The sequence below is a fragment of the Paenibacillus sp. VTT E-133291 genome, from assembly GCF_002264395.1.
GTDB classification, from domain to species: Bacteria; Bacillota; Bacilli; order Paenibacillales; family Paenibacillaceae; genus Paenibacillus_AQ; species Paenibacillus_AQ nitricinens.
The window spans coordinates 1-57571 of sequence record NZ_NFVA01000043.1; the positions used below are offsets into that span (position 1 = coordinate 1).

General features: G+C 42.9%; 49 protein-coding genes and 1 other annotated feature. Of the genes, 41 read left to right on the forward strand and 8 right to left on the reverse strand.

Annotated features, from left to right (window positions below; translation table 11 throughout):
- The first annotated feature begins 134 nt into the window (after positions 1 to 134).
- The 12 genes from pnp (at position 135) to CA598_RS17545 (ending at position 15527) form a co-directional block, all read left to right on the forward strand.
- A complete protein-coding gene (gene pnp / locus CA598_RS17490) occupies positions 135 to 2237 on the forward strand; it encodes a polyribonucleotide nucleotidyltransferase (protein ID WP_094877303.1) in 2103 nt (700 codons plus the stop codon).
- Positions 2238 to 2485: 248 nt separating this feature from the next.
- Positions 2486 to 3469 carry a polysaccharide deacetylase family protein gene (locus CA598_RS17495; RefSeq protein WP_094877304.1) on the forward strand — a complete coding sequence of 328 codons (984 nt, stop codon included), beginning with the start codon at positions 2486 to 2488 and terminating at the stop codon, positions 3467 to 3469.
- Positions 3470 to 3545: 76 nt separating this feature from the next.
- A complete protein-coding gene (locus tag CA598_RS17500; protein ID WP_094870285.1) occupies positions 3546 to 4814 on the forward strand; it encodes a M16 family metallopeptidase in 1269 nt (422 codons plus the stop codon).
- The gene (gene dut, locus CA598_RS17505; protein ID WP_179283695.1) at positions 4789 to 5235 is read left to right on the forward strand and encodes a dUTP diphosphatase; all 447 of its coding nucleotides are present in this window, start codon (positions 4789 to 4791) and stop codon (positions 5233 to 5235) included. Before CA598_RS17500 ends, dut begins: the two co-directional genes overlap by 26 nt.
- Positions 5236 to 5433: 198 nt before the next feature.
- Positions 5434 to 6330, forward strand: a complete 897-nt coding sequence (dpsA, locus tag CA598_RS17510; RefSeq protein WP_094877306.1) for a dipicolinate synthase subunit DpsA — start codon at positions 5434 to 5436, stop codon at positions 6328 to 6330.
- Between the two features lies 1 nt (position 6331).
- Positions 6332 to 6928, forward strand: coding sequence for a dipicolinate synthase subunit B (locus CA598_RS17515; protein WP_042189406.1), 597 nt, complete (start codon positions 6332 to 6334; stop codon positions 6926 to 6928).
- Between the two features lie 354 nt (positions 6929 to 7282).
- Positions 7283 to 8506, forward strand: a complete 1224-nt coding sequence (dapG, locus tag CA598_RS17520) for an aspartate kinase (RefSeq protein WP_094870282.1) — start codon at positions 7283 to 7285, stop codon at positions 8504 to 8506.
- A 13-nt stretch (positions 8507 to 8519) separates the two neighbouring features.
- Complete coding sequence (gene dapA, locus CA598_RS17525; protein ID WP_094877307.1) at positions 8520 to 9395, forward strand: 4-hydroxy-tetrahydrodipicolinate synthase; 876 nt, start codon at positions 8520 to 8522, stop codon at positions 9393 to 9395.
- 509 nt (positions 9396 to 9904) lie between these two features.
- Complete coding sequence (locus tag CA598_RS17530) at positions 9905 to 11584, forward strand: ribonuclease J (RefSeq protein WP_042189403.1); 1680 nt, start codon at positions 9905 to 9907, stop codon at positions 11582 to 11584.
- A 215-nt stretch (positions 11585 to 11799) separates the two neighbouring features.
- Positions 11800 to 12579 carry a ClpP family protease gene (locus CA598_RS17535; protein ID WP_179283696.1) on the forward strand — a complete coding sequence of 260 codons (780 nt, stop codon included), beginning with the start codon at positions 11800 to 11802 and terminating at the stop codon, positions 12577 to 12579.
- The gene (locus tag CA598_RS17540; protein ID WP_094877308.1) at positions 12576 to 12788 is read left to right on the forward strand and encodes a YlzJ-like family protein; all 213 of its coding nucleotides are present in this window, start codon (positions 12576 to 12578) and stop codon (positions 12786 to 12788) included. The genes CA598_RS17535 and CA598_RS17540 overlap by 4 nt, the downstream gene beginning before the upstream one ends.
- A gap of 78 nt (positions 12789 to 12866) precedes the next feature.
- A complete protein-coding gene (locus CA598_RS17545; protein WP_094877309.1) occupies positions 12867 to 15527 on the forward strand; it encodes an FtsK/SpoIIIE family DNA translocase in 2661 nt (886 codons plus the stop codon).
- A gap of 554 nt (positions 15528 to 16081) precedes the next feature.
- On the opposite strand, the gene CA598_RS17550 is transcribed toward CA598_RS17545, so the two are convergent.
- A complete protein-coding gene (locus CA598_RS17550; protein ID WP_094877310.1) occupies positions 16082 to 16417 on the reverse strand; it encodes a hypothetical protein in 336 nt (111 codons plus the stop codon).
- A 163-nt stretch (positions 16418 to 16580) separates the two neighbouring features.
- Between CA598_RS17550 and sleB the strand changes: the two genes are divergently transcribed.
- The 19 genes from sleB (at position 16581) to CA598_RS17640 (ending at position 35437) form a co-directional block, all read left to right on the forward strand.
- The gene (sleB, locus tag CA598_RS17555) at positions 16581 to 17447 is read left to right on the forward strand and encodes a spore cortex-lytic enzyme (RefSeq protein ID WP_094870303.1); all 867 of its coding nucleotides are present in this window, start codon (positions 16581 to 16583) and stop codon (positions 17445 to 17447) included.
- 137 nt (positions 17448 to 17584) lie between these two features.
- Positions 17585 to 18862 carry an EF-P 5-aminopentanol modification-associated protein YfmF gene (gene yfmF, locus CA598_RS17560; protein WP_094870278.1) on the forward strand — a complete coding sequence of 426 codons (1278 nt, stop codon included), beginning with the start codon at positions 17585 to 17587 and terminating at the stop codon, positions 18860 to 18862.
- A 2-nt stretch (positions 18863 to 18864) separates the two neighbouring features.
- Entirely contained in the window at positions 18865 to 20145 is a 1281-nt protein-coding gene (yfmH, locus tag CA598_RS17565) for an EF-P 5-aminopentanol modification-associated protein YfmH (RefSeq protein ID WP_094877311.1), read from the forward strand.
- Between the two features lie 39 nt (positions 20146 to 20184).
- Positions 20185 to 20913, forward strand: a complete 729-nt coding sequence (ymfI, locus tag CA598_RS17570) for an elongation factor P 5-aminopentanone reductase (RefSeq protein WP_042194125.1) — start codon at positions 20185 to 20187, stop codon at positions 20911 to 20913.
- A gap of 136 nt (positions 20914 to 21049) precedes the next feature.
- Complete coding sequence (locus CA598_RS17575) at positions 21050 to 21313, forward strand: DUF3243 domain-containing protein (protein ID WP_094877312.1); 264 nt, start codon at positions 21050 to 21052, stop codon at positions 21311 to 21313.
- 176 nt (positions 21314 to 21489) lie between these two features.
- Positions 21490 to 22257, forward strand: coding sequence for a DUF3388 domain-containing protein (locus CA598_RS17580; protein ID WP_042128818.1), 768 nt, complete (start codon positions 21490 to 21492; stop codon positions 22255 to 22257).
- A 41-nt stretch (positions 22258 to 22298) separates the two neighbouring features.
- The gene (locus CA598_RS17585; RefSeq protein WP_094870276.1) at positions 22299 to 23261 is read left to right on the forward strand and encodes a helix-turn-helix domain-containing protein; all 963 of its coding nucleotides are present in this window, start codon (positions 22299 to 22301) and stop codon (positions 23259 to 23261) included.
- Between the two features lie 80 nt (positions 23262 to 23341).
- Positions 23342 to 23503, forward strand: a complete 162-nt coding sequence (locus CA598_RS32335) for a hypothetical protein (protein WP_179281593.1) — start codon at positions 23342 to 23344, stop codon at positions 23501 to 23503.
- Positions 23504 to 23705: 202 nt separating this feature from the next.
- The gene (locus CA598_RS17590; RefSeq protein ID WP_094870275.1) at positions 23706 to 24197 is read left to right on the forward strand and encodes a YajQ family cyclic di-GMP-binding protein; all 492 of its coding nucleotides are present in this window, start codon (positions 23706 to 23708) and stop codon (positions 24195 to 24197) included.
- A gap of 152 nt (positions 24198 to 24349) precedes the next feature.
- Positions 24350 to 24937, forward strand: a complete 588-nt coding sequence (gene pgsA / locus CA598_RS17595; protein ID WP_094870274.1) for a CDP-diacylglycerol--glycerol-3-phosphate 3-phosphatidyltransferase — start codon at positions 24350 to 24352, stop codon at positions 24935 to 24937.
- A 109-nt stretch (positions 24938 to 25046) separates the two neighbouring features.
- Positions 25047 to 26333, forward strand: a complete 1287-nt coding sequence (locus CA598_RS17600) for a competence/damage-inducible protein A (RefSeq protein ID WP_042189391.1) — start codon at positions 25047 to 25049, stop codon at positions 26331 to 26333.
- Positions 26334 to 26632: 299 nt separating this feature from the next.
- Positions 26633 to 27700, forward strand: coding sequence for a recombinase RecA (gene recA, locus CA598_RS17605; protein WP_094870272.1), 1068 nt, complete (start codon positions 26633 to 26635; stop codon positions 27698 to 27700).
- 163 nt (positions 27701 to 27863) lie between these two features.
- On the forward strand, positions 27864 to 28595 hold the full coding sequence (locus tag CA598_RS17610) for a regulatory protein RecX (RefSeq protein ID WP_094870271.1): 732 nt from the start codon (positions 27864 to 27866) through the stop codon (positions 28593 to 28595).
- Between the two features lie 316 nt (positions 28596 to 28911).
- Complete coding sequence (gene rny / locus CA598_RS17615) at positions 28912 to 30453, forward strand: ribonuclease Y (protein WP_042128807.1); 1542 nt, start codon at positions 28912 to 28914, stop codon at positions 30451 to 30453.
- A 141-nt stretch (positions 30454 to 30594) separates the two neighbouring features.
- Complete coding sequence (locus CA598_RS17620; protein WP_094877313.1) at positions 30595 to 31389, forward strand: TIGR00282 family metallophosphoesterase; 795 nt, start codon at positions 30595 to 30597, stop codon at positions 31387 to 31389.
- Positions 31390 to 31590: 201 nt separating this feature from the next.
- The gene (locus CA598_RS17625) at positions 31591 to 31851 is read left to right on the forward strand and encodes a stage V sporulation protein S (protein WP_019910496.1); all 261 of its coding nucleotides are present in this window, start codon (positions 31591 to 31593) and stop codon (positions 31849 to 31851) included.
- Positions 31852 to 32000: 149 nt separating this feature from the next.
- Positions 32001 to 32966 carry a dipeptidase gene (locus tag CA598_RS17630; RefSeq protein ID WP_094877314.1) on the forward strand — a complete coding sequence of 322 codons (966 nt, stop codon included), beginning with the start codon at positions 32001 to 32003 and terminating at the stop codon, positions 32964 to 32966.
- A 138-nt stretch (positions 32967 to 33104) separates the two neighbouring features.
- Positions 33105 to 33677, forward strand: a complete 573-nt coding sequence (gene pduL, locus CA598_RS17635; protein ID WP_042128797.1) for a phosphate propanoyltransferase — start codon at positions 33105 to 33107, stop codon at positions 33675 to 33677.
- A gap of 398 nt (positions 33678 to 34075) precedes the next feature.
- On the forward strand, positions 34076 to 35437 hold the full coding sequence (locus CA598_RS17640; RefSeq protein ID WP_094877315.1) for a DEAD/DEAH box helicase: 1362 nt from the start codon (positions 34076 to 34078) through the stop codon (positions 35435 to 35437).
- Between the two features lie 301 nt (positions 35438 to 35738).
- Here the strand turns inward: CA598_RS17640 and dapA (CA598_RS17645) are convergent, their stop codons facing one another.
- On the reverse strand, positions 35739 to 36635 hold the full coding sequence (gene dapA, locus CA598_RS17645) for a 4-hydroxy-tetrahydrodipicolinate synthase (protein ID WP_094877316.1): 897 nt from the start codon (positions 36633 to 36635) through the stop codon (positions 35739 to 35741).
- A 121-nt stretch (positions 36636 to 36756) separates the two neighbouring features.
- On the opposite strand from dapA (CA598_RS17645), the gene CA598_RS17650 reads away from it, so the two are divergent.
- From CA598_RS17650 to metG, 3 genes are all read left to right on the forward strand, one after another.
- Entirely contained in the window at positions 36757 to 37656 is a 900-nt protein-coding gene (locus CA598_RS17650; RefSeq protein ID WP_094870265.1) for a LysR family transcriptional regulator, read from the forward strand.
- A 135-nt stretch (positions 37657 to 37791) separates the two neighbouring features.
- Positions 37792 to 39672 (forward strand): molecular chaperone HtpG, encoded by a 1881-nt coding sequence (htpG, locus tag CA598_RS17655; protein WP_094877317.1) that lies wholly within the window; start codon positions 37792 to 37794, stop codon positions 39670 to 39672.
- A gap of 137 nt (positions 39673 to 39809) precedes the next feature.
- Positions 39810 to 40071: a binding site (T-box leader), on the forward strand.
- Positions 40072 to 40115: 44 nt separating this feature from the next.
- Positions 40116 to 41762 carry a methionine--tRNA ligase gene (gene metG / locus CA598_RS17660; RefSeq protein ID WP_094877318.1) on the forward strand — a complete coding sequence of 549 codons (1647 nt, stop codon included), beginning with the start codon at positions 40116 to 40118 and terminating at the stop codon, positions 41760 to 41762.
- 9 nt (positions 41763 to 41771) lie between these two features.
- On the opposite strand, the gene CA598_RS17665 is transcribed toward metG, so the two are convergent.
- Complete coding sequence (locus CA598_RS17665; RefSeq protein WP_094870262.1) at positions 41772 to 42641, reverse strand: LysR family transcriptional regulator; 870 nt, start codon at positions 42639 to 42641, stop codon at positions 41772 to 41774.
- A gap of 150 nt (positions 42642 to 42791) precedes the next feature.
- Here CA598_RS17665 and CA598_RS17670 point away from each other — a divergent pair, with 150 nt between their 5' ends.
- From CA598_RS17670 to CA598_RS17690, 5 genes are all read left to right on the forward strand, one after another.
- Positions 42792 to 44534, forward strand: a complete 1743-nt coding sequence (locus CA598_RS17670; RefSeq protein WP_094870302.1) for an ABC transporter ATP-binding protein — start codon at positions 42792 to 42794, stop codon at positions 44532 to 44534.
- Entirely contained in the window at positions 44531 to 46270 is a 1740-nt protein-coding gene (locus CA598_RS17675) for an ABC transporter ATP-binding protein (RefSeq protein WP_094877319.1), read from the forward strand. Before CA598_RS17670 ends, CA598_RS17675 begins: the two co-directional genes overlap by 4 nt.
- Before the next feature lie 153 nt (positions 46271 to 46423).
- Positions 46424 to 47203, forward strand: coding sequence for a sporulation protein (locus CA598_RS17680; protein ID WP_179283697.1), 780 nt, complete (start codon positions 46424 to 46426; stop codon positions 47201 to 47203).
- A gap of 206 nt (positions 47204 to 47409) precedes the next feature.
- Positions 47410 to 48123 carry an ABC transporter ATP-binding protein gene (locus CA598_RS17685; RefSeq protein WP_094877321.1) on the forward strand — a complete coding sequence of 238 codons (714 nt, stop codon included), beginning with the start codon at positions 47410 to 47412 and terminating at the stop codon, positions 48121 to 48123.
- On the forward strand, positions 48116 to 49639 hold the full coding sequence (locus CA598_RS17690) for an ABC transporter permease (RefSeq protein ID WP_256990532.1): 1524 nt from the start codon (positions 48116 to 48118) through the stop codon (positions 49637 to 49639). Before CA598_RS17685 ends, CA598_RS17690 begins: the two co-directional genes overlap by 8 nt.
- A 138-nt stretch (positions 49640 to 49777) precedes the next feature.
- Here CA598_RS17690 and CA598_RS17695 read toward each other — a convergent pair whose 3' ends face one another.
- Positions 49778 to 50449, reverse strand: coding sequence for a TetR/AcrR family transcriptional regulator (locus tag CA598_RS17695; protein ID WP_094870257.1), 672 nt, complete (start codon positions 50447 to 50449; stop codon positions 49778 to 49780).
- A gap of 260 nt (positions 50450 to 50709) precedes the next feature.
- On the opposite strand from CA598_RS17695, the gene CA598_RS17700 reads away from it, so the two are divergent.
- Positions 50710 to 52146, forward strand: a complete 1437-nt coding sequence (locus CA598_RS17700) for an MDR family MFS transporter (RefSeq protein ID WP_094877322.1) — start codon at positions 50710 to 50712, stop codon at positions 52144 to 52146.
- Between the two features lie 93 nt (positions 52147 to 52239).
- Positions 52240 to 53847 (forward strand): S-layer homology domain-containing protein, encoded by a 1608-nt coding sequence (locus CA598_RS17705; protein ID WP_094877323.1) that lies wholly within the window; start codon positions 52240 to 52242, stop codon positions 53845 to 53847.
- Positions 53848 to 53962: 115 nt separating this feature from the next.
- Here CA598_RS17705 and paiA read toward each other — a convergent pair whose 3' ends face one another.
- The 4 genes from paiA to CA598_RS17725 all read right to left on the reverse strand — a co-directional run bounded on the left by paiA (position 53963) and on the right by CA598_RS17725 (position 57451).
- Entirely contained in the window at positions 53963 to 54481 is a 519-nt protein-coding gene (gene paiA / locus CA598_RS17710) for a spermidine/spermine N(1)-acetyltransferase (protein WP_094877324.1), read from the reverse strand.
- 32 nt (positions 54482 to 54513) lie between these two features.
- Positions 54514 to 54966 carry a MarR family winged helix-turn-helix transcriptional regulator gene (locus CA598_RS17715; RefSeq protein WP_094877325.1) on the reverse strand — a complete coding sequence of 151 codons (453 nt, stop codon included), beginning with the start codon at positions 54964 to 54966 and terminating at the stop codon, positions 54514 to 54516.
- 765 nt (positions 54967 to 55731) lie between these two features.
- Positions 55732 to 56562 (reverse strand): carbohydrate ABC transporter permease, encoded by an 831-nt coding sequence (locus CA598_RS17720; RefSeq protein WP_094877326.1) that lies wholly within the window; start codon positions 56560 to 56562, stop codon positions 55732 to 55734.
- Position 56563: 1 nt separating this feature from the next.
- The gene (locus CA598_RS17725; RefSeq protein ID WP_094877327.1) at positions 56564 to 57451 is read right to left on the reverse strand and encodes a carbohydrate ABC transporter permease; all 888 of its coding nucleotides are present in this window, start codon (positions 57449 to 57451) and stop codon (positions 56564 to 56566) included.
- Positions 57452 to 57571 lie beyond the last annotated feature (120 nt).

A 57571-nucleotide genomic window follows, 5' to 3' on the forward strand; every position in this document is an offset into this window, starting at 1 on the left:
TCGCATAAACGCTACCGTCCTTATAAGGACGCCGAAAGCGTTTTTACTTAGGGACAAGCCTTTCCGATTCATTAGATCTATTTGTGAACCTGCTATATTTGATTGCGGGTCTACTACTATTCAAGGAGGTATTTATGGAAAAACGTGTAGAAATGCAGCTAGGCGGAAGACGCCTTGTGCTGGAAACGGGCCGTCTAGCTAAACAAGCAAACGCAGCCGTTATGGTGCGTTATGGGGATACTTCGGTATTATGTACCGTTACGGCTTCGAAAGAGCCAAAGGATCTGGATTTTTTCCCCCTTACAGTTAACTATGAGGAAAGATTATATGCAGTAGGTAAAATTCCTGGCGGATTTATTAAACGGGAAGGCAGACCAAGTGAGAAAGCGATTCTGTCAAGCCGTTTGACAGACCGTCCAATCAGACCCCTGTTCCCTGAAGGATTCCGTAACGATGTTCAGGTATTGAACATGGTAATGAGTGTGGATCAGGACTGCGCACCAGATATTGCTGCTATGATCGGTACTTCAGCTGCACTTAGTATTTCCGATGTGCCTTTTGATGGACCAATCGGCGGCGTTGCTGTAGGTCGGGTTAATGGAGAATTTGTGATCAATCCGGATATGGCTCAGCAAGCAATCAGTGATATTTATGTAGTGGTTGCTGGAACGAAGGAAGCAATCATGATGGTTGAAGCGGAAGCGAACGAAGTGACGGAAGATGTGATGCTCGAAGCGATTATGTTCGGTCATGATGAAATCCGTAAGATCGTTGCAACCATCGAAGAACTGGTCAAAGTGGCTGGTAAAGAAAAAATGGCTGTGAAGCTGCATACAGTGAATGCTGACGTGAATACTGAGGTCCGCGCATTTGCTGAGGCTCGTCTGGTGGAAGCCGTTAAAATTGCTGAAAAACATGCTCGTCAGGAAGCGATTGATGTCGTTAATGATGAAGCGGTTGCGTATTTCGTAGAGAAGTACATAGAAGCACCGGAGCTTCTGAAAGATGTTAAAGAAGTCCTCCATGATATCGTGAAGGATGAAGTAAGACGTCTAATCACGCATGATAAGGTTCGTCCAGATGGACGTAAACTTGATGAAATCCGTCCGATTGAATGTGATACAAGCCTGTTGCCGCGTACACATGGTTCCGGTCTGTTCACACGTGGACAAACACAAATCCTTAGCGTTTGTACCCTTGGAGCACTAGGTGATGTGCAAATTCTCGACGGAATCGATCCTACTGAAACGAAACGTTTCATGCACCATTACAATTTCCCGCCGTTCAGCGTAGGGGAAGCTCGTCCGCTTAGAGCACCAGGACGACGTGAAATCGGTCACGGAGCACTTGGAGAACGTGCATTATCCAAGGTAATTCCTAGTGAAACTGAATTCCCGTACACGATTCGTCTAGTATCAGAAGCGATTGAATCTAACGGTTCTACATCCCAGGCAAGCATCTGTGCCAGTATTCTGGCTATGATGGACGCTGGTGTGCCAATCAAAGCTCCAGTAGCCGGAGTAGCAATGGGGCTGATTAAAGACGGAGAGCATGTCTCCATCCTGACGGATATTCAAGGTATGGAAGATCATCTCGGAGATATGGACTTCAAGGTAGCTGGTACAGCAGAAGGTGTTACAGCTATTCAAATGGACATTAAGATTGCCGGTATCGACCGCAACATTCTTCAGGAAGCACTTCAACAGGCTAAAGAAGGCCGTCTGTTCATCTTGGACAAAATGAATGAAGCGATCTCTGCGCCAAGACCTAATCTGTCCAAATATGCTCCTAAAATCATTATTATCAACATCAATCCGGACAAAATCCGTGATGTTATCGGTGCTGGTGGTAAGATTATCAATAAAATTATTGAAGAAACCGGCGTGAAAATCGACATCGAACAAGATGGCCGTGTCTTTATCGGTTCTTCAGATGAAGAAATGATCCAAAAGGCTCGTTCGATTATCGAAGGTCTTGTGCGTGAAGTACAAGTCGGAGAAATCTATGTGGGTACAGTTAGACGTATTGAGAAATTTGGTGCATTTGTTGAACTGATTCCGGGCAAAGACGGATTGGTACACATTTCCCAATTGTCCACTGAGCGTGTAGCTAAGGTAGAAGATGTTGTTGCTATTGGTGACACCATTACCGTTAAAGTTACCGAGATCGATCCACAAGGCCGGGTTAACCTGTCTCGTAAAGCGGTGTTGACTTCGGAAACTGGAGCTAAAGCGTAAGTTTGATCTTAGTAATAACCTTTACAAAAGGGATCTAATTTCATTATTAAAAGAGACAGAAGCGATTTGCGTTCTGGCTCTTTTTTTTATATGAAAGAAGTTGGAAAACTGTAGCAAACATTCCTATCTATTAGTCTTGTATCTGTTTATGACATAATTTCCTCCCTTGTCTCATAAATTGGGACAAAGTGTCTTTGTAATCGTGTGGAACGAACCTGAAATTCGTTTCTACCGGGGAGGAAGTCGTCATGAAGACGGAAAAAGTGGCATTAGTGGTTGCTTGTGTAGCAATCGTGATAGGAATTGGTAGCACACAGGGACCAGTCAAGGACATGCTTGCGCAATTGAAGCCGCAGGATGATCTTGCGGTGTGGATGGATATCCCTAAGGCGGCCAATAACGATCTTCGTCTGAGGATTGAGACCGCCGCGGCCAAACTAAATGCACCTCCAGTGGATGCAGTGGTTGACCGGGTGTGGAGAGCCATTCCGGGTTATAACGGACTTGAGATTGATGTAGAGAGTACCTATCGGAATGCTCTTTTGGCACCAAAAGAGCCCATAAAGTTAGTGTATCGGCAGATCGAACCAAAAGTATCGTTAAATGAACTGGGAGCAGAACCTATATATCGAGGAAATCCGGCGAAACCGATGGTATCACTGATGATTAATGTGGCTTGGGGGAATCAGTATATCGTGCCCATGCTGGATATTTTGGATGAAGAGAACGTGAAAGTTACGTTTTTTCTGGATGGAAGCTGGCTGAGCAAGAATCCAGAGCTTGCTGCAGAAATGTTAAAGCGTGGTCATGAGATGGAGAATCACGCCTATACCCACCCCAATATGAGTACTTTAAGTCGAGCGCGTGCTACAGTTGAGATTGAAAAGACGCAAAAGCTGCTAAAAGAATCACTTGGAGTCACTAATAAATGGTTCGCACCTCCATCTGGTGATTTCGATCAAGAGACAGTAGAAATTGCTAGCAGCTTGGGCTTAAAGACTGTACTCTGGACTGTGGATACGGTGGATTGGCGCAATCCTTCTCCTGAATCTATAGTTGCCAAAATCACAAGTAAAGCTGAATCCGGGACACTGGTTCTTATGCATCCTACTGCCTCATCCTCCAAGGCGCTGAAGGCCATGATACGCGGGATAAAGGCAAAAGGGTTACAGCTAGGAACAGTCAGCCAAACGCTGTCAGCGGAGCGTCTAATCCCCTCTGATGTTGAGTGAGTGATCTATTTCTGGTAGGATTATAGGCACGTGTATTAAATTAGATAGAACATGGCTATTGCCAGGAGGACATGAAGTGGAAAAAATAGTATTATCCAATGGATTACGAGTAGTGATGGAAAAAATTCCGACCGGCCGGTCCGTATCATTTGGAATTTGGGTGAAGACAGGTTCGCGGAATGAACACCCTGGAAACAACGGGATATCCCATTTTGTAGAGCATATGCTTTTTAAAGGTACGGACCGATATAGTGCTAAGGATATTGCCGAGCAGTTCGATGCTATTGGCGGCAATGTAAATGCGTTTACCTCTAAGGAATATACTTGCTATTATGCAAAGGTATTGGATGAGCATCTGCCTATCGCAGTAGATGTGTTAGCAGATATGTTCTTCCGTTCACGTATGGATGCTGAAGAGCTGGAGAAGGAAAAAAACGTCATCCTTGAGGAAATTTCTATGTGCGAGGATACACCAGACGACCTTGTGCATGATTTGATGTGTGCTGCTGCTTACAAGGATCATCCGCTTGCGTATTCTATCCTAGGCTTAAAGGAACGGCTGATGGAAATGAAGCCAGATGATCTTCGTGCTTACATGAAGGAGCAGTATACGATTGAGAATACGGTAATTAGTGTAGCGGGGAACATTAGTGATGGACTGATTGAGCTGCTGGAGCAGCATTTTGGTTCTTTTGCTAATCATGGCACATCTGCGCCGCTGACTCCACCGGATTATTATGGGGATTTGTTGTTTCACCGCAAAAAAACAGAACAGAATCATATCTGTCTTTCCTTACCAGGGGTCCGCTCTGGCGACCCAATGCAATATGCTATGGTGCTTATTAATAATGCCATTGGTGGGGGGATGAGCTCACGGATGTTCCAAGAGATTCGTGAAAAACGTGGCCTAGCTTATTCTGTATATTCATACCACAGTTCTCAGGCGGATTCTGGTTTATTCACGGTCTATGCTGGAACAGCACCGAAGCAAACTAAGGATGTAACAGAGCTAATTAAGGAAATGATGTACGAACTTGCTACTAAGGGTCTTAGTGAAGATGAACTGCGAAAAGGCAAGGAGCAGCTTAAAGGTAGCCTTATTCTTAGCCTGGAAAGCACTAGTAGCCGGATGAATCGGATTGGGAAAAATGAACTCATGCTCGGAAAACATAACACATTAGACGATATGATCGCCAAGATTCAGTTAGTAACGATGGACAATATCAACAGTGTGCTTGATAATATGTTTGCTGAGCCGCTTTCTTTAGCGATGGTAGGTTCAACAGATAAAGCTATTGCAAATGTTAGGAGAGATGATCTTGTCTTATTACGTACAAATCAATAAACTAGCTGGAAACGAGGATGTTAATCTTCCTTGTAAAATGTCAGAACAGGCTTCCGGGTATGATCTTTATGCCGCGGTTGAAAGAGAAGTCGTGCTTGCTCCTGGAGAACGTGCATTAATTCCAACAGGCATATCATTAGCTATGCCAGACGGATTAGAAGCTCAGATTCGCCCACGAAGTGGACTGGCCTTGAAGCATGGGATTACGTGTTTGAACACACCTGGAACGATTGATGCAGATTATCGTGGAGAGATCAAAGTGTTGTTGATCAATCTAGGGCAAGAGCCATTTGCTATTGCTCGCAATGAGCGTATTGCCCAAATGGTGTTTCAAGCGGTTCCAGTGGTCACTTTGGTTGAAGTAGATACTTTATCCGAAACAGAACGTGGAGCCGGAGGCTTCGGTCACACTGGCAAATAATATGACTTATTAAAAAGCTTGCGAATTTATGCCTAATCGGCGTGATTCGCGAGCTTTTTTTTCGTTTAAATATGACGATTTATAAGTTTCACACATTTAAGCCTGCATGGTAATTCTTCTCCGCTTTTCACCCATTAAGAATGCCCAGCATAAGATGCTCTATAGTCGATAGTGTATGTTGAAAGGAGCGTCATCCCTATGCTTACTGGCGTCAGGATCGTGTTCCTGGGCGGGGACGCGAGACAGCTTGAAGTGATTCGGAAATGTGTGGAATTGGATGCGACGGTAAGCGCTGCCGGGTTCGATAAATGGGAAACCCCTTGCCCAGGGGTGAGCCTGGAACAGATGACGGTAGAGCTGCTTAGTAATGCAGATGTATTAGTGTTGCCTACGATTGGTTGTGATGATGAAGGAAATATCAGTGCTTTATTTTCTTCTGAACGCTTGATGCTCTTGGAAGAACATTTTGCTGCTCTGCCACCCCATTGTTTGGTGTATAGCGGTATGGCTAAAAGCTACTTACGCGGCATGTGCGCCAAGCATTCGTTAAAGTTAATTGAATTGCTTAATCGTGATGATGTAGCCATCTACAACTCCATCCCAACAGCGGAAGGGGCATTGGTTATGGCCATACAGAACACGGATTTTACCATTCACAGTTCCAAATCGATGGTACTGGGCTTGGGCAGAACGGGTTTTACAATGGCAAGAAGCCTGCAAGGGTTGGGTGCTAGTGTCAAAACCGGAGTTAGAAAACAGGAACATTATGCACGTGCTGAGGAAATGGGCTGGAAGCCGTTTATGACCAGTGAACTGTTGCTTCATGTGCCGGATGTTGATCTAATATTTAATACGATTCCAAGTATGATCATCACCGCACAAGTGCTTTCACGTATCTCACCGAATTGCTTAATTATTGACCTGGCTTCCGCTCCAGGTGGATGTGACTTTCGTTATGCGGAGAAAAGAGGAATTAAAGCGATGCTGGCACCTGGACTCCCTGGCATTGTAGCTCCTAAAAGCGCTGGGATTATTATGGCAAATGCGCTGGTTCAGTCGATATCGGACGAGGCTTTAATCAAGGGGGACGAATAAAATGGATTGGCACGGAAAAACAGTAGGGTATGCGATTACCGGATCTCACTGCACATTTGCGGAGGTAATGCCGCAAATTCAACGCTTCGTAGATGGAGGAGCAAACGTAGTGCCCATAGTTTCAGCATCCGTACTAGGCACCGACACCCGCTTTGGAACATCGCAAAATTGGCTAAAACAGTTGAAAGATATAACAGGTAATGATATCATTTCTACAATTGTTGAAGCGGAACCGCTGGGTCCTTCCAAGCTGCTGGATGTGCTTACCATAGCACCTTGCACTGGAAATACAACGAGTAAATTGGCAAATGCTATGACCGATAGTCCAGTGCTCATGGCTGCGAAATCGCAGATGCGCAATGGACGTCCACTTGTTCTCGCGATATCTACCAATGATGGCTTAGGTCTTAATGCCGCAAATATTGCAAAGCTTCTCGTGGCTAAACATATTTATTTTGTGCCATTCGGACAGGATAACCCTGAGGGCAAACCTAATTCGTTAGTAGCGCGTATGGATCTTATCCCAGAAGCTTGCTATGCCGCTTTGCAAGGTAAACAACTACAGCCGATGATTATTGAAAAGTTTCATTCCGTCTAGAATAAGGCGGAATCGGTGGAGCTAGTTGCGGATAATAAAAGGGGAGATGCACTAAATGAGCAATGAGAAGTTAAATGCCGCCTTGGTCGGAGTTGCTTCTTAATCAATAGACGCGGTCGTTAACGCTCAAAGCCAAGATCTGCTAAACCCATTGCTGAGATCATTGCTACCAAAAAATATAAGCTTACTGCTACCGTCCTCATTTCGAGGGCGGTACAACCATTTTTCAAATTAAAAGAAAATTACTTAAGAAATAAGCTTACGTACTGTAAAGGAATTTCTCATTAGAAACGAAATGAATTCTATTTACGAACGATTAGTGTGTTTGCTTTGACAATAATGGAGGAATTATACATGGGTATTCTGGTACAAAAATTCGGAGGAACATCACTCTCAACACCGCAAGCTAGAGAGCACGTCATTCGTAATGTCAAACGGGAGCTCGCTAGTGGCTATAGTCTGGTCATCGTTGTTTCGGCTATGGGCAGACGCGGAGAACCTTATGCAACGGATACGCTGCTGGATTGGGCCGTACAGAATGGAGATTCACTTCCAGAGCGTGAGAAGGATCTCTTGATGTGCTGTGGTGAGATTATCTCTGCGACTACACTTTGTGGATTGCTGGAGAATGAAGGGATTGCTTCTACGGTATTAACGGGAGCTCAGGCTGGTTTCTTGACCGATAGCAACTATGGCAATGCAAGAATTCTAGATGTACGTCCTGAACGAGTTCTCCGCGAATTGCGTGAAGGTAAAGTGGTTATAGTGACAGGGTTCCAAGGACAGACTGAAGCGGGTGATTTGACGACTTTAGGACGTGGAGGAAGTGATACCTCTGCGACTGCACTGGGTGCTGCTCTTCATGCAGATATGGTTGATATCTATACAGACGTTAATGGGATTCTTACAGCAGATCCGCGGATCGTTGAAGATGCTAAACCGTTAACTTATGTTAGTTATACAGAAATTTGTAATATGGCTCATCAAGGAGCAAAGGTCATCCATCCGCGTGCGGTTGAGATTGCTATGCAGGCACAAATTCCAGTACGTGTTCGTTCAACATTTTCTGAGAATGAAGGAACGCTGGTTACGAATCCAGAAGGATTCAACGACATTCAGTCTGGCGGCATTGTAGATCGCTTCGTAACAGGGATTGCATATGTCAGCAACGTCACACAGATTTCTGTGGAGTGTCCAGATGGAAATGGTACGGGCGTTCAACTGCAAATTTTTAAAAGTATGGCTGACAACGGAATAAGCGTTGATTTTATTAATGTAACACCTACGGAAGCTCTTTATACTGTGTTCGATGACAAATCAGAAAAGGCCATCTCAGTTCTTCAGCAATTGGGCCTGCGTCCTAAGAGTTTATCAGGTTGTGCAAAAGTTTCCGTTATCGGAGGCGGAATTAATGGTGTGCCTGGTATTATGGCTCGTATCGTTGAGGCACTTAGCTCACAAAATATTCAGATTCTCCAATCCGCAGATTCGAATACAACGATTTGGGTGCTGGTGAAGAAAGAGGATATGGTGCAGTCCCTGCGTTCGCTGCACGCTATGTTTGAATTGCACCGCTAAGGAGGAATTCAAAGTGGATTTCGGAAGATTAATAACAGCCATGGTAACTCCCTTTGACGGGGATGGAGAAATCAACTGGGATGTAACTTCACAGCTTGTCGATTATTTAATTGAGGAACAGAAATCAGAGGCTTTGGTTGTCTGTGGCACAACTGGGGAATCCCCTACGTTAAGTGATGAGGAGAAACTGCAGCTGTTTTCTTTCGTACTAGAGAAGGCGAATGGTCGCTGTAAAATTATTGCTGGAACAGGCAGTAATAACACGAAGCACTCTATTCACCTCACGAAGGAAGCGGAGAAAATAGGTGTGGACGGCGTACTTTTGGTCGTTCCTTATTACAATAAGCCTAATCAGGAAGGGCTCTATCAGCATTTTTCTACGATTGCTTCGGAGACTTCATTACCAGTTATGCTGTATAATGTTCCCGGTCGCACGGGTGTGAGTATGAGCGTAGACACAACCCTTCGACTTGCAGAAATTTCGAATATTGTTGCGACAAAAGAATGTGCATCTGTCGATCAAGTGACACTTATCGCTTCTGCGTGTGCCGATGACTTCCGTGTATATACTGGTGATGATTCAGCGGGCTTAGCTAGTCTAGCCGTAGGTGGATACGGAATTATCAGCGTAGCTAGTCATGTGGTTGGTGCACAGATGTCAGAAATGATCTATGCATACAGCTCCGGAAATGTGCAGCGAGCGGCAGAGATTCATCGGAAACTGTTCCCAATTTTTAAGGGATTATTCGAATGCCCGCAACCGCTACCGAATCCTTCCGCGGTCAAATATGCTTTAACTCTGAAGGGTCTGCCTGTTGGAGGCGTCAGATTGCCGCTTATTTCACCTACGGAAGCGGAAGCGGCCTTTATTGAAGCGCTATTTCACTAAGTGCTGAACAATGATATTCTTGTGTTTAAACCGGCTTCTCCTGTGGAGAGCCGGTTTTTATATTTATTATATTTTGCTAAAATAATGGGTCACATTTAAGGAAAGAATTTGGATACGAGATAGGGTGACTTGTCTTTTGCCAAAAAAATCATGTATAATGATCTTAAGTGACTGGGTGCGGTTAAAATTAAATATGCGGTAATCTTCCGTCAATGGTTTACATTGTGAGACAGGATAGGTCCCAAGATGAGTCTGTGTAAATGATTGAAATGTCTTCGCGCGAGGGGCGCGACGGTGAATTTTGACGGCATTTGTCCGTTTCAATATGAACTTTACTGCCCGGAATCGGGAGCTTTCGCATTGCGCATTTTACAGATATCAGGAATATCCTTGTTAATTAGGAAGCTATCAGCTGTTTGAAGAATGTGTTCAGCGCCGCTGAAATAATCGAAGTTCAATATTTACCAATAAAAGTATGACGTCCAACATCATAGGAGGGTTAGATTCATTTGTCCAAAAAAAACAACAACGATAAATTGATGATTTTCGCATTGGGCGGAGTCGGAGAAATCGGGAAAAACATGTATGTCATTCAATATGGAGCTGACATTGTAGTCGTGGATTCGGGACTTAAGTTCCCGGAAGAAGATATGCTCGGTATTGATATTGTAATTCCTGATATCTCTTATTTGACAGAGAACCGTGACAAGGTAAGAGGAATTGTACTTACCCACGGACACGAGGATCACATCGGTGGTCTCCCATATGTCCTGAAGAATTTGAATGTTCCGGTTTACGGAACAAGACTTACATTAGGACTTGTAGAAAACAAATTGAAGGAAGCGAACTTACTGGGTGACACCAAACGGATTCTGATCAATGAAGATTCAGAAATTCAACTGGGAAGTTCACTCAAAGTTACTTTCTTCAGAACCAATCACAGTATTCCTGATTCCGTCGGTGTGTGCATCGAAACACCGGAGGGTAACGTAGTTCATACGGGAGATTTCAAATTTGACCACACTCCAGTCAACGGTCAATTTGCAAATTTGCATCGGATGGCTGAAATTGGTCAGAAGGGCGTGCTTGCTCTTTTGTCGGATAGTACAAATGCTGAGAAACCAGGCTTTACCCCATCTGAAAAGAATGTCGGTATTGTTCTGGAAGATATTTTCCGCAAAGCTGAACAACGTGTCGTTGTAGCAACCTTTGCTTCCAATGTGCACCGTATTCAGCAAGTGGTTAATGCGGCAGAATCCACAGGTCGTAAAATTACAGTAATTGGCCGTAGTATGGTAAACGTTGTATCTATTGCTTCTGAGCTTGGATATCTGAACGTACCTGACGGTATGCTGATCGAGCCTGAAGAAATGAACAGAATGGCAGCGAACCGTGTCGTTGTTCTTTGCACAGGATCCCAAGGCGAGCCAATGTCTGCATTGACCCGTATGGCACGTTCCAGTCATCGTAAAGTAGATATCTTGCCAGGTGATACTGTTATTATTGCAGCAACACCGGTACCAGGTAACGAGAAATATGTAGGTCGTACCATTGATGAATTGTTCCGTCTTGGCGCTAACGTAATCTATAGCGGTTCCAATTCTGGCGTTCACGTATCCGGTCACGGTAGCCAGGAAGAGCTTAAGCTTATGCTCAATCTGATGAAACCTAAATATTTCATTCCAATTCACGGTGAATACCGTATGCAACGCAAACATGCGCTTTTGGCAGAATCCGTAGGCGTAGAGTCTCAGAACATTTTCATCACTGAAATCGGTGAGATTGTGGAAATTCAAGGCGGTGCCGCTCGTAAAGCTGGTAAAGTAACGGCTGGTAACGTATTGATTGACGGTCTGGGTGTAGGTGATGTAGGTAATATTGTATTGCGTGACCGTAAGTTACTGTCTCAAGATGGTATTTTGGTTGTCGTGGTTACATTAAGCAAACAGAATGGTGCAATTGTCTCCGGACCTGACATCATTTCTCGTGGTTTCGTTTATGTCCGTGAGTCCGAAGGACTGCTTGACGAAGCGAACCGAATTGTTTCGAGTACACTACAGCGCCTGATGAGTGAGAAAGTAAATGAGTGGGCATCGCTTAAAACAAGCGTAAAAGATTCACTCGGTCGTTTCTTATATGAGCAAACGCGTCGTAGACCGATGATTTTGCCAATTATCATGGAAGTGTGAGGAGAATTCTCCTTAAATAAATATATAGCTTGGGCATTGGCCCCTTTTCCCCGGAAATATTGGACGGTTTCTACGGGAAAAGGGGTTTTTGTATTGTTTATATTTATATCATGAGGAGAGCTTTGCATAATGCGGGGCCCTGAAATGTCATACTAATGAAAGTTAGTAAGGCTATAGCAGACCAGAGCTGCATAAGAAAAGGGAGAGCTGCGAAGATGAACTACATGAATGGATCAAATGGAGCAAAGAATGAGGAAGTTATACCACAAGAGGGAAATCCAAGTACAAATGAAAATATGCCGCCCACGACAATGGGTGCACTGAAAGAGCTTGGACAAACAGCGGTACCTACTGGTGAACCGGATATCTTTTGCATAACGATCATCGGTCAGATTGAAGGCCATATTGTAATGCCTCCTCAGAACAAAACGACAAAATACGAACATATCATTCCCCAGCTGGTGGCAGCTGAACAGAATAAGAATATTAAAGGTCTGCTTATTATTTTAAATACGGTTGGTGGAGATGTAGAAGCTGGTCTAGCGATTGCCGAAATGATTTCTTCGCTCTCTAAACCAACGGTAACAGTAGTCATTGGAGGGGGCCATAGTATTGGCGTTCCGATCGCTGTATCCTCTACGTATTCAATTATTGCGGAAAGTGCAACGATGACGATACATCCGATTCGTATGAATGGTTTAGTAATTGGAGTGCCACAGACGTTCGAATACATGGAAAAAATGCAGGAGCGTGTAGTGAAATTCGTTACTTCTCATTCTCGGATTTCTGAAGAACAGTTCCGTGATCTCATGTTTAAGACAGGTGAGCTCAATCGTGATATTGGAACAGCCGTTGGGGGGTTGGACGCCGTTAAATATGGTCTCATGGATGAGGTGGGCGGGATCGGAGCTGCCTTAGCGCATCTTAACCGGATGATTGGTGGAGATCTCTCTGCAGCGCCTACAGCAGCGATTTCGGGAGGGTTTACGCAATGACACTCTACACGATAATGTCGATGGAACAGGTGTGGGAGGGTGCCTTTAATAATTACGCTGCAACGCGAGAAGTAAGTGTTCAAGGGATGCTCATGCAGGTTGAGCCGATGGAGGAAGGACGCGCGCGCATAGTTAGATTGCTGGATTGTCCTTTGGAGCGATATTTGGATCCGTCGTTCTCTCCAGGAGCGATAATTACGTTAACATAAAGATTCATTTTTTGACAAAAGAGAACATAGGTACGCCACGCCATTATATGGTATAATGTTGTTCCGGGGGTGGCTGGCGTGGCTAAACGAAAAAAGAAAAAGAAAAAAGCGCTGCTCGGCAGCGTTTTAAAATATGAAATTTATGGAATTTTACTAATAACGATATCCGTTATTGCTCTGTCCGGTGAAGCGGCGGTAGGGCGGTCACTTTCAAGTATGGCGGGTTATTTATTAGGGAGATTTTATTTTGTGTTGCCGCTTATTGGTATTTTTTATGGGCTTATGGTTATGATCCATCGAAGATGGCCTTCTTCTTGGAACAGTCGGCATACAGGCGTGCTTTTGCTTCTGCTTTCCATGTGCCTTATGAGTACGATTTCTGCAATGGAGCAGAAGCTTGGCCCGTTGTCCTTGCTCCATCCTGGCAACGTGATGACACAAATACATAATGATCTTTCGGGATCTCTTTCGCCTGGTGTTAACAATAGTAATGTCTATATGCTGGGTAAGGATATAAGTGGTGGATATATCGGCGGGTTGGAGTATGCTGCGCTGCTGTGGCTCTTTGGTAGTCTGGGCGCTAAGCTGCTCATGATAGTTATGCTTGCCATCAGCTTTATGTTAATTACAAATCTCTCTTATGTAGAGATTATTACTCTTTTACGAGTTCGTACGGTTAAGTTTGTGGAGGGGATTCGTCTCCATGCGGCAAACCGTCCGAAGGCAGTCCCGGTAGCGGCTAGACCTTCTAAATCAGCTGCCCAGGCTAAGACTCGGCAGGTGAAGCAGCCTGTCTATGAAGAAGATGACGAAGAGGAAGAAGACGATCGATATTTACCTAACCGCAAGCAACCTGTTCTTTTGAAAAAAATATCCGGTTGGTTCTCAGGCTCCACCCGTTCAGAGGCTGAAGCCGATTCTGGGAATGATGATCAAGGTCCAATTGTAACCAGTGCTTCGCACGGTCCGATCATTTCCGGGCTTTCAGTAGATAGTCGTGTGACTTCACTTGAGGATATTCATCAGGATTTTGATGATGCAGATATGGATATGGAACCTGTGACGCCAATTATCCGCGACTTCTTTGAGCATATCCGCTCAGAAGGGTTGAATGAGGAAGATAGGGAGGATTGGAGTGAATTCTCTCCAGCGGCTCGTGGTGTTACTAGCAAAGCTCCTGTTACTGGGGCTAATCCAATTCATCAACAGATTTCAGATGAGCCTGAGGAGAATGTGAACATAGACTTGAATGGATTGCTAAGTGCTACTCCGGATGGCGAGATCGTTCCTGCACCACCAGCACCACCTCCACCAAAGCCTTATAAGTTGCCATCTTTCCGTCTTCTAGCTAAACCTAACAACAGCGGCAAAGCGGGAGATCAGAATGATTATATGCAGACAGCCCGTAAGCTAGAAGCTACACTTGAGAGCTTTGGAGTAAGGGCAAAGGTTCTTGAAGTAGTTAGAGGTCCAGCGGTTACACGGTATGAAATTCAGCCGGATATTGGTGTTAAGGTTAGCCGTATTGTTAATCTGACGGATGACATTGCACTTGCTCTTGCTGCCAAAGATATACGTATGGAAGCACCCATTCCGGGTAAATCAGCAATTGGAATAGAGGTGCCAAATTCCGAAGTGTCTGTTGTTACTATGCGTGAAGTTATGGAAACACAGATCTTTCAGGAAGCAGAGTCCAGATTATCGATTGCCTTTGGACGTGATATTTCGGGTCAGACAATTATCGGTAATTTAGCGAAGATGCCCCATTTATTGGTGGCTGGTGCAACGGGTTCTGGTAAATCGGTTTGTATTAACGGGATTATTACGAGTATTTTATACAAAGCTAAACCTGATGAAGTCAAATTCCTGATGGTGGACCCGAAGATGGTAGAGCTGAATGTCTATAATGGGATTCCGCATCTTCTGGCTCCAGTGGTTACTGATCCGAAGCGGGCGAGCTTAGCTTTAAAGAAGATCGTTGTGGAAATGGAGAAAAGGTATGAACTCTTCTCCAAATCGGGAACACGGAACATGGAAGGCTATAATAAGCTGATGGCTGAGAATCCAGCGGCTATTCTTCCTTATATTGTTGTTATTGTGGACGAGCTTGCGGATTTGATGATGGTTGCCGCTAACGATGTAGAGGATGCTATCTGTCGACTCGCACAGATGGCGCGTGCAGCTGGTATTCATCTAATTATCGCTACCCAGCGTCCTTCCGTAGATGTCATTACAGGTTTGATTAAGGCTAATATTCCTTCTCGTATAGCTTTTGGTGTATCGTCCAATGTAGACTCTCGAACCATTCTGGATATGCCAGGCGCGGAGAAGCTTTTGGGTCGAGGAGACATGCTGTTCTTACCGATGGGGGCTTCTAAACCGATTCGAGTACAGGGTGCTTTTATGAGCGATCAGGAGGTTGAGACGATCGTTCAATATGTCAGTAGTCAAGGGGAAGCAGAATATGATGAGTCTATTGTTCCAGAAGTAGATGACACAATCGCAGAAGATCAGGAACCTCAGGATGAGTTATATGAGCAGGCCGTAACGATCGTGCTTGAAGCGAAGCAGGCTTCGGTCTCGCTTCTACAGCGCCGGATGAGGGTTGGTTACACCCGTGCAGCCCGTTTGATTGACTCCATGGAGGCTCGTGGGGTCATTGGGCCATACGAGGGCAGCAAGCCGCGTGAGGTGCTTGTGTCACTGGAGCAATATCAGCATAACAAGATCAGTTCTTAAGCTGGACAAGTCAGTTCTAGCATTTAATAGACAGTGAGAAGGGGCGGTGCTCAAGTAGTTTGTACTACTTGGGCACCGCCCCTTACTCTGCTGAAGAAGTGTAAACGCCCCTTCAAATAATGGTCTTTGTGAAGCTGCATTAAAGAATTAGGGAATTTCTCCCTGAAATACTGATATTATGGCCCTCAGAATTACAATTAGGGAAAAGTTCCCTATAATTTATTAATTTTGGTAATAAATAAAGGAATTGGCCTGATTTTTAGGGAGGAATTCCCTGATTTCATTCAATATTAGGAAATATCGAATATTTTTAGGGAGTTTTTCCCTAAAAGTGCGAACCTGCACTTGGACTATACTATAAAAAGGAAGCTACCCTGATTAGCCATTTATGGCTTTGGGGCAGCTTCTTTTTATAAAATGATGATAAAAAAGAGTTTTGACATATAGCTGATCTAAAAGTCCGGTTTTACCCCATTCATTAAACAATACTACCCATCTTATCAAATAAGGACAGAGGATTAGTAGGCATAAATCCATATTGGAGATTAAAGGGATTATTGTGCTCCATTGATTGTTTTTAAGCTGCTACGCGATGTAAGAGAAAGATTTGCTTTGTACAAAATCAAGTAATACTCCTGAAGCTCCTCGGTGCGTAAGAATTGAATAGTCATCCCTTTTCCACCATGAAGAATATGAAAGCTACTGATCTCATGTGCTACATCATCAATCTTAATTTGGGTCTTGCCGTGTACGATCAATAAAAATGCGCTTGAGGGTAGCTTATATTGTGAATTCATATCACTAAAAGGTTGAGAAGTATGACGTATATCTATAATTTCAATTAATGCGTGGTTCCACAGTAAAATGTGTCCTTTAAATTCATGATTCATATCAACTCCATGGTTTTCTTATTTCGATTATAATTGATAATCATTCTCAATTACAATGGAAAGCTATTTCTTCTTTTTAGTAATGCATAGGATGCGCTGACAGTCGTCATAATAACTTTAGCCATCCATGCAGAACTTACAAAAGAAAGGTAGAGCGAACCCTATGAAGAAACAAAAGATGTGGATATTTGCTGCTTTAACTCTTGCACTTGCTGCCGCGCCGTTTGCAGGAACGTTTTTCAAGGGGAATGGCATTGTTCAGACCAAGCAAAGTGCTGCTGCGTCATTTGTCCACGAGTTAAATAATCCTGACGAAGAAGCCTTGCCGGCTTTCAGTACAACACCCATTAAGCTTGGGTCCACGGGTCAGGATGTCTATGAATTGCAGGGACGATTAAAGCATTTAGGTTATTATGCCGGAAAAATAGACAGTCAGTTTGGGCCGAAAACGAAGAATGCAGTCACTTGGTTTCAATGGAAGTTCGGAATGAAGTCTGATGGCATTGTAGGTGCCAAAACGAAGCTGAAGCTGTATAACGCCACGAAGAACTGGAAGCCGACTGAGCCTTCTACGGGCACGGGAAATAAGACAGCAGAGGGAAACACTGGCAATAAAACAAATACGACAGATAAATCGAATTCTCCAGGGTTGTCTTCAGGCAATTCGATGGGTTTATCGGAGAATGATCTGAAGATCATGGCCAATGCCGTGTATGGAGAAGCCAGAGGTGAGCCTTTTGAAGGTCAGGTTGCTGTGGCTGCGGTCATTTTAAATCGTGTGAAATCACCTAGTTTCCCGAATACGCCGTCTGGTGTTATTTTTCAACCGAGAGCATTTACAGCTGTAGCCGATGGCCAAATCTATCTGGAGCCAAATGAGCAAGCACGTAAGGCAGTACAGCAAGCACTCAGTGGTTGGGATCCATCCGGAGGATGTCTGTATTACTTCAACCCTAAAACGGCTACCTCAAAATGGATTTGGAGCCGGCCTCAGGTTAAGACGATAGGTCAGCATATTTTCTGTATGTAGAACAGTAGGATAGAGAATTCAAAGAGCAACCGGGAAGAGGCTTCCGGTTGCTTCCTTACTTTGGAATGGTTTAGAATGGTTAATAATTCATAAACATGATGTAGAGCAACTATCCACGCCGTAAAGGAGTTTTGGACTTGACTAATAATGTATTTCAGCATGGCACCGTAGGAGGCTTGCGCATTCACGTTATGCCAACCAAGGCGTTCAAGACCTATGCGATCTCACTTTATGCAGGGATCCCTCTTGATGAGAATACAGTAACCTCTACTGCACTGGCTCCATTCGTGCTTCGCAGAGGTACCGCGACTTATCCTGAGACTACGCAATTCCGCGAGCGTTTAGAGGAGCTGTATGGCGCTGGGTTCGGGTTTGATATTTATAAAAGAGGCGATTATCAAATCGTTCAGTTCCGCATGGATACGATTAATGACTCTTTTGTGCAAAGCCAGGAGAGCTTACTTGAACAATCCTTCGCTTTCTTAGGTGAAGTACTGACTCGTCCATTAGTTGAAGACGGCAGCTTCCGGCCTTCGTATGTTGCAACAGAGCGTGAAACCGTTCGCAAGAAGCTGGAGTCTATCGTAAATGACAAGATACGTTACGCCGCTGAACGCTGTATTGAGGAAATGTGCCGCAAGGAGCCATACCGTCTTCACCCTCTGGGTCAAAGAGCGGACCTGGATCAAATCACTCCGAAAAGTTTGTATGAATCGTATAATTCCTGGCTGGATGAAGCCATCCTTGATCTTTATGTAGTGGGTGACACAACCACTGAGGAAGTAGAACAGCTTGTACAGCGTCATTTCGGCCGGGTTCAGTCCGAGGTGGGCTTATATAGCTCTAAGTTCATACCAGTATCGGTTAATGAGGTACGGACTGTAGAAGAGAAGCTGGATGTCAGTCAGGGCAAGTTGAATCTGGGCCTGCGTACCTCTATTACTTATAAGGATGATAATTACGCTTCCGCGATTATGTACAACGGTATATTAGGAGGGTATCCACACTCTAAACTCTTCGTGAATGTACGTGAGAAGGCAAGCCTTGCCTACTATGCTTCGTCTCGTTATGACGGCCACAAGGGCATTGGAACGATTCAATCCGGCATCGAAACGCAAAATTACGGCAAAGCCGTGGACATTATAGAGAAGCAATTGGAAGAGATGAAAGCTGGCAATATCAGTGATCTGGAACTGAGTCAGACCAAAGCTATGATCCGCAATCAGCTTTCCGAGATTCCGGATTCTGCTTTTGAAATGATCTCTTACGACTTCAACCGCCAGTTGTCAGGAAAAGAACGGACAGCGGATCAGCTATTGGGGCAGGTGGAACAAATCGGTGCTGAAGATGTAAAAGCCGCTGCCGAAACCTTTCAGCTGGATACGATTTATTTCTTGACAGGAAAGGAGGAATAACGATGGAACAAATTCATTACGACAGACTTCAAGAGACCATTTATCATGAGGTCATGGATAACGGACTTCAGGTATATGTGTTGCCGAAACCAACCTTCAAAAAGACTTATGCTACATTTGCAACTAAATACGGTTCTGTTGACAACCATTTTCATGTCGCAGGTGGAGAAGAGACCACTGTTCCTGATGGTATTGCTCACTTTTTAGAGCACAAGATGTTTGAAGAGCCGGAAGGCGATATTTTTGCTACCTTTGCTTCAAATGGAGCCTCGGCCAATGCTTTTACAAGCTTTGATCAGACCGTTTATCTTTTCTCAGCAACAGAGAATATAGAGACCAATCTTAGTACGCTCGTTGATTTTGTTCAGCGACCTTATTTTACAGATGAAAATGTAGAAAAGGAAAAGGGAATTATTGGACAAGAAATCAATATGTATGCTGATAATCCGGACTGGCGCGTGTATTTTGGCCTTATTGAAGCGATGTATTCGAAACACCCGGTTCGGATTGACATTGCAGGTACGGTAGAATCGATTAGTACGATCACGAAAGAAACGCTGTACACATGTTATAACGCTTTTTATCACCCTAGCAATATGTTGTTGTTCGTGGTTGGGGGTGTGGACCCGGAGAAAGTATTCTCCTTGATTCGTGCTAATCAAAAAGGTAAAACCTACGGCAAGCAGGGTGAAATCAAGCGTATTTTTGAAGATGAACCCGAACAAGTCGCTACAAAACGGCTAGAAAGCAAGCTTGCTGTTTCGATGCCGAAAATCATGTTTGGTTTTAAGGAAAAAGTAGAAGATCTAACAGGTGAGGCTTCTCTAAAACGCGATCTGATAACGAAGCTAATGCTCGATTTGTTGGTAGGCAGTAGCACAGCGTTGTATCAAAAGTTATATGATGAGGAATTGATCTCGGACAGCTTTGGACATGAATTTAATAGTTCTCCGCAGTATGCTTTTTCTGCAATGGGTGGGGATACGAAGGATCCTGATCTGCTGTTAAACCGAATTAAAGAAGAAGTAGATCTAATCTTAAAGTCTGGCTTTACGGAGAAGGATTTCGAGCGGGCACGGAAAAAGAAAATAGGCGGATATTTGCGTATGCTTAATTCCCCTGAAAGTATTGCACATGAGTTTACACGCTACCAGTTCCGCGGTGGTGACCTGTTTGAAGTTCTGCCTATGTATGAGTCGATTACTTTGGCGGAAGTTAACGAGCGTCTGCAAGCCCATGTAAAATGGGAACAGCTTGCCGTTTCATTGGTGGTGAGTCCTTAGGTGAGCGTTTTGGGAGAGAGCAGCAAACCACTAGGGGAAATGACAGTGCTCATTACAGGGGGAAGCGGAGGGATCGGCGGCGCCATTGCGGAACGATTTGCTTCTGTGGGGATGAATATAGTTATTCATTACAAACACTCACATGAAGCTGCGAATGATGTCGCGCGGCGTTGCATGGCCCTTGGGGCAAAGGTAATGACAGTAAACGCCGATATGAAGGATCGTAGTCAGATTGTACGTATGGCTGAAAAGCTTGAGAGTAATGGGATGCAGCCGGATATTCTCGTCAATAATGCCGGTAAATCGCATTACGGAATGCTCGCTGACGTGACCGAAGAGGAATGGGATGACATTATGTCCATTAACTTGAAGGGAACCTTTATGTGCAGTCAAATCTTCATGCCTTACATGGTATCACAACGTTATGGTCGTATCATCAACGTTTCTTCCGTTTGGGGAATCACTGGAGCTTCTTGCGAAGTAGCTTATTCGGCTAGCAAAGGCGGAGTGAATGCCTTTACAAAAGCTTTAGCAAAAGAGCTGGCTCCATCTGGTGTAACGGTTAACGCGGTAGCTCCAGGAGCGGTTAATACGAACATGTTGTCCAATTTACAGGAGGATGAAGTCCGTATGCTGGAGGATGAGATTCCAGTAGGGCGTTTGGCTACGCCTAATGAAATATCTTCACTAATTTATTTTTTGGCTTTGCCTGAGTCCGGGTATATTACTGGCCAAATTATTAGTCCAAATGGTGGATGGATTACCTGATCTTCAGTTGGAGAAAAGCTCCAGCATAATAACTTAGCTTCTAAGACATATTATAAGTGTTGTTTTTAAATCTCACGTAAGGCGGCTTACAGCCTGTATGCAGGTGTTTGACCGTAAACATGAAGGAGGATTTAAGATGACACAAGAAGATAGCGTAATCAAAAACTTTGACACCTGGAAGAAATTCCTGGGAAACCGAGTTGTACAGGCGGAGAAACTTGGGATGAGCGAAGACACAATCTCAAAGCTGGCTTTTGAAATTGGGGAATTCCTCGATGAAAAAGTGGATCCAGCAAACACTCAAAACCGTGCAATCAAAGAGCTATGGGACGTCGGCAACGATGAAGAAAAGCAGACGATTGCTAAACTCATGGTCAAGTTGGCGAAAAATCACGCCTAAGCTTGCGGAAAAGCTCCCCTTGTGGGAGCTTTTCTGCAATTATTACAGGACTGACCTTGCCTTTCATTTTTATTTTATATATCATTAACATGACCCGTGTTTCAGACCGCTTTGTCTGAACGGCATTTTTTTGATGTATATCAAAGTGCGGGAAAAGGAATCTATGAGGTGTACAAGTGGAATATAAACAATGGTATATGGAATACAAGATTCACAAGAACAGACCCGGTCTGCTTGGTGATATCGCTTCAATGTTAGGGATGCTAGAAGTCAACATTCTGACGATTAATGGCGTTGAAGGAAAGACTCGCGGAATGTTGCTGGAGACCAATGACGATGACAAAATAATGCTAATGGGCGAAATGCTCAAGAAAGTTGATAATATTACAGTTTCAGCTCTGCGGTCTCCAAGACTCGTAGACAAGCTGGCTGTGCGCCATGGGCGATATATTGAACGGGATTCAGATGATCGGAAGACGTTTCGTTTCACCCGGGATGAGCTTGGACTATTGGTCGATTTTCTCGGGGAACTGTTTAAAAAAGATGGAAATCAGGTAATAGGACTTCGAGGTATGCCCCGTGTAGGAAAGACGGAATCGATCATTGCTGGCAGTGTGTGTGCGATGAAGCGGTGGACGTTCGTTTCTTCGACACTTTTACGTCAGACGGTGCGAAGTCAATTAGCAGAAGATGAGATGAACCCGCATAATGTATTTATTATTGATGGTATTGTTAGTACGATCCGCTCTAATGAGAAGCATTATAATTTATTACAAAATGTTATGAGTATGCCAAGCACGAAAGTGATCGAGCATCCAGATATTTTTGTGCGGGAATCTGAGTATACCTTTGATGATTTTGATATTATTATCGAGCTTCGCAATAATCCAAATGAAGAAATATTGTACGAGTCGTTCACGACTAGCTACAGTGATGATTTATAGAACACCAATGATATTCATTGAAATTTACAGGAGGTGATGGTATGTCGGAACTGGGCCGGCAATTGAAAGAGGCGCGTCTGCAAAAAGGGATGAGTCTTGACGATGTCCAGGAAGTAACGAAAATTCGCAAAAAGTATTTGGAAGCCATCGAGTCTGGAGATTATAAGGTGCTTCCAGGAAGTTTTTATGTTAGGGCGTTTATCAAAACGTACGCAGAGGCAGTAGGGATGAGCCCTGACGAACTGCTTGAGGAGCATGGGAATGTACCAGCCCCTCCCGAAGACACAGCCATGGAAACGGTGATTCAAAAACGGAGCCGTAGACCAGAAACAGAACGGAATGCAAAATGGCTGCCAACAGTGTTAATGTGGACATTTCCAATATTGATTATTGTTGTGATTTACATTTATGCTTCTAGCTTGAACAAACCGGACCCTGCTCAGATTGATCAGACAAATCTGACGAACGAACAGCAGGATCCTACGACAGCCCAAACATCTCCACCGGCTTCAGGAGGAGGCGTTGTGGCGCCAACTTCTTCGGCAGGAACAGAAGCAACAACGGAACCTACAGCAGAGCCTACGCCAGTACCAACACCTACACCTTCCCCGCAATCCATTACAGTTACACCGGATGGGAAAGCAGGGAAAACAACAAAATTCAAGGTTTCAGCTCCGGCTGGAAGTGAAGTGAAGGTTGAAATTTCTGCTACTGGAGTAAGCTGGCTTGAGGTGTATAAAGGTGAGAACTCTAAAGGTGAAAAACTTTCATTTGGAAACACAGCGGCTGGAAATCGTATGAGCTTTGTGCTTGGAAGTGAAGGAATGTATATTAAATCTGGTTATTCACCAGCTACTGAGATTACTGTCAATGGACAAGTAATTACAGATGAAAAGACATCATCTCGTCTGCTACTTAATCTGGATGATGGTACTGGAAGTGAAACGACCCAGAATGAAGGTACCACCGATACTACCGACCAGACTAATGAAACAGGCCAATAAGAAAAATGATGCATAGACTTTGGCTTTGCGGGGAACATAAGAGTGTTTCCAGTTTCTTAGCCAAAGTGGGGTGTGCGTTCATGATTGTTAGCTGGATTGTAGCTGGACTTGGGGTTATTGTCAGTCTTATCGGATACTATATGACACCAAGTGCTTGGGGTTATGGAATTCTCGGGTTCGGTCTTGCACATATTGTGCTTGGAATTCTGGATATGTTTCGGAGCCCGCTTCGAAGCAGATAGAGAATTTAGAATGTGCGTCTCCAAGGGATATCTTCCATTGGAGACCTATTTCTACCTGAAACACAACTCATTTCGAAGGAAAAGCTCCACTATGTGGGGCTGTTTTCTGTGTCGGGTGAGGTACATATTATCCAATATTAGACTTAAGGGTATCATTCTTTTATAATAGTAGCAGACTAAAAAGTACAAAGGACGTGTAGTTATGAGTTCAGAAAGTTCATTTGATATCGTATCTAAAATGGATATGCAGGAATTAACCAATGCGATCCACCAAACAGAGAAAGAAATTGACAACCGCTTTGACTTTAAGAATAGCAAGAGTAGTCTGAAGCTGGAGAAAGACGCACTTATTATCGCCTCTGAGGACGAATATAAGTTAAACGCTGTTATTGATATTTTACAATCGAAGATGGTGAAGAGAGGCATCACGCTGAAGAACTTGGATTTCGGCAAAGTAGAGCCTGCTTCCCTGGGAAGTGTTCGTCAGCGCTTAGGTCTTAAGCAAGGGATTGATCAGGAGAACGCGAAAAAGATTAATATCCTGATTCGTGACTCGAAATTGAAGGTGAAGAGCCAGATCCAAGGAGATCAGATCCGTGTAACCGGTAAGAACCGTGATGATTTGCAGCAAATTATCCAGATCTTACGTAAAGCCGATTTGCCACTAGATTTGCAATTCATGAACATGAAATAGAAATTGGTACCCCGCAGTGCACTTCAGCACCATATGCGGGGTGCTTTGTATTTTTTTTGACACCTATTTATAGCTATAATATACTTGCTTAAGTAGAAAAAGATGAGCCTGATCCAGGCAATTTGTATGAACGATTTAGGGGAGGAACTTCAGTGAATTTACCCAACCGCATCACGCTATCACGTATTTGCCTAATCCCGATTATGATGTTTTTTTTGCTGGTGGATTTCAGCTTTTATCCAGAACCGATACATTGGGGCTCTTTTCAGCTATCTGTTAATCATTTGGTAGCAGCTGTAATCTTTTTGCTTGCTGCGAGTACAGATGGAATAGACGGCTACATAGCTAGGAAATATAATATGGTCACCAATCTCGGTAAGCTCCTTGATCCGTTAGCGGACAAGCTGTTAGTTTCCGCAGTTCTGATTTCACTTGTGGAATTGGGCAGATGTGATTCATGGATCGCAATTGTTATCATTAGTCGTGAGTTCGCAGTAACCGGGCTTCGCCAGATAGCATTGTTAGAAGGAAAAGTGGTTGCCGCCAGCAAATGGGGGAAGATAAAGACGGTTGTACAAATTGTAGCGATCTCACTGCTGTTGTTGAATAATTTCCCATTTCAATTCGTCAGCATTCCTGTAGACGATATTGCCATCTGGGCTGCAGCCTTGATCACTATCTACTCTGGAATTGATTATTTTGTGAAGAATAAGGAGCTATTACAGCTGCATAATGCTTAAGCATTATAGGTAGCTACATATAGGAGAGGTAATAGGTAAAGCACCTATTACCTTTTTTAAACCCTAAAAGCAGTGTATCTACATTATAACGAGGAGGCGAAAGCCAAGTATGAAAGCGGAGATTATTGCAGTAGGCACAGAGCTTTTGCTCGGTCAAATCGTAAATAGTAATGCCCAGTTTTTGTCTATTGAGCTAGCTGCTATTGGGATTGATGTATATTTTCAAACCGTAGTTGGGGATAACAGCAGCCGTCTGCAACAAGCCATTGAGATCGCTCAAAGCAGAGCGGATGTTATCATATTTACCGGTGGTATCGGTCCTACAGAAGATGATCTAACGAAGGACGCGCTGGCTGCTTCCTTAGGCCGCACACTTCATATAGATCGCTTGGCAATGGATCATGTACAACGTTTCTTTGATGATCGCAAGATCGTAATGACGGAGAATAATCGTAAACAGGCACTTATAATTGAAGGCACCACACCTTTGCCAAATGAGATTGGTCTTGCTGTTGGCATTGCTTTTGAGCATGAAAAGAAATATTATATTGTGCTTCCGGGTCCGCCTCGAGAGATGAAGCCGATGTTCGTAGATAAAGCTGTACCGTGGCTCCAGCAGCACGCTCTGACGACAGAAATGCCACTTTATTCTAAAATGCTTAAATTTGCCGGTATCGGAGAATCACTGCTTGAGGATAAGCTAATTGATCTTATTCACAGCCAGACAGACCCAACCATAGCTCCTTACGCTAAAGAGGGAGAGGTAACCGTTCGTATTTCGACAAAGGCGCCTTCCGAGCATGAAGCATACAAGAAGCTGGAGATTCTGGAGAAACAGATCAAAGAGATTTTGCCAGAACATTTATATGCAAATATTGATGTGCCGCTGGAGCAATTGATTGTGGATTGGATGGCGGATGCAGGTCTGACTTTAAGTGCGGCAGAGAGTTGCACTGGAGGCTTGCTGATGGAGAGTATAACTAACATTCCCGGCAGTGCTTCGATGTTTGCGGGAGGAATCGTCTGTTATTCCAACGACCTGAAGAAAAAACTTCTAAATGTGCCAAGTGCATATTTGGAGGGGCCAGATGCTCCAGGGGCAGTTAGTCGTGAAGTTGCCGAGGTGTTAGCTGATCAGGTGAGAATGATCGCGGATAGTGATTTCGGTTTATCTGTAACGGGTGTAGCAGGACCAGGCTATTCTGAACGTAAGCCAGTTGGACTTGTATTTATTGGTTTAGCTGAACGCGGGCGTAAGACAGAAGTGTATGAGCTTAATCTTAAAGGTACACGTGAAAATATACGACTGCGTACTGTTAAAGCTCTGTTGTATCGTCTATGGCGCAGACTTGAGGAACGGAAGGTGGAGACACCGCTAGAAGGCTCAGACTTGTAATGGGAGATTAGCCCAGTTATAATTGAGACATACGGAAGAACCGTGGCACTGAGATTTCTTTGCTGCGGTTTTTTGTATATCTGCGGAGATTTTGATCGCTGTTTTGGTTTTGATCATAAGTCGTTGATGTCCGGTGAAGTAGAGAAATCAGTTAACTTCTATGTCCGGAGGGAGGCTTACAATAAAAGGGATAATTAACGCTTGAGACAAAAAAAACGAATGTATGTTCGAAAAAAAGCTTGGCAAGACCTCAAAAACACGTTATTATATTATTATAAACAGTGAAGGAAGTGGTCTGATTGTCAGATCGTCGTGCAGCGCTTGATATGGCGCTTCGTCAAATAGAAAAACAATTTGGTAAAGGTTCGATCATGAAACTGGGAGAATCCACTCATATGCAAGTGGAAGTTGTACCTAGCGGATCTTTGGCACTTGATATTGCGTTAGGTATAGGCGGACTTCCAAAGGGACGTATCATTGAAATATACGGACCTGAATCCTCCGGTAAAACAACTGTTGCTCTTCATGCTATTGCAGAAGTGCAAAAACAAGGAGGACAAGCTGCATTTATCGATGCTGAGCATGCGCTCGATCCGAAGTATGCACGTAACTTGGGCGTAAACATTGATGAATTGTTGTTATCTCAGCCAGATACGGGTGAACAGGCACTTGAGATTGCTGAAGCACTTGTACGAAGTGGTGCAGTAGACATTATTGTCGTTGACTCCGTAGCTGCATTGGTTCCTAAAGCGGAAATCGAAGGTGATATGGGTGACTCTCACGTCGGTCTACAGGCTCGTTTGATGTCTCAAGCGCTTCGGAAGCTATCTGGTGCCATTAGTAAATCGAATACAATTGCTATCTTTATTAACCAGCTTCGTGAGAAAATTGGTGTTATGTTCGGTAATCCTGAGACAACCCCGGGTGGTCGGGCGTTGAAATTCTACTCTTCCGTACGGTTGGATGTTCGTCGCGTCGAAAGTATTAAGATGGGTAACGACGTTGTAGGTAACCGCACCAAGATCAAGATTGTGAAGAATAAGGTAGCACCTCCATTTAAACAAGCTGATGTTGATATCATGTATGGTGAAGGGATTTCCAGAGAAGGAAGTCTTGTAGACATCGGTACTGAAATGGACATCGTGAATAAGAGTGGTGCATGGTATTCCTATGAGGGTGAGCGTCTCGGCCAAGGACGTGAGAATGCCAAACAGTTCTTGAAAGAACATCAAGATATTGCACTCATCATTGAGAATAAGATCCGTGAAGCAAGTAATCTGTCCACTATTGTTGCTGCACCAAATGAAGCGGAAATCATTGCAGAGCAAGAGGAAGAAGAGAAGCTACTTCTCGAAATCGAACAATAGAATTTATTAAGGAATAGGACGCCCTGTGATTCATTGTTGCAGGGTGTCTTTTCTTAACAGTATAAAAAATATATATTTGGGGTCCCCCAAAGTACCTGAGTATGCATCGAATTTAAGCGACACTTTGTGGGGATATTTTATTGCTATGAGGTGACAAGTAACTATGGTAATACAGCTGGATATGGATTTTGAATCGGATGAGCAGGACGTACAGGTCCTATCTGATTTTCCTGATGGAGAACTTTTAGAAATTACTAAGGTAGAACGTCAGAAGAAATCGGACCACCGCTATATCATACATTTCGGAGCCTATAACATGACTGTACACGAAGACGTCATGATTAAATATCGGATGATTACTGGAAATTCTTTTATGAAAGCCGATTTGGAGGAAATTGTTGTTGCTGATGAGCGACAGCGAGCTTATGTAGAAGGACTTCGTTATCTAGAACGGAAGCCACGAACCGCTATGGAAATGACTCGCCGTTTACGGCAGAAGGAAATAGGGGAGACTATTATTGCGGAAGTGGTGCAACGGCTGCAGCAAGAAAGATTTCTTGATGACCCCTTGTATGCAAAGCAATGGGCGGAGCAACGCATTACGAACCAGCGAAAGGGGAAAATGTGGATTCGCCAAGAGCTACGTGAGAAAGGAATCGACAAAACCTTGATTTCGGAAGCACTAGAGAATGTCAGTCCTGAACAAGAACTAGAGAGTGCACTTCAGATTGGCCGTAAGAAATGGAATCTTATTCGTGGTGAAGCCACAGATAAGCGCAGAAAGACTGGAGCCTTCTTAATGCGGCGTGGATTCTCGGGTGATATGGTGCGACAAGTGATTAATACTTTACTTGAAGAAGACAATTATGAGGGTGAAGATGAGGAATTTTACTAGACTCACTGATTCTCTTGACATTAATGCGCATATCGACTCTCTTGACAATGTCTTTTTATAAATAATAAAATATAACATGAATCGGCATAAAGTAAGAATCCTTTTTCCTTCCCAAAAAGGGGACTTTTTAAAACGGTTCGCGTACAACTCATATGAAATGTAATCGCCGGATAAGGCGGGCAGTGTGCATGTGCAGCATGTGCAGTATGGCAATCGGTTATTTACCGGTTTTTTGTATGGTGATGAACGGATAGTTTAACAACTGCACAATTCCCAGGGATATACCTTGGAGAGGAACCAACGAGGAGGTGAACAGATGCAAGCATGGATCTGGGTCATTATCGTTCTCGTTGTAGCTGCATTATTCTTTGGGTTCGGTTATTTTATTCGTAAATCCCTTGCAGAAGCTAAAATTCAAAGCGCAGAAAGAGAAGCCGTAGTCATCGTGGAGAACGCGAAGAAAGACGCAGAGGCGCTGAAGAAAGAAACAGTATTGGAAGCTAAGGATGAAGTCCATAGAATCCGTACTGAAGCTGAGAAAGAAACTCGTGAACGTCGGAATGAAATCCAACGGCAAGAGAGACGTTTGCTGCAAAAGGAAGAATCTCTGGATAAAAAAATGGAATCGCTTGAAAGAAAAGAAGAACAAGTAGCTAACAAAGAGAAACGAATTGATGAAACCCAACAGCAAATTGATGTTATTTACAAAAACCAAGTCACTGAATTGGAGAGAATTTCCAATTTAAGCATCGAAGATGCAAGAAGTATTATTCTTAGCAATGTTGAGCAAGAAGTTCGCCATGAAACGGCTCAAATGATCAAAGAGATTGAACAGCAGGCGAAAGAGGAAGCGGATAAGAAATCCCGCGAAATCATTACACTCGCTATCCAACGCTGTGCAGCTGATCACGTAGCGGAGACAACAGTTTCAGTTGTTACCCTGCCGAACGAAGAGATGAAAGGTCGGATTATCGGTCGTGAAGGCCGTAATATTCGTGCACTTGAAACTCTCACAGGTATCGACCTCATTATTGATGATACGCCGGAAGCAGTTATTTTGTCGGGATTTGATCCAATCCGCCGTGAAGTGGCCCGTACGGCACTTGAGAAGCTTGTGGCAGATGGACGTATCCATCCCGCTCGAATTGAAGAGATGGTGGAGAAATCCCGCAAAGAAGTGGACGAACGAATTCGCGAGTATGGTGAACAAGCTACTTTCGAAGTGGGTGTTCACGGATTACATCCAGATTTGATCAAGATTCTGGGTCGTCTGAAATTCCGTACAAGCTATGGTCAAAATGTATTGAAGCACTCCATGGAGGTTGCTTATTTAACTGGACTGATGGCCGGTGAGCTTGGGGAAGACATCGTGCTTGCAAAACGTGCAGGATTACTCCATGATATCGGCAAAGCGCTGGATCATGAAGTAGAAGGATCGCATGTTGAGATCGGCGTTGAACTAGCGAAGAAATATAAGGAACATCCGGTTGTTATCAACAGTATCGCGTCTCATCATGGAGATTGCGAAGCTACTTCGGTTATTGCTATGTTGGTTGGTGCAGCTGATGCATTGTCAGCAGCAAGACCTGGCGCTCGCCGTGAAACACTGGAAACGTATATTAAACGTCTAGAAAAACTGGAAGAAATCTCAGAGTCATTCGAAGGTGTTGAGAAATCATTTGCTATTCAGGCGGGCCGTGAGGTACGCGTGATGGTACAGCCAGAGAAGATTGACGATGCAGAGGCATTCCGTCTTGCTCGCGATATTACGAAGATGATTGAAAGTGAACTGGATTATCCAGGACATATCAAAGTTACCGTTATTCGTGAGACACGGGCTGTTGAATACGCTAAATAGGTGGAATATAAGGTTAAGGGATAAGATGTAACTTATACTTTCTTATATTTGTTGAGAATTGGCCCCTAAGCGGGGCCTTTTTCTTTTGAATATGAGGCCTTATCCATAAGCTATAGCGGTTAAGATTAGGAGGAGAGAATCATTAAAGTACTATTTATTGGAGATATCGTTGGAAATGTTGGCAGAAAGGCTCTTCGTGAGATGTTGCCCTCACTAAAAAGTAAATATCAGCCACATATCATTATTGTTAATGGTGAAAATTCAGCTGCTGGAAGAGGGATCACTAAGGCGATTGCGAATGAATTTTTTAACTGGGGCGTTCACGGAATAACGATGGGGAACCACACCTGGGACAATAAAGATATTTTTGAGTTCATCGATGATGAAGCTCGGATTATTCGCCCTGCGAATTTTCCACCAGGAACACCGGGAAGAGGTTATACGGTCGTTAAAGGTAACGGTAAAGAACTGGCCATTGTAAATTTGCAAGGCCGGACATTCTTACCTTCTATCGATTGTCCTTTCCGCGTTGGAGAAGAAATTGTGGAGGAGCTTCGTAGAGATCATAAATGTATTTTAGTCGATTTCCATGCGGAGGTAACCTCTGAGAAAATCGCCATGGGATATTTTATGGATGGTCGCGCATCGATTGTTGTGGGGACACATACTCATGTTCAGACAAATGATGATGTGATTTTGCCAGGAGGAACTGCGTATTTGACCGATGCGGGTATGGTTGGTTCAAGCGAAGGGATTCTGGGTATGGAAAGAGATGCAGTACTTTATAAGTTCACAACTCAGCTTCCAGCGCGATTTGTTGTCGATGAAGGCAAGTGGCAGCTTCACGGTTTATTTGCAGAATTAGATGAATCAACTGGTGCGGCAACTCGTCTGGAGAAGATACGGCTTCGTGAAGATGAATGGGTTATGAGCTAAGCGTATTACAGAGTATTTTGTTAATTCGGGTAATTTCGCCGAGTTAGGGTAAAGTGTGATATTTTTTATATCGTAACAGAGTATCTTGTACACCGTTTTTGGAAGACGTAGTCCGTAAAAAGAAGGAATTATTTCTTCTCTCGCGAATAACATCTAAAGTAGTGGAAGAACACCATTATTTTCCCAGGGGAGGTACTTACTATGGATGTATTAAAAGTATCAGCTAAATCCAATCCAAATTCCGTCGCCGGCGCATTAGCAGGTGTTCTTCGTGAACGTGGATCGGCCGAATTGCAAGCTATTGGAGCTGGAGCACTGAATCAAGCAGTCAAAGCAGTTGCCATTGCCCGGGGATTTGTTGCACCAAGCGGAGTTGATTTGATCTGCATTCCTGCTTTCACTGATATAGTGATTGATGGAGAAGATCGAACCGCGATTAAACTGATTGTTGAACCCAGATAATAGACCTATAGAATGAATGAGCCTGTTTACTTTTGTAAACAGGTTTTTTGCTTTTTATTTATAGTCTGAAGTTTTTTGGCATAGGATTTGAAATAGGGTCTTGGATGATGAATTATACGGCTAGAACTGCGAGAAAGTGAGGTTATAGAATGAGTGTTAATAAGCTTAAGGTAGCGGATTTCCATTGCGATGTGCTAAGCAAAATGCAAGCCTCTCCGGATATTAATTTTGACAATGATACCCGATTAGATGTTACTGCAGAGCGGTTAAGATCGGGCGGAGTGGAATTGCAGATTTTTGCAATATATCTTTCGACAAGTAGGGGCAGAGCAAGCTTTGAACATGTTCTAGGGCAAATGGATCTCTTTAGGCAAAAGATAGTGAACACAGATGGGCTTCAGTGGTTACGGTGGAAGGAGCAAGTAGGGAATCGGCTAGTAGGCGCTCCTCCGCAAGCAATGCTCTCTCTGGAGAGCGTAGACGGCTTAGAAGGGAACTTGTTTTATGCCCAGCTCTGTTTCGAACTTGGAGTACGGTTTCTTGGTGTAACTTGGAATTATGCGAACTGGGCAGCAGATGGTGTGCTAGAGAAACGAAATGGTGGATTCACGGAAAAAGGGAGAAAGCTGATAGAATGGTGCAACGAAAGTGGAATGCTGCTGGATGTGTCGCATTTGTCGCAAGCGGGGTTCTGGGAGTTGGCTGATTTAAGTAATCGTCCGTTTATTGCCTCCCATTCGAATGCTGCAGCTATATGTGGGCATGTTAGAAATTTAAATGATGAACAGATTAAAGCTTTGATTGCAATGGATGGAAGAATAGGCCTGACCTTTTATCCGTGGTTTGTACGTGATGATGGGAAGGCTTGCATGGATGATTTGTTAAAGCACATTGAACATGTAAGTAGTCTCGGCGGAGAGAAGCATATGATGTTTGGCTCGGATTTTGACGGCATTGATACTTGGGTGGAGAAGTTGGAGCATCCGGGAAAATACCCTGATCTTATAGAACAGCTGCTTCGTTATTATCCAGAGGATACTGTGAAAGGTTGGATGTATGAGAATGCGACCTCTTTTTTAAGCGAAAACTTGCCCTCTCAGGTGTCTAAACCATGACAATCTTGTGCAAAAAACATAAAATGTCGAAAAAAGGGGCTTCGTTATGATGCAGCCCTTTTTATTTTTGGGTAAGAAGATGTATAATGGTTAATGGCTTGTACAGATACTAGAGAAAATACAAGGAGTGACTTTACAATGAGTAAGACTGTACCCGTAGGTGTGTCGGCTAGACATATTCACCTTACGCAAGAGCACGTGGAGGCTCTGTTTGGCCCAGGATATCAATTAACTGAGTTCAAACCACTTTCACAACCAGGACAATTTGCAGCAAATGAACAAGTAGCAGTTATCGGTAGCAAAGGTAAATTTGACAAGGTAAGAATTTTGGGACCTGCTCGTCCGGCTTCCCAATTAGAAATTTCCCGTACTGACTCCTTCGCACTTGGCGTGAAAGCTCCAGTTCGCGAATCTGGAAATATTGAAGGAACACCTGGCATTACGCTTAAAGGACCTGCTGGTGAAGTTGAATTAGAACAAGGTGTTATTATCGCAGCTCGTCACATTCACTTCCACACATCTGAAGCTGAAGCTTGGGGCATTGCGGATAAGCAATTGCTTAAAGTTCGTCTGGGTGGCGACCGCGGTCTCGTATTGGAGAACGTAATTGCTCGTGTATCTGACAGCTTCAAACTTGATATGCATATTGATACTGACGAAGCTAATGCTGCAGGTGCCAACAATGGCGACACTGCTGAAATCGTAGACTAGTCTTCATACGAATGATAAGAAGCGGGGGAGAAATCCTTCGCTTTTTTTTGTTTGTTTTCTGCGTGCAAAAATGTTATGTGACTAATATGCCCGCTCACTTGAACATTTTTCCGACTGCATAGCTCTTATTGTTTCGTATTTGTGCGGATTTGTGCCCGATTTACACGAATAGGTGCAATAGAGTCCGATCGCTCAAAAAGATGTGTATTCAGGAGCATAGGAATTCAGGAACTCAGAACTCAGGGTGGATCCTATCCTGAAATGGATTTTTAATGAAAATTGGTGCGATGATAAAGAATATCTATTATTATTTGACTGATTATGTTATGATTATTGTTTATGACGTGAAAAAAGGATTTTTTGTTAAGAATATATGTATTAGAAATTAAGGAGACAAAATGACATTTAACGAACTGAATATTATGCCTGCGATTTTAAAGGCTTTAACCAAAGAAAACTATACATCACCTACACCAATACAGGAGCAATCGATCCCAGCTGTATTAGCAGGTAGAGATTTACTTGGATGTGCTCAAACGGGAACAGGAAAAACAGCTGCATTCTCTGTACCTATTATTCAATTATTAAGCGAACAAACAAGCCCCAATAAATCAAACAATTTGCGACGTATTCGCTCACTGATCTTAACACCGACAAGAGAACTAGCGATTCAAATTGCTGATAACATAAAAGCGTATAGCCAATATACAGATATCCGCTCTGCTGCCATCGTTGGTGGTGTATCACAGAAAGTACAAGAGCGTGCCCTGAATCAAGGTGCTGATATTCTAATTGCTACACCAGGTAGACTTATCGATCTGATCAATCAAAAACGTGTGGACTTACAGCATGTCCAAATTCTTGTCTTGGATGAAGCTGACCGTATGCTAGATATGGGCTTTATTCATGATGTAAAGCGAATTATCGCCAAAATGCCAACGAAGAAACAAACACTGTTCTTCTCGGCAACGATGCCTACTGAGATCTCCAAATTGATCAAAACCTTGCTTGTAAATCCAGTAAAAGTAGAAATCACACCCGTGTCATCTACTGCGGACAGAATCGAACAATCGATCTATTTGTTAGAGAACGGAAACAAGCAAAACCAATTGAATCTTTTATTACAGGATAAATCAATCGTTTCTGCGCTGGTGTTTACTCGTACTAAACGTGGTGCAGACCGTGTTACTCGTGATCTAGCAAAAGTGAACATTTCTGCACAAGCCATTCACGGCAATAAATCGCAGAATGATCGTCAGAATGCATTGCGGAATTTTAAAAGTGGTGCAACCCGTGTGCTAGTAGCTACGGATATCGCCGCGCGAGGAATCGATATTGATGAGTTGTCTCATGTAATCAACTTTAACTTGCCTAATATTCCAGAAACCTATGTGCACCGAATTGGTCGTACGGGTAGAGCGGGTTTAAGCGGGACTGCAATCTCTTTTTGTGAATCTGAAGAGCTTCCGTTCCTTAAAGATATTGAGAAATTGATCGGAAAATCGATTCCTGAAGTGAAGGATCACCCGTATCCGATGTCTCGTAAAACGCAGATGAAGACAGAACGATCTTCGAAACCGTCAGGTTCGAGATCTGCCTCTTCAAAACCGTCGACCTCTAGACCTTCAACAGCTAAACCTGCGGGGTCAAAGCCAGCGGCATCTAAACCTGCCAAAGCAAAGCCTAAGTCTAACCCTCCACTAAAGCCAAAGTCTGAGTGGTTCACCAAGGGAAGACAGCAAACTTCGAGCAGCAGATAAGTTGTTTTGAACGCTGGACGTTTTATATAGTAAGATCTCAAAACCGTCAGAGAAATCTGATGGTTTTTTTTGTTTTTTGATGCTGCGGTAAGTTAATAGGTGATACTCTTTTATTTAAAAACAGAGGTGATGTTGTGGACGATACTAAACTATATACACTGTGGATAGAATCAGAAGAATGCTTAGAATAATATCGAAAAAGTTATTGCTGATCTTCTCGATGAGAGCGATTTCGACGTTAGATTCATTACAAAAAAGCCGCTACACAGTTCCCACTGTATAACGGCTGTTGTTATTATAGTTATGCAGTCGCTTCAATCGCGTTGTCCTGAATATAAGAACCAAGCTCTTGCTGAAGCGCTGTGCTGATGGAAGTCATTGGGAGGCGAAGCGTATCCGAATTGATTAGGCCATTTTGGCTAAGCATCCATTTGATTGGAGCGGGGTTCGATTCCTTGAACAAGAGACGGATGATCGGCAGTAGTTGTTCAAAGTTTTCTTTGGATAAGTCGAATTGACCCGATTTGAAGGCTTCGTATATACGGATACATTCTGCTGGATAAACGTTCGCAGTAGCAAGCATACCACCAGCTGCCCCGGAGCTAAGCATTTCAAAAAAGAGTGAATCGTCGCCGCCAAGCACAGGTTTGCTACCTGTACGAACTAGCTCAGTAACCATTTTGGTGCTACCAGAGCAGTCTTTTAATCCGACAACATGATTCATTTCTAGGATTGTACGTGCAGTATCTAGGGTCATAGCAGTACCCGTACGACTTGGAATGTCATAAGCCATGATCGGAATACCTACTTCTGCCGCTTTGCGGAAATGGGCAATGATGCCCTCTTGTGATGGACGACTATAATAAGGGACGACTACTAGTGCGCAATCCGCACCAAGGTTAGCTGCGATCTCTGTGCGAGCTACCGTAGAAGCTGTGTCATTGGTTCCTGTACCGACTACTAAGGGGATAGATGTAGATTGTAAAAGCTCACGAGAAGTGTTTACTAGAAGCTGCATTTCATTTACGGTTACAGTTGGCGATTCACCGGTGGTTCCATTAACGACCAGACCTTGTATGCTGTTGTTAATAAGGTTCTTTACATAACGCTGATACGAATCCAGATCGACTTCACCAGCAGCATTGAACGGGGTGACCACGGGGACATAAATTCCATAAATCTGTTGTTCTGTAAGCATAAATTATCGGCCTCCAAAATATTTTAATTCCTCTACATACACTTTACCATGGAATGTTGCATCGTCGTTAGCTATAATAAATGATGTGTATCATCAAAAATATTGATGTTAGGGTGAGGTTATGGATTTAACCTATTTACGAACATTCCGCGAGGTAGCTAAACGTCAGAGCTTTACACGTGCTGCTGAAGAGCTAGGTTATGCCCAGTCGAGTGTTACGATGCAAATACAGAAGATAGAGAAGGAATACGGAGTCCCTTTAATAGAACGGCATGGTCGCCAATTGCGTCTTACCCCGCCTGGAGAAGAGCTATTGAAGCTATTCGTGGAGATTTTGGATCTGTATGATCGTTCTAAAGAAACCATCGCCCAGCAAATAGGAGGCACGCTAACAATTGGGACAATAGATTCATTAGCCGCATTCTACTTGCCCCCTTACCTACAGCAGTTGAGGACGAAATTCCCGAAACTTGATATCCATCTACAAACTATGCAGGAAGCTAGTCTTGTGGCCAAAATAAAAGACGGGGAAGTGGACATCGGCTTGATGCTTGATCGTACCACTACGGATTCTCTACTTGATCGTACGATCATTAGAGACGAACCGCTTGTATTGATCGCTCCCATTAATCATCCACTTGCCCGGAAGGATATAGTAAGCTTACAGGATCTAAATAATTGTGAATTAATTGTTTCTGAAGAAAGCTGTATTTATCGGAGTCTGTTCGAGAATCTGTTAAAGGATCACGGCATTATATTCCGCATAGGCTTTGAGCTTTCGAATCTAGAAGCGATCAAACGTTGTGTAATGAATGGTCTGGGAATTGCCCTGCTACCAAAAATCGTGGCAGAGGAAGAAATTGAGCGGGGGAACTTGGCCGAGCTGCCCTTCGCACATCCGGAAATTCACTTTGATCTGCAGCTTCTGATGCATCCTAAGAAATGGAAGTCCCAGCCGTTGCAATTTCTAACGCAAATGTTACTTGTGAATGAATCGTTAGCGAAAGGTAGCATTATTTAATGAAAGTCGCTATAAATATTGACATTCAAAATCAGTTTATGTTATATAAAAAGAAGAATTAGCACTCATCTAAGAAGAGTGCTAATCATAGAGTGTTGTACAAGAAGGTTATTTTGAAAGGAGATTTATTTATTCATGGCCAAAAAAGAGTTTAAAGCCGAATCGAAAAGATTGCTGGAAATGATGATTAACTCCATTTATACCCAACGAGAAATTTTCCTGCGCGAGTTGATTTCCAATGCAAGTGATGCGATTGATAAGATCTATTACAGAGCATTAGCTGATGAAGGCCTGGTCTTCAACAAAGAGGATTACTATATTAAAGTGAGTGCTGATAAGGCGAACAGAACCTTGACGATTTCCGATACAGGGATCGGGATGACTCAAGAGGAACTGGAGAATAACTTAGGAACGATCGCGAAGAGCGGATCGCTTGCTTTTAAAAAAGAGAATGAAGCTAAAGATGGTCATAATATCATCGGACAGTTCGGTGTTGGCTTCTACGCTGCGTTTATGGTGGCAGATGACGTTACAGTGATCAGTAAGGCACTAGGCAGCGACGAGGCCTTTAAATGGGAGTCTAAGGGCGCTGACGGCTATACTCTGGAGTCTGTCGAGAAGGATTCTGTGGGTACTGATGTTATTTTGAAGATTAAAGAGAATACCGAAGAAGATCAATATGATGAATATCTGGAAGAATATCGCCTGAAATCCATCATTAAAAAATACTCCGACTTCATCCGTTTCCCAATTAAGATGGACGTGAAGGAGCAAAAGCCAAAAGTAGGCACAGAAAACGAGTTTGAGGAAGTTGTTCAAGAACAAACCGTAAACAGCATGGTACCAATCTGGCGGAAGAACAAAAGCGAGCTGACCACAGAAGATTACGATAACTTCTATGCAGAGAAACGTTACGGCTTCGACAAACCGCTTAAACATATTCATATCAGTGCCGATGGTGCTGTAGTATATAATGCAATCCTGTTCATCCCAGAAAATACACCTTTTGATTATTACACAAAGGAATATGAAAAAGGTCTTGAGCTTTATTCCAACGGTGTATTGATCATGAACAAATGTGCAGATCTGCTGCCTGACTATTTTAGCTTTGTAAAAGGTATGGTAGATTCAGAGGATCTTTCGCTGAACATCTCCAGAGAGATGCTCCAGCATGACCGTCAGCTGACCTTGATCGCTAAGAATATTAAGAATAAAGTGAAGAGCCAACTGCAAAGCTTGCTGAAGGATGAAAGAGAGAAATATGAGCAGTTCTATAATGCTTTTGGCAGACAGCTTAAATTCGGTGTGTACAATGATTATGGAATGCACAAAGATACACTTCAAGACTTACTGATGTTCTACTCCTCCAAGGAGAAGAAGCTGGTAACACTGGACGAATATGTATCAAGAATGCCAGAAGATCAGAAGTACATCTATTATGCATCCGGAGAGTCGATCGACAGAATCGAAAAGCTCCCACAAACCGAGCTGGTATCGGATAAAGGGTATGAAATTCTCTACTTCACTGATGATATTGATGAATTTGCGATCAAGATGATCCAGTCGTATAAGGAAAAAGAATTTAAATCCGTATCCAGTGGTGATCTGGGAATCGAAGCTGACGAAGCGGACAAGCCAACGGAAGCGGAAGAGAACGAAAACAAGGAGCTTTTTGAAGCGATGAAGGACATCCTGTCCGGCAAAGTGAAGAATGTTAAAGCTTCCAAACGTTTGAAGACGCATCCGGTATGCCTCTCTGCAGAAGGTGAACTGACGATCGAGATGGAAAAAATCCTGAAATCGATGCCGAATGGGCAAGAGGTTCAAGCGGACAAGGTACTCGAAATCAACATTCATCACGAAGTATTCCAGTCCTTGAAAGCGGCAGCTGAGAACGATAAAGAGAAGCTCGGTTTATACACGAACTTGCTGTACAACCAAGCCCTGTTGATCGAAGGATTGCAAGTTAGTGATCCTGTTCAATTCACCAATGATATTTGTAAAATCATGAAATAATATAAAGTACAGGGACCATCCAATTGTATTATGATTGGGTGGTCTTTTTCATGGGAATTATGGCGAATTCATTATGTTTGAGCTTATGCATTGACATTACTCGATAAATTAAGTATTATTTCCAGTAACTTGAATATGTAAAAGCAAAGAAGAGAAAGAGTACCACGGCAATTCTTTCAACAGAGAGCTCCGGTCGCTGAAAAGGAGTAAAGAAAACCCTTGGGAATATGGTCTCAGAGCTGCGCATCGAAACCTTATGGGTTGTAGGCTGCGCCGGAACCTGCATCCGTTACAGTGCTAGGGTATAAACGTTAATTAACGTCGTACCTGAAGAGGTAAATGTCATGAGGCATTTATAAAATTAGGTGGTAACACGTGAGTAGAACTCTCGTCCTTTGTGGACGGGAGTTTTTTTGTTGTCTAAAAAAAGGAGGAGAAGGTTAATGAGTAATGTGTTTATAGGTGGTGCTTGGCCGTATGCGAATGGATCTTTACATCTTGGGAGATTATCAAGTGTGTTGCCTGGGGATGTGCTGGCACGATATTTTCGCTCCAAAGGGGATAACGTATTATATGTATCAGGCAGTGATTGCCATGGCACACCCGTAGCGGTTCAGGCTGCGAATGAAGGAATTACGCCCGGAGCCTTTGCGAGCAGATATCATGAAGAGTTTCTGAAGTGTTTTGAACAGCTGGGATTTAGTTATGATCTATATACTCGAACGGATCAACCGCAGCATCATAAGGTCGTGCAAGAGTTGTTTACAAAGCTGCTAGAGAATGGTCATTTATATAATAAAACCATTGCGCAATGTTACTGCGAGGTAGATCAGCGCTTTTTGCCAGATAGATATGTAGAAGGGACTTGTCCGGTATGTGGCCAGCGAGCACGAGGGGATCAATGTGATTATTGTTCTACGATTCTAGATCCTGCCGATTTGTTAGACAGAGTCTGCAAATTATGTGGGAGTACGCCAACAGAACGGCCTACAGAACATTATTATCTTAGCTTATCTAATTTTCAGTCTGAATTAACGGAATATGTAGAGGAAGCACAATTTTGGAGAGAAAACGCTATTAAACTGACCAAACGTTATTTACAAGAAGAGCTGCAGGACCGCGCGGTAACAAGAGACTTGTCTTGGGGTGTAGATGTCCCTGTGGCTGGATTTGAAGATAAAAAAATTTATGTTTGGATTGAGGCGGTAAGTGGTTATCTATCAGCCAGTAAGCAGTGGGCTGCGCAGTCCGGAGGAAGCTGGGAGGATTTTTGGTTAGAGAATAAAGGGAAGATTACCGCTTATTATGTCCATGGTAAAGACAATATTCCTTTTCACACCTTAATATGGCCGGCTGTGTTATTAGGAGCAGGAGGTTTGCATTTACCGGACAGGATTATATCTAGCGAATATTTAACCCTTGAAGGGCAGAAGTTCTCCACTAGCCGAAATTGGGCGGTCTGGGTACCTGATATTTTAGAGCGGTATCAGCCAGATTCTATTCGTTATTTCTTAATTGCCAATGGACCCGAGAAGCGGGACACGGATTTTTCCTGGAGAGAGTTTATTTATAGCCATAATGGAGAGCTGCTTGGAGCATTTGGTAACTTTGTAAATCGTTCATTGGCTTTTGTAGATAAGTTTTATGAAGGGAAAGTGCCGAATGGGCAATTGGATAAGGGGTGGAGGGACAACATTGACCTCTTGTATCTGGAATCAGGGCGGCTTATTGAGGCTGGGAATATAAAAGATGCGCTGGAGTATATTTTTTCTTACGTGCGCAAGGCAAACCAGTATTTCGATCTGCAAAAACCATGGATACAGATAAAAGAGGATCAGGTTTCTTGTGATTCTGCAATATACACATGTGTGCAAATTATTGCGAACCTAGCGAATTTGCTGCATCCGTTTCTGCCGTTCTCATGTGACAAGATCAGGGGGTTCCTGTCGTTAGAACTACCGAATTGGCAGCCTTGCTCGGTGCCCCCTTACCAACAGATTACTGATTTACAATTGTTGTTTGAACGAATTGATATTAGTCGTATTAAAGAAGAAGAGGATAGACTAGTTCAACAACAAGTGAATAAATAGCGAAGATTCTTAACCATTCTTAAAGCTTTCAATAAACTTAGAAGCTAGTGATGATAAGTATTTATCCTTGATCCAGACGGCGGCGACCCGCGTGCGTAGTGATTCACTACTGATTTCTTTATAGATCAAATTCCGATTACTCGTTAATTCGAAAGCGGATTTGGGAATGATTCCGATGCCAAGACCAGCGTTTGCCCAGAGCAGTGTTGTTCGCGCATCATCATTCATACAGAAAATCAGCGGATCAAAACCATTCTCAAGACAGGTTTCCCGGATAAGCTGCTCAAAACGGCGGTAGATAATGAGCGGCTTATCTTTTAATTCACCGATCTCAACGAAGTTTTCATCTGTTTTCCAGTCATACTCTGGCGTCATTACGGCAATCATAGGCTCAGCCTGTGTGTAAAGACATTCTAAATTTGTAGCATTAAAGGGTGTCCTAACAATCCCGACTTCGACAATACCTTTACTCAAGAGGTCAATGATTCTAAAGGTATTTCCTTCATGAATCTCAAACTTCACACCTTGATACGTTTTGTGGAACTCACATAGCCGATCTTGAAGCAACGTAGCTCCAGAGGAAGAAACTGTACCAATGGCTAGGGTTCCTTTTAAACCTTTGACAAAATCAGTGAGCTCACGGGCAGTGGAATCTGCCAGCTCCAGAATTTGTTGGGCACGGTCCCGCAAAATGGCTCCAGCTTCAGTGAGCTGCACGCTGCGTGGACCTCGTTCCACTAGCTTTACACCGAGTTCTTCCTCCAGGAGTTTTAGCTGCTGGCTCAGCGGAGGCTGGGCCATTTGCAGCTTTCTGGCCGCGGATGTAATCTGTCCTTCCTCAGCTATCGCCATAAAATATTTAAGTTGTCTAATATCCATAAAAGAATCCTCCGAACTTGAGATATGTTAATCGTATGGGAGCGATACGAATCCAATATTATTAATATATGAGTAGATATGCCATAATCATAACTGTTCTTATACATATTTCAAGTGGTTAAATACTTCTTAGGTTGGGTGTGGATGAATTTGTTCAAAATTGCAGTATATTTAAAGCCGTACAAAAAAGAAGCGATCATCGGTCCAATCTTCAAACTGATGGAAGCCATTCTGGAGCTGATTTTGCCTACCATTGTCGCATTGATCATCAACAACGGGGTTGGTAATCATGACAGCGCCTATGTTTACCGCATGGGTGGCCTAATGGTTCTGATGTCACTGCTTGGTTTCGGTTGCTCCATGGTGTGCCAATACTATGCAGCACGAGCATCTCAGGGATTCGGCACGACACTTCGTAATAAACTGTTCAAACATATTACATCTTTATCGTACGCTGAGCTGGATACGTTCGGCACGCCTACGCTAATTAACCGGATTACCAATGACGTAAACCAGCTGCAGATTGCAGTCGCTATGCTGATTCGCCTGGTTATTCGTGCGCCGTTTATCTGTATCGGGGCAATCATAATGTCCATGATTTTGGATTTCAGATTATCGCTGATTTTAATAGCGGCAACGCCGATTTTTGGTATTATTTTGTATTTTATCATCACTCGAAGTGCGCCTTTGTATCGAAAATACCAGCAGAAGCTGGATGCCCTTGCGCTCGTTCTTAGTGAGAATTTGTCGGGGATTCGAGTCATTCGTGCTTTTGCAAAGAGACGTACGGAAAAAGAACGTTTTGATGCCTCATCTGAGGATTTAACCACTACAGCGATCCGGGTCTCGCGGATTTCCGCTTTACTTGGACCTATGACGACACTTGTAGTAAACGCGGCGATCATAGCTATTTTATGGGTAGGTGGAATTCACATTGATGGAGGGCGATTGTCTCAAGGTGAGATCATTGCCTTTATCAATTACGTCACTCAAATCTTACTGGCGCTTATTGTGGTCTCCAACTTGGTCATTATTTTTACAAAAGCCTCATCCTCTGCCAATCGTGTGAATGAAGTGCTGAGTGTCAAAGCATCCGTGTCCGAGGAAGGGAATGTCGTGATGACTGAACCTGAACCTGATTATACCGCTCCTGCCATATCATTCGATCATGTATCGTTTGGTTATAATACAACAGGAGAATTGGCATTAGAGGATATTTCGGTAGTCATTAACCGCGGAGAAACTGTGGGGCTGATTGGCAGTACGGGTTCTGGTAAATCTACTTTTGTGAACTTGATTCCACGTTTTTATGATGCAGTGCAAGGTGAAGTTAAAGTGGATGGAGTGAATGTCAGAGAGTATAAGCTGCATCAGCTTCGTGAGAAAATAGGGATTGTGCCGCAAAAAGCAGTGTTATTTACTGGAACAATCGCTGAGAATATTCGTTGGGGGAAGGAAAACGCAAACGAGGAAGAAATTATGCAAGCAGCCTCTGTTGCTCAGGCGGAAGAGTTTATTCGTAAATTGCCTGAAGGATTGAATACGCAGGTATCACGTGGTGGGCTTAATTTATCCGGGGGGCAAAAGCAGCGCTTAACCATAGCTCGTGCAGTGGTGGGTAAGCCGTCGATTCTTATCCTGGATGACTCCTCCAGTGCGCTGGATTTCGCTACTGATGCGGCTCTACGTAAAGCGCTCAAAGAGAGCAGCCAGCAAATGACCCTACTAGTTGTCTCGCAGAGGGTGAGCACTGTAAGGCAAGCGGATAAAATCATGGTATTTGAGGAAGGGCGGATTGCCGGCGTCGGAACCCATGAGGAACTGATGCGTGGTTGCGAAGTGTACAAAGAAATCTGCCTGTCCCAGCTATCGAGTGAGGAGTCGGGCCAATGAACAAAAACAACATTTGGAAGAGACTAATTGTATATACAGGACATTATAGAAAAATAGCTATTGGGGCGGTTGTATGCGCATTACTTAGTGTGATTGCTAGTCTAATCGGACCACTTCTTATCGGTAAAGCCATTGATTTTATGATCGGACCGGGAGAGGTGGATTTTGACGCCGTACTTAGACTGCTTTTGATTCTGGCAGCGGTATATATTGTCGGCAGTTTTTTTGGATGGCTCCTTACCTATCTGACAAATCGAATCGCCTACCGGACTGTATATGACTTACGTCGGGAGCTTTTTGATAAATTAAATGTGTTGCCTTTAAAATTTCACGACAACCACCCGCAAGGAGACAGTATCAGCCGTTTTGTTAATGATATGGATGCTGTCTCTGATGGACTGCTGCAAGGCTTCTCCACGCTGCTTACAGGGATCATCACCATTGTTGGGGCAATTGTGCTTATGATGTACATCAGTCCTCTGATGACCTTAGTAGTTCTTTTGTCAGCACCCGCTACCTTTTTTGTGGCCAGATTTATTACGATACGTTCTCAAAAGATGTTTAAAGAGCAGGCCAAGATTCTCGGTGGTCTCAATGGCTATGTGGAGGAAATGATCGGCGGGCAAAAAGTAGTCACGGCTTATCATTATGAAGAACGTGCAATGTCTCAGTTTGAAGATCAAAACGAGACGTTATACCAGACCGGTGTGAAGTCACAATTTTATGGCTCCTTATCTAATCCGACGACGCGGCTAGTAAATAACGTTACGTTCTCAGTCATAGCTATGATCGGTAGTGTTATGGTAATTCAGGGTCATTTCACGGTAGGGGATCTATCCAGTTTCTTGATCTTCTCCAACTTGTTCGCTAAGCCTTTTAATGAAATAACTGGTGTGATTACACAGCTTCAATCGGCAACTGCCTCTGCACAGCGGATCTTCGCCATTCTCGATCTAACGCCAGAACCAGCTGATTCTAAGGACGCCAAAATCATGAGCACAAGTCAAGGAACCATTACCTTCGAAAAAGTATCCTTTTCTTATCATCCAGAACGTCCCTTGATTAACGATTTCAGTCTAGAAGTAAAGCCCGGTACCCGAGTTGCGATTGTAGGTCAGACTGGAGCGGGGAAGACAACGCTGGTAAACCTGCTCATGCGTTTCTACGATGTGGACCGTGGGTCCATCAAGATAGATGGTGTGGATATTAAGACAATTACCCGTGACAGCCTGCGACGTAATTTTGGGATGGTGCTGCAGGATACTTGGCTCTTTGGGGGCACGATCAGAGATAATATTGCTTATGGAAAACCTGGGGCTACAGAGGAAGAAGTCATCGCTGCTGCTAAAGCGGCTAATGCGCATAGCTTTATTAAACGTCTGCCTGAAGGGTATGATACGAAGGTCAGTGGCTCAGGGGATAATCTCTCCCAAGGACAGAAGCAGCTGCTTACCATTGCACGAGTAATGCTTGTAGATCCGCCTATGCTTATTTTAGATGAGGCTACAAGCAGTATTGATACATTGACTGAGGTACGAATTCAGAAAGCTTTTCTGACTATGATCGCTGGTCGGACCAGCTTTGTGATTGCCCACCGATTGTCAACGATTCGGGAGTCGGATCTCATTCTTTTCATGAAGGATGGAGATATTGTGGAGAGTGGTACGCATGAGGGGCTCCTAGCCAGCGGCGGATATTACGCACGATTATATAATAGTCAGTTCGCGACAGCGTAGACTTTATGATTAAAAGAAGCATTCGGACCCCAATTTTGGGTGCGGATGCTTTTTTGTTGTTAGTAACACGGTATATACTGTTCTAAAATGAAACCGGAGATGGTTCCCTTCGTATCCTTAAATATGCAAATATTAGGGAGGGAATTCATTACAATGTCAATGTTTAAACGAATGCTCGCGAGCGCCGGAATTGGAGCGGCTAAGGTAGATCTCATACTCCATCAAGATTTCGTGAACGCAGGTGATACGATTAGTGGTACCGTCCAAATTCAAGGCGGGCGAGTGGATCAGGAGGTCGATGACGTCTACGCATTCGTTAAGACGCGTTATTTGAAAGAACTGAATGATAAGAAGATGGAAGTGGAAGCGACGATATCCAAATTCCTGTTAGCAAGTAAATTCAAAGTAGATGCTGAGCAGGTCTATGAATTTCCCGTCTCATTCCAGCTTCCGGCGATAACGCCAGTGACATTAGGTAGATCGCCAGTTTGGATTCAAACCGGACTTGATATTAAAGAGGCAATTGATCCAAAGGATCAGGATTATCTTCAAGTAGGCCCTCATCCATATTATGCCATTATTTTGGATGCGATGAATCAGCTCGGATTCCGTATTCGTGAAGTGAATTGTGAATATTCACCGCGCTATGGCAGGATCAATGGCTTAGATTTTGTTCAAGAATTTGAATTCGTTCCCCCCTCACAGTTCCGGAACCAACTAGACGAATTAGAAATCATTTTCTTTCCAAATGAGGATGGCATTGAATTACTTCTGCAGATTGATCGCAAGGCACGTGGTTTAGCTGGGTTGTTCGCCGATGCGCTTGATACAGATGAGAGTTTTGTGAAAATACGCTTCGATCACAATCAACTTGCTTACGGAGTTGACTATGTAGCTGATCAACTGCTGGCAACGATCCATAAGTACGTATAAACGAATGGAATAGGATTATATAAGAGAGGGGAGAACCCCTCTTTTTTCGTTTTTTATAAAGAAAAATTTATTTATATGAAGGTATGAACTAAATGGACAAGATAAACGTACTATAGTAAAACTATCCTAACAACGTATGAAACGGTAGGCATTGATTACATGATGAAAGTTACTAATACGTACATGAACGGAAAGGGAGTGCTCAAATGCTGACAATAAAACATTTTACCAAGAGCTACAAGGGTGGTAAGAAGGCAGTAAATGACTTGAATTTAGTGGTTGAGAAAGGCGATATTTATGGCTTTATTGGTCATAACGGTGCGGGGAAAACAACGACAATTCGGGCAGTGGTAGGTGTTCTTGATTTTGAGGAGGGGGACATCGAAATTGGTGGATATTCTATCAAAAAAGATCCTTTAGCCTGCAAAGCGATTACTGCGTATATTCCAGATAATCCAGATCTATACGATCATCTGACAGGCATTCAATACTTGAATTTTATTGGTGATCTTTTTAGTGTATCGAAAGCAGATCGGGAGTTGTTGATTAAGAAATATGGTGATGAATTTGAAATTACATCTCATTTGGGGGATTTAATCTCCTCGTATTCTCATGGTATGAAACAGAAACTCGCGATCATCTCAGCACTGATACATAATCCGAAGTTATTAGTGCTGGATGAGCCCTTTGTGGGACTTGATCCAAAAGCGGCACACACGCTAAAAAAAACCATGACGGAGATTTGCAGTCAGGGCAGTGCGATCTTTTTTTCGACGCATGTACTGGATGTGGCCGAGAAGCTTTGCAATAAGATTGCCATTATTAAAGCGGGTGAGTTGATCACCCACGGCAAAACAGAAGAGGTGAAGGGTGACAGTAGCCTTGAAGATGTATTTTTGGAGTTGATTAAGCATGATTAATATCTGGAGATTGACGAAGATTCAGCTGATTTCTTCCTTTGGGTTAAATAAGGCCTTGCATACACATGATGTGAAAAAAAGACGCAAAATGCTTTGGCTGAGCATCGGGATCCTAATTGGAGTTGTCATGATGGCTCTGGTTTCATTTGGTTATAGCTATATGATAGCAGAGACCCTTGAACAGATTGGCCGGCCAGAGCTGCTGCTTGCGATAATGATGGCAGTTACTTGCTTAATCGGATTTTTTACAACGATTTATAAGGCAAGTGGTGTATTATTCGGCTCCAAAGACTACGATCTCGTAATGTCGCTGCCAATCAAAACGAGTCATATTGTAGCAAGTCGGGTGGCTCAGCTTTATGTGTTAAACCTATTCTTCTCTTTGATGGTGATGGTACCTGCAGGCATTGTTTATGCAATAAAGCTGAATCCCGACGTTCTATATTATTTGTATTTTTTGATTACGCTGTTATTTATTCCATTAGTGCCGATCATTGCTGCAACGATTATAGGTGCTCTGATCAGCTGGGTTTCCTCAAGATTTAAAGGAAGTCGTATAATAACTCTCATCCTAACTTTTGTTGTAATTATTGCTTTAATTGTTGGTTCAGGTCAAATAAATGGTAATAATCCACAATTACTTGCGGATATGAGCGCTCAAATCGCTGATCAAATATACAATTTGTATCCTTTGACGCTTATGTATGTAAATGCGGTTTGCTCGTTTCAAATGGATTCCTTAGTACTGTTTATTGCGATTTCGCTGATTTCTTTTATGCTGTTTACCATGGTACTTGGCAGTAAATATAAAGCGATACACACAGGTCTTACGACTTCTTTTTCAAACAATAAATATCAAATGAAATCACTTACAGTATCCTCACCGCTTTACACATTGTATAAAAAAGAGCTGCGTCGCTATTTTAGTTCTTCTATATATGTACTCAACACGAGTATAGGAATGGTTATGTTACTTGTATTGGCGATCGCTTTACTGTTCGTTAGTGCAGAGCAACTAGGACAACTCGTTGAGATACCAGAGCTTTCAAATTATCTGAATCGACTGGCTCCACTGTTTGTTTCCGTTTTTGTAACTTTAAGCTGTACGACATCCAGTTCCATATCGCTCGAAGGTAATAATATTTGGATTTTAAAAAGCGCACCTGTGCCGACATTAACGATATTGCTAAGTAAAATCGCAGTGAATCTTACGATTACCGTGCCGATTGTAGTTGTCAGTAGTGTGCTCCTCATGATATCTCTAGGTACCGGATGGATGGAAAGCTTGTTATTACTGGTTATTCCCGTCTTATATGCTTGCCTTACTGCAATGATAGGTGTGCTCGTTAACTTGAAGTTACCTAAACTGGAGTGGACAAATGAAGTATCGGTAGTCAAACAAAGCGCATCCGTCTTAGTGGCGTTATTGATAGGGTTTATAAGCTTACTGATTCCTTTCGGTTTGAGTCTTCTTCTAGCCGATCTGAATAGTAATCTCGTTTTGTTAGGTCTTTGAATGTTGATATTAGTGGTGTGTGGTGCGATGTATCGATATATTAAGTCAAAAGGGGAGCTTTTATTTCGGGCTCTTTAAAGAGTAAGGGCATTCCAAAAGCCGGAATTGGCTACTGGGATGCCCTTACTGCATTTCTTGCTACGCATTGGCCAACTGTTCTATACCCCGCACTAATATTTTCAGACCTGTGTGAAACATCTTGTCAGAGCCTATTTCATTGAAGATATTGTTCTCGTACATCCGCTTTATAACATTAGGACCCTCTCCGTTTAAGCGCTCAAGGGATTGTTTAAATACCTCTCTAGCATCCCCGAGGACTCCATTTTTCATGGCTACGTCAATTCGATCCTGTTCATACTTGTCCAATTCGAAAGAGATCACATAGTTTAACACGCTTGAGATTATAGAGAACTTATCACTGTCGGTTAAAGGCAGCGGCTCCACAATCTGTAGCAACGTATTCAGCAAAGCTAGATAGTCTGGTTCCGAAGGTAATGTTCTCATCAAGAGCTGAGCGGAACAAGGATATTTATGTAAAACACCTCGAATTTGGTCCGCAAAATGAAACAATTGATCATTCCATTCCCCTTCGAGAGAGGCAGATTGTAGGGTTTCTTTTGCTACTTCATTGGCAAGTGTCTGAAAAATACTCTGTTTGCTCTTAAAATGCCAATAAAGTGATGCAGCTTGTATATTTAGTAGTTCTGCTAATTTCCTCATACTGAAAGCCTCTATACCGACATTATCTAACAGCTCCCAAGAAGCTTTAATTATATCTTGTTCGGTGATTTGTAGATTTTTGATTCTCATCGAAATGACCTCCTGTTCCTATCTTCCTTTATCTTAATCCATCCACGAGGGTTGGTCTACCAGCGTTAGATTAATATGCGTCACATTTGAACAGTTGAAGCGATCAGATGATAATCTTACACCGTTAGATATTTCTGTTTACAGTCTATTATTCCGGTGCTATATTAATCTTACAGTGTTAGTTAAAAGGCGGGGCGGATTAGTGAGGAAGTTCCTGATAGAAATTTTGTTGAAAAAATCTAAGAGGATGTGTATAGAACATGATGAATCCAGAAGTGAAAATATCCCAGCCAGTCACAAAAGAATTCTCCATAAAGGCAATACTCCCAGTAATTCTGGCACTAATAACAGGGATGTTATTAGTTATGCTCGACAGTACTATTATGAACGTAGCTATTACACAACTTGAAAAAACCTTTGCAACCAGCTTAAAGACCATTCAGTGGGCGATTACTGGTTATACCCTAGCGTTATCTGTAGTTATCCCATTAGCCGGTTGGTTTTCGGATAAATTTACGGCTAAAAGAGTCTTTTTAGCTTCAATTGTATTGTTTACAATGGGTTCCGTATTATGCTCACTGGCAAAGTCACCGACAGAGCTGATTATTTTTCGCGTAATACAGGGGTTAGGAGGAGGGATGATTGCTCCAATCGGCATGGCAATGTCTTTCAAAATTGCACCTCCTGATAAAAGAGGGTCTATTATGGGCTTGCTCGGACTACCGATGTTGATTGCGCCTGTGCTGGGCCCTGTACTGTCAGGATGGCTGTTGGAATACGCAAGCTGGCACTGGATTTTCCTTATTAATGTTCCGATTGGTTTTATTGCGATGATCGTTGGCATTAAGTTTCTTCCGGTTACAGAGAAAGGGAAAAAGGTCAATCTGGATATTTGGGGTGTGATTTTATCTCCGCTAGCGTTCTCTAGCTTGGTGTTCGGGGTTCACAGAGGGGGAGTAGACGGATGGGGTGACAAATATACGCTTATTACTCTTATGTTCGCCATCATTACGCTTACTCTGTTTATTTTTGTGGAGCTGCGCCAAAAAGAACCGTTATTGGAGCTTCGTTCTTTCCGTTCGTTTGAATTTAGTAAAGGTATGATTCTGACCTGGATTAATCAATTCGCCTTATTTGGCTCGATTCTGTTAATCCCTCTATTTTTGCAACTGGTCAGAGGTTTTTCTTCTTTCGAATCTGGATTGATGGTCATTCCCCAAGCGATAATATCCTTTGTCGGCATGATCATCGGTGGAAAATTATTCGATAAATACGGCGCTCGCCTTCCTGTATTCTCTGGTCTTGTGCTGTTATCAACCGGACTCTTTCTTTTAACACGCTTGCAAAATGATACAAATGTATATGTTATGATCAGCTATCTCGCCATTATGGGATTAGGTCAAGGATTATCTACTATGCAGCTCGGTACACATGTACTTAAGGCAGCCCCAAAAGATTTGATTAGCCGTGTAACACCACTCACAGCATCCGCTCAACAAATTATTGGTTCCTTTGCCGTTGCAATAATGTCTGGATTATTGACATCCAATATTGCTTCTCATAAGAGTCAAACGAATATAGGTGGTGTTGATGTTCAAGCGATGGTCGCAGGATTTCATGATACGTTTCTAATTTCAATGGCTTTGGCACTTTGTGGTATGGTAATCAGTCTTTTCCTTCGTAAACAGAAAAACTGATCTTTTCACACGCTACCAATATTTTAGCAATGTTTATAGCATCTATCCTTGGTATAATTCGAAGATTGATAACCAAGGGGGAATCTCTAGCCCGTGAAAAGTATATTAGCTAGACTTGCTATAACTACACTTGCTTTTGTGCTCGTAGCTGGAGTATTTATTCAACATATATCGGCTGATGATGAGGCACCTTTTAAAGATATAGATACTAGTTATGCTAAAAATGAAATCATAGAATTGTATCACCGCAACATATTAACCGGCACAACGGCGACAAGCTTTTCACCTACTCAATCAATTACTAGAGCGGAATTCATCACGGTTCTAGACCGTCTGCTACAGCTAAGTCCCACAGTTAGTCCAGTCTCTCCATATACCGACGTAGTGAAGAGCGCTTGGTATTACGGCTGGATACAGGCAGCTGTTCAGCTTGAGCTGGCTAACGGAACTTCGGCAACTACTTTCGCGCCAGCAAAAGCAGTTACCAGGCAGGAAGCGGCTGTATGGATGGCCAAAGCTTTAAAGCAAACAAACCATACTTCTGCTCTAACTTCGTTCAATGATCGAAATGAAATTGCTAGCTGGGCAAGATCAGCTGTTGCTACTGTAAATGATCTGGGTTTAATGAAGGGGGATAATCGCAAGAATTTCCGGCCCTCTGATCCTATTACTAGACAGGAAACGGCCGTCCTCATGGACCGAGTGCTGCAAAATGAGAGTTGGGCAGCAGAACTTGAAGATGAGCCCGAGGATCGCATCGTTATAGGCTGGCAATATGGGCAGACGACGGCACAATACGAAAATACGGTTCTGAAATCCAACGTTAACACCTTATCACCACGGTGGTATTATGTAGGAAGTACAGGCGCAGTAACGGATTCAACGGATGCTTCGCTGATCACAGGGGCAAAGAAGAATAATAAGAAAATATGGGCGATGGTAGGCAATCGATCGGATCAAGAAGCGACCCATCAAATGTTGTCGAGTGCAGTCACAAGGAATACGGCAGTAAATCAATTAGTAGCTTTAGTGAGCAAATATAGATTAGATGGACTAAACATTGATTTTGAAAATGTAGCCCCTGACGATCGTGAGTATTTGACCTCGTTCATTACATTATTAGCTGAGAAAATGCATGCTCTTAACGCGACGCTGTCGATAGACGTCTCTCCCGATCTTGGAACAGATTGGACAGATGCTTTTGACTACGCTGCACTAGGTAAGCAAGTGAACTATATGGTGATGATGGGTTATGACGAACATTATGACGGGAGTAAACTTCCAGGGCCCAATGCTTCTATTCCTTTTGATCAACATGCAGTGGATACTGTACTAAAGGACGTACCCAGCCATAAGGTTATATTGGCACTGCCTTTATATAATCGTGACTGGACATTGAATCCGAATGGTACGGTTTCATCTTCAAAGTATATCTCGCTTCCGGAGCAAAATCAGATTATTAGTAGCTATGGAATGAAACCCGTATGGAATGAGACTTTAGGACAATATGTGGCCAACTATTCGAAGCAGTCCATAAAGCACACGATCTGGATTGAGGATGGCCGTTCATTCATAGCAAAATACGACTTAAGCGTTAAGAACAATCTAGCCGGAATTGCTTATTGGTATATAGGTGGAGAAAGCGCAGATATATGGTCTAGCGTAAGTAATGCAGAGAAATTTTACGATTATACGTTTTAAAAAGAAAGACTGGATGCATATAGCTATCTTGCTAGGGCATTCAGTCTTTGTATTTGGTTATCACAGCGCCACGACCGCGTGTTAGAGTGAAAGCTCGGCACCCAACAGATACACTTTAAATCTGTGTTTTAGTCATTATAAAATCTATTTGTTCTTCATTACCCATATAGAAAGAGTGAGTCCCTGTTTGAACGAAGTTCATTTTTTCATAGAATTTAATTGCATTCTCATTTTTTTCCCAAACGCCTAACCAAACCTTTTCTTTATTCTGATCTTTTGCTATGTCTAAAGCCTTATTTATCAGGTATTTACCTAGTCCACGTTTATGAAATTTTCCCCTGATATAAATTCTCTCGATTTCGAGCGAATCATTACCCATTTGTTCTGATTGGGCATCATTAAAGTTTAGCTTTAAATACCCTGCAACTTCCTTATTCAAAAAAATAAAATAGAATTCCGAACAAGTATTTAATAATTCTTTTTCTAATTGTTTTAAATTAAAAGCATGATCTAAGTAAGCTTCCATAATTGCAGGTGTGTTTTGATTCTGAAATGTATCGTTAAATGTTTCAACACTAATTTCTTGGAGTAACTCTAAATCTTCAAACGTACACCTTTTTATATTTATGGTCATTTTTATTTGTCCTCCGTTTACTAAGTCAATAATCAATACTCTCTTTTGTTTCCTTTTTTGACTAACTCCCAGTCTTTTTCTACATTTTTTCTGACTCTCTGAAGCAAGATAAATATATTTTCTACTTCACTCTCAGAGAATCCAGATAATGCGACCTTATTGGAATGATCGTTTTCCCTTTTTATGTAAGGGTACAAAGTCTCCCCTTTGTCTGTAGGAAATAGTTTTTTTATTTTTTTATTTTGATTGTCTTCTTTCTTTTCAATAAATCCATTCATTTCTAATTTCTTAATTGCACGTGAAGCTGTTGTTCGATCTACTTTTATCATCTCAGCTAACTTTTCTTGAATTATTCCTGGGTTTTCACATATTCGAACAAGGTACAAATATTGCCCTTTTGTAAGGTCATGTTCTGCAAATTCTATATTGCTTATTGAATCTAATGCCCTAGCTATCATTCCAATTTCACGTAGGATTTCCTTCATAAATAACTCCTTAACGCGTATTTTGTTGTAAATGCAATAAATAATATGTATTAACTTATCTCATTTTTGTTGCATTTGCAATAAAAAATAAATAAAATCATTGTGAGTAAAGTGAAGCATGACTTCTATAGTATTAGAAATATATAAAACTAGCCCATGGTATTTCACTATTTGGTATTACCGCGTAAATGGTAGTCCCCTCGTTATTGAATGGTTTTCCAGCTACATCAGCAAACAATTCGTTCTGGCCAAAGTCTGCATTTCGTATTTCATTAATTAAGGTGAGTTTTGTGAAACAATGTTCCCATAGGTTATAGCATAGGGAGGAGTGCCTCCGGTAGTACTCCAGCGCGGAGCAGGATGTCAAAGTCCAGCTGTGCCTTGATGATCCTCATTCTTAAATCTCTCCTGAAAAAGAAAATGCCCCCTCGAATAGGGGGCTTGTTGTTACGTCACGAAAATGATAAATGTCCTACATTTTGATTGACCATCTACTTATTAAATACAAGGGGATTAGAAGTGGACCGAAGGGTGATTATCGCGAATTTGATTGCGCACATTTCAGGGGCTGCACGTTATTAGTTTGATGCCGCATATTTCGCTGCTTCATTAAACGGGTATAGGAATGGCCTTACAACTTGCCCTTAGAGAAAGTGCGGAGAAGCGAACCATAAGTGACGGCGAAATTTGCGAGTCACGATACCGGCTCAAGAAGACCGTCTACAGAAGACCAATTTAAGTTGCCAATGGTATGTCTTTAAGCTCTTATCCTTTTAGTGAGCCGGACGTGATGCCGTTAATGATATATTTTTGCATGAAAATATAGAACAGGATGAGTGGAGCGACCGCTAAGAGCATCATCGGGAAAAAATTCGTCCAGTCGGTCGAGAATTGCCCAATATTGCGGAATACTTCTAGGAGTAATACGCCCTTTGAACGGGATTGCAAGAACAACAACGGCGTCATGAAATCATTCCACACACCCAGCGTATTCACGATCGCTACAGTGGCAATTACCGGCATAAGCAGCGGGAACACAATCTGCAAGAATGTTCTCCACACCCCACAGCCGTCTACCCTTGCCGCTTCTTCCAGTTCAAATGGAACGGCAGAGCCGATAAAGCTTTTAATTAAAAAGATAGAGAACGGGAGGTTGTAACAAATTTCAATAAGAATAACACCCGTGTGAGAATTCATAAGCCCGAGCTGGGCTACCTGTTTATAAAGTGCCAGGATCCCCATTTGATACGGAACCATCATCCCAACCATGAATAAAAGGAACACGATCCGATTGAAATGGCTCGTGCGTCGTACCAAGCTGTATGCAGCCATCGCGGAAAACATAACAATACCCGAAACCGAGGAAATCGTAATGATAAGATTGTTTCCCAACACATGAATGTAGTTCATTGCCTTAAAAGCGCGAACGTAGTTGACGAACGTGATGTTAACTGGAAGACCCATTGGATGAGAGACCGCATCAGCCGGGGTCTTAAAAGTCGTAATGATCAAATAGTAAATAGGGATCAAAAAAATCGCGGCTATGACGATCAAGAGAATTTCAGTAACGGCAGACCCTTTAGTATATCGATTCATATTACCGCCGCTCCCACATTTTGATTAGTGTAAAGTGAAGAAAGGTGATAAAGCCAACGAGGATCACGAAGACGATTCCGAATGCGGCTCCGTAGCTATAGAAACCTTCACTGAGCCCTTTTTTGATCATGAGTGATACGATCGTTTCAGTAGAATACCCCGGGCCACCTCCAGTCAAGGCATAAACAATATCAAATACCTTCATACCGTTTATCATCCCCATAACCGTATTGAAGGTGATCGCTGGAAGCAGTAGAGGAAGCGTGATATAACGGAACAATTGCCACCCGTTCGCTCTGTCGATCTTCGCCGCTTCATAATAATCTGTTGAGATGCTCTGCAAGTTGGCCAAATAAATAACCATCGTGTAACCAACCCACTGCCATACGGAGGCGATGATGACCGAATAGAGTGCAAGATGCGGGTCTCCGAGAAAATTGATGCGTTCAAAGCCAAGAGCAACTACAAGTTGATTAATCAAGCCGAAGTCGGAGGGTGAGTACATAAAATTCCAAAGAAAACCGATAACTAATACGCTGAACACCGCAGGAAGGAAGAAAGCAGCCCGCAGCAGATTTTTTGTTTTTAATCTTTTATTGAGAAAGACCGCTAATGGAATGGCTAGCAAATTCTGTCCGAGCATAGCGAGTACTGCATAGATTAAAGTATTTTTAATACCTGTCAAATAGATTGAATCTTTAAATAGAGCGATATAATTGTCTATACCAACAAATTTTACAACAACTGGATGCACATCCGACCAATTTGTAAAGCTGTATAAAGCAGTTTTTATCGTCGGAAATATGAAAAAGGTACAATAAATAAGTAAGGCAGGAAGCAGAAGCAGAACATAATTGATTTCTCGTTTGAAAAAGTTTGGTTTGTTCATGCGCAACAACCTTTAGCTTATAGGATGTACAAGGGGCAAAGCGCTTTGCCCCTTGTAATTTATACGACCTATTTAGATTTCTCCAGTAGTTCAACTGCTTTCTTGTCTACCGCTTCTAAC

Excerpts from the sequence above, each read along its gene's own strand:
- pnp (WP_094877303.1), top strand. The coding sequence starts at position 135 with ATGGAAAAACGTGTAGAAATGCAGCTAGGCGGAAGACGCCTTGTGCTG.
- CA598_RS17495 (WP_094877304.1), top strand. The coding sequence starts at position 2,486 with ATGAAGACGGAAAAAGTGGCATTAGTGGTTGCTTGTGTAGCAATCGTG.
- dpsA (WP_094877306.1), top strand. The coding sequence starts at position 5,434 with ATGCTTACTGGCGTCAGGATCGTGTTCCTGGGCGGGGACGCGAGACAG.
- CA598_RS17515 (WP_042189406.1), top strand. The coding sequence starts at position 6,332 with ATGGATTGGCACGGAAAAACAGTAGGGTATGCGATTACCGGATCTCAC.
- dapG (WP_094870282.1), top strand. The coding sequence starts at position 7,283 with ATGGGTATTCTGGTACAAAAATTCGGAGGAACATCACTCTCAACACCG.
- CA598_RS17535 (WP_179283696.1), top strand. The coding sequence starts at position 11,800 with ATGAACTACATGAATGGATCAAATGGAGCAAAGAATGAGGAAGTTATA.
- CA598_RS17540 (WP_094877308.1), top strand. The coding sequence starts at position 12,576 with ATGACACTCTACACGATAATGTCGATGGAACAGGTGTGGGAGGGTGCC.
- CA598_RS17550 (WP_094877310.1), bottom strand. The coding sequence starts at position 16,417 with ATGAATCATGAATTTAAAGGACACATTTTACTGTGGAACCACGCATTA.
- sleB (WP_094870303.1), top strand. The coding sequence starts at position 16,581 with ATGAAGAAACAAAAGATGTGGATATTTGCTGCTTTAACTCTTGCACTT.
- yfmH (WP_094877311.1), top strand. The coding sequence starts at position 18,865 with ATGGAACAAATTCATTACGACAGACTTCAAGAGACCATTTATCATGAG.
- ymfI (WP_042194125.1), top strand. The coding sequence starts at position 20,185 with ATGACAGTGCTCATTACAGGGGGAAGCGGAGGGATCGGCGGCGCCATT.
- CA598_RS17575 (WP_094877312.1), top strand. The coding sequence starts at position 21,050 with ATGACACAAGAAGATAGCGTAATCAAAAACTTTGACACCTGGAAGAAA.
- CA598_RS17585 (WP_094870276.1), top strand. The coding sequence starts at position 22,299 with ATGTCGGAACTGGGCCGGCAATTGAAAGAGGCGCGTCTGCAAAAAGGG.
- CA598_RS32335 (WP_179281593.1), top strand. The coding sequence starts at position 23,342 with ATGATTGTTAGCTGGATTGTAGCTGGACTTGGGGTTATTGTCAGTCTT.
- CA598_RS17590 (WP_094870275.1), top strand. The coding sequence starts at position 23,706 with ATGAGTTCAGAAAGTTCATTTGATATCGTATCTAAAATGGATATGCAG.
- CA598_RS17600 (WP_042189391.1), top strand. The coding sequence starts at position 25,047 with ATGAAAGCGGAGATTATTGCAGTAGGCACAGAGCTTTTGCTCGGTCAA.
- CA598_RS17610 (WP_094870271.1), top strand. The coding sequence starts at position 27,864 with ATGGTAATACAGCTGGATATGGATTTTGAATCGGATGAGCAGGACGTA.
- rny (WP_042128807.1), top strand. The coding sequence starts at position 28,912 with ATGCAAGCATGGATCTGGGTCATTATCGTTCTCGTTGTAGCTGCATTA.
- CA598_RS17625 (WP_019910496.1), top strand. The coding sequence starts at position 31,591 with ATGGATGTATTAAAAGTATCAGCTAAATCCAATCCAAATTCCGTCGCC.
- CA598_RS17630 (WP_094877314.1), top strand. The coding sequence starts at position 32,001 with ATGAGTGTTAATAAGCTTAAGGTAGCGGATTTCCATTGCGATGTGCTA.
- pduL (WP_042128797.1), top strand. The coding sequence starts at position 33,105 with ATGAGTAAGACTGTACCCGTAGGTGTGTCGGCTAGACATATTCACCTT.
- CA598_RS17640 (WP_094877315.1), top strand. The coding sequence starts at position 34,076 with ATGACATTTAACGAACTGAATATTATGCCTGCGATTTTAAAGGCTTTA.
- dapA (WP_094877316.1), bottom strand. The coding sequence starts at position 36,635 with ATGCTTACAGAACAACAGATTTATGGAATTTATGTCCCCGTGGTCACC.
- CA598_RS17650 (WP_094870265.1), top strand. The coding sequence starts at position 36,757 with ATGGATTTAACCTATTTACGAACATTCCGCGAGGTAGCTAAACGTCAG.
- htpG (WP_094877317.1), top strand. The coding sequence starts at position 37,792 with ATGGCCAAAAAAGAGTTTAAAGCCGAATCGAAAAGATTGCTGGAAATG.
- metG (WP_094877318.1), top strand. The coding sequence starts at position 40,116 with ATGAGTAATGTGTTTATAGGTGGTGCTTGGCCGTATGCGAATGGATCT.
- CA598_RS17665 (WP_094870262.1), bottom strand. The coding sequence starts at position 42,641 with ATGGATATTAGACAACTTAAATATTTTATGGCGATAGCTGAGGAAGGA.
- CA598_RS17675 (WP_094877319.1), top strand. The coding sequence starts at position 44,531 with ATGAACAAAAACAACATTTGGAAGAGACTAATTGTATATACAGGACAT.
- CA598_RS17680 (WP_179283697.1), top strand. The coding sequence starts at position 46,424 with ATGTCAATGTTTAAACGAATGCTCGCGAGCGCCGGAATTGGAGCGGCT.
- CA598_RS17685 (WP_094877321.1), top strand. The coding sequence starts at position 47,410 with ATGCTGACAATAAAACATTTTACCAAGAGCTACAAGGGTGGTAAGAAG.
- CA598_RS17690 (WP_256990532.1), top strand. The coding sequence starts at position 48,116 with ATGATTAATATCTGGAGATTGACGAAGATTCAGCTGATTTCTTCCTTT.
- CA598_RS17695 (WP_094870257.1), bottom strand. The coding sequence starts at position 50,449 with ATGAGAATCAAAAATCTACAAATCACCGAACAAGATATAATTAAAGCT.
- CA598_RS17700 (WP_094877322.1), top strand. The coding sequence starts at position 50,710 with ATGATGAATCCAGAAGTGAAAATATCCCAGCCAGTCACAAAAGAATTC.
- paiA (WP_094877324.1), bottom strand. The coding sequence starts at position 54,481 with ATGACCATAAATATAAAAAGGTGTACGTTTGAAGATTTAGAGTTACTC.
- CA598_RS17715 (WP_094877325.1), bottom strand. The coding sequence starts at position 54,966 with ATGAAGGAAATCCTACGTGAAATTGGAATGATAGCTAGGGCATTAGAT.
- CA598_RS17720 (WP_094877326.1), bottom strand. The coding sequence starts at position 56,562 with ATGAATCGATATACTAAAGGGTCTGCCGTTACTGAAATTCTCTTGATC.
- CA598_RS17725 (WP_094877327.1), bottom strand. The coding sequence starts at position 57,451 with ATGAACAAACCAAACTTTTTCAAACGAGAAATCAATTATGTTCTGCTT.